Raw genomic sequence first — 55447 nt, forward strand, 5'->3', positions numbered from 1 at the left:
TGCTGCTCGGCGCCCGGGTCGACGGCGACGACTTCACCGCGGCGGACGCCCGGGTCCGAGCCGGCGTCCTGCTGGCCCCGGCCGGCAAGGGCGGCCTGGTGCCGTTCGCCGCGGAGCACTTCGCCTTCATGAATCCGGACTTCTCCACGATGACCACACCGGCCCTGATCGTCGCCGGCGACAACGACCAGTCGGCGCTGACCACCCGCGGCCCCGACTGGTTCACCGACGCGTACTTCCAGAGCCCGTCCCCGAAGGCCCTGCTCACGGTCTTCGGTGGCGAGCACTCGCTGGGCGGCGTCACCGGCTACAACGTCACCGAGACGACCGACGAGAGCCCGGAGCGGGTGGCTCTGATCCAGCGGGTGAGTACGGCGTACCTGCGCGCGGCCCTGGACATCGCGCCCGAAGCCTGGCCGGTCGAGGCGGACGACCACGGAAAGCTCGAGGTCAAGTAGCCCGGTGCCGTGCCAGCCACGCGGTGGCGAAGTCGACCAGCGGACGCTGGGCCATCAGCCGGGACCCGGCGTTGCCGACCGGACCGGCGTGCACGGCGGCCGTCGCCTCGTACGCGGCGCCCAGCTCGGCGAAGTCCGAGACGTCGGCCACGGGAGCCCGCCAGGTGACCCAGCGGCCGTGGCCGGCGGCATCGCGGACGGCGGCGCCGTGGTCGGTCATCGTGGGCCGGGCCTGGCGGCACTCGGCCAGGTGCAACGACGTGTTGCGGTCGTGGCCGCAGCCGAGCAGCAGGACCTTGCCGTCCGCGCGGTAGACGGCGCCCAGCGGTGAACGCTCGCCGAGGCCGTCCTCGAGTGGGTGGTCGCCGGTGATCGCGGCGGCCCGCGCGCCCAGCGCGGCGAACGACACCTGGGGATGGGCGCTGCGGCGGGCGCCCGGCCACGCGCGTACGACCTCGGGAAGAACGCCCATCCACTGGCTGGGCGTGCGCTCCGGGTCGAAGCCGGGACTCCGCTCGCGGATCACCGGCCACCACGCGGGTGGGACGGGCGGATTCTCCCAGCCCGCCGGGTCGGAGTTGGATGGCGTGTGGGTGGGCACCACGAGGGTCCCGTCCGGGCCCAGAACATCGAGCAGGGCCTGTACGACGGCCTGGACGCCCCCGGCGACCGAGCCCACCGCCCGCATCGACGAGTGCACGAGCACCGTGTCGCCGGTGGCCAAGCCCAGCTCGCGCAGGTCGGCGGCCAGGGTGCCGGTCGTGTGGGGGAGCGGCTGCGTCATCCCGCCATTGTCCTGGGGGTGGAAAACCCCCAGGTGAGCGCGGGTGGTTACCGGCTTATCGGGGACCGGCGGGATGCCTAGCGTCGAAGAGGTGATCGAACTACGTGAACTGAGCAAACGCTACGGCGGGCGGGTTGCCGTCGACGGGCTGAGTGTCCGGGTGCGGCCGGGCGCGGTGACCGGCTTTCTCGGGCCGAACGGGTCCGGGAAGTCGACGACGATGCGGATGATCCTGGGGCTCGACGCCCCGGATCGGGGTGAAGCCTTGGTGGGCGGGGTTCCGTACACCCAATTGGCCTGGCCCTTGAAGACCGTGGGGGCGCTGCTGGACGCGGGCGCCTTCCACCCCGGGCGCAGCGCGCGGGCGCACCTGGCCGCGCTCGCCGCCAGCAACGACATTCCGGGCGCGCGGGTGGAGGAGGTTCTGGGGATCGTCGGGCTGACCGGTGTGGCCGGGCGGCGGGCCGGGACGTACTCGCTCGGCATGCGGCAGCGGCTCGGCGTCGCGGTGGCGCTGCTCGGCGACCCGGGTGTGCTGCTGCTCGACGAGCCGGTCAACGGGCTCGACCCGGAGGGCATCCGCTGGATCCGGGAGCTGCTGCGCGGGCTCGCGGCCGAGGGGCGGACGGTCTTCGTGTCCAGCCACCTGATCGCCGAGATGGCCCTGACCGCGGAACGGCTGGTGGTCATCGGGCGGGGACGGCTGCTGGCCGAGACGACGGTGGCCGAGCTCGCCGCCGGCGGCGACAGCCTGGAGGACGCGTTCTTCCGGCTCACCTCGCAGGTCACCGACTATCGCGGAGCGGAGAAGCCATGAGTGGGTACGGAATGCGGCAGGCGGCCCGGATGGAGCGGATCAAGCTGGGCAGCGTCCGGTCCACGTGGTGGCTGGCGATCGCGGCGGTGGTCGCGATGGCCGCGGCCGGTACCGGAGTGGGGCTGGGCTACCGGTCGCACACCCCGGTCGCCACCGCCGCCCAGATCCTCAACAACAGCCTGGGCGGGGCGATCCTGGCCCAGCTGCTGCTCGGCGCGCTCGGCGTGCTGGTGATGACCGGCGAGTACGGGACCGGGATGATCCGCTCGACGTTCGCGGCCGTGCCACGGCGCCGGATCGTGCTGGCCGCGAAGGTCGTCGTGGCCGGGGGCGCGGCCCTCGGGGTGGGACTGATCGCCAGCTTCGCCGGCTATCTGGGCGGGCAACTGGCGATTCGGGGTACGGCGATCCCGGCCGCGTCCCTCGGCGACCCGTCGGTCCTGCGGCCGGTCGTGCTGACCGGCGTCTACCTGGGCGTCACGGCGCTGATCGGGCTCGGCGCCGGCGCGATCGTGCGGCATTCGGGGGCGGCCATCGGGACCCTGTTCGGGCTGCTGTTCGTCCCGATGATCGTGATCGGGTTGTTCGGCGAGGACGGCATCGCGGTCGGCCGCTTCGTGCCGCTGCTGATGCTGCTCAACTCGATCGCCGTCACCTCGCCCGTACCCGGGCTGTTCTCCGGCTGGGTCAGCGTGCTGCTGATGTGCGGGTACGCGGCGGTGGCGATCGTCGCCGGCGGTGTGCTGCTGCGCCACCGGGACGCGTGAACGGCCACAATGGGGCGATGAGCCCGCGCCGAGTGATGTTCTGCGTCGCCGGCGTGATCAGCGCGGCCGTGATCCTGGCCGTGCCGGCGATCCTGCCGGGCACGGCCGTGCTGATCCTGTGGGCGACCGGCACCCTGGCCGAACAGCCGGCGCCGGTGGTCGCGCCGGTGTTCCTGATCCTGTTCCCACTCACCGTCGCGCTTCTGGTTCTCACGGCAACCCCTTTCGGCCGTACGACGGGAAACCTGCACCGCCTCCTCGCCCGCCGGCTGCTCGGTGAGCACGTGGACGCCCCGCCGCCCCGCCGGACGAGGCGGATCTCCGACGGGCCGGGCTGGCGCGCCCTCGGCTACGGCGTGCTGAAAGTGCCCCTGGCCGTCCCCGAGGGCTACGGCGCCTTCTGCTACGTGTTCGGCATCGTCAACCTCAGCTATCCGGTGTGGTGGCCGCTGTTCCGCAACCACCCGCCGGGTACCACCCTCGGCCCGGTGTACGCGCTGACCCCGTTCGGCACGATCGGCACGCGGACGTTCGCCGGGACGTTCCTGATCGCGGCGGCCGGCCTGGCCATGCTGCTGGCCGCGCCGTGGCTGATGCGGGCCGGGGTGGCCCTCGACCTGGCCGCCATGCGCCGGCTGCTCGGCCCGGGCCGGCTCGCCGAGCTGCGGGTCAGCCGGGCCCGCGCGATCGACGACGCGGCCGCCATGATGCGCCGGATCGAACGGGACCTGCACGACGGCGCCCAGATCCGGCTGGCCACCCTGGCCATGAACCTGGGCATGGCGAGCGAGAAGCTGGGCGCCGACGGGCCGCCGCCCGACCTGGCCCAGGCCCGCGAACTGGTCGCCCTCGCCCACGGCGAGGCCAAGCAGGCCCTGGCCGACCTGCGCGACCTGGTGCGCGGCATCCACCCACCGGTCCTCGACAACGGCCTCGGCGACGCGCTGGCCACGCTGGTGACGAGCAGCCCCCTTCCGGTCGCGCTTCCGGTGACGGTGACGGTCGAGCTGCCGGTCCGGCCCGCGCCCGCGATCGAGACCATCGCCTACTTCTGCGCGGCCGAGCTGCTGGCGAACGCGGCCAAACACAGCCGAGCGGCACACGTCGCGCTGGGCGTGGCCGGGACCCGCCACCGCCTGACGCTGACCGTCGAGGACGACGGGGCCGGCGGGGCCGACCCGGACGGTCCCGGGCTGTCCGGCCTGACCCGCCGCATCGCGGTCGTCGACGGCCGGATGCGGGTGGACAGCCCGGCCGGCGGCCCGACCCGGATCGAGATCGAACTGCCCACGCAGGTGTGAGAAGGAGGCGACGGCATGCGGGTGGTGATCGCGGAGGACGCCGCGATGATGCGGGAGGGCCTGGTCCGGCTGCTCACCGACCGCGGCTTCGAGGTGTGCGCGGCGGTGGCCGACGCCGAGAAGCTGCGGTCGGCGGTCGCCGCCTCGGTGCCGGACGTGGCCATCGTCGACATCCGCATGCCGCCGACGCACACGGACGAGGGCCTGCGCGCGGCCATCGATATCCGCCGCGACCATCCCGGCGTCGGGGTGCTGCTCTTCTCCCAGTACGTGGAGACCCGCTACGCGACCCGCCTGCTGGCCGACCGCCCGACCGGCGTGGGCTACCTGCTCAAGGACCGGGTGGCCGACGTGGCCGACTTCGTGGACGCCCTGACCCGGGTGGCCTCCGGCGGGACCGCCCTCGACCCGGAGGTGGTCGGCCACCTGATGCGCTCCGGCCGCGACACGACCGGCATGGCCACCCTGACCCCACGCGAACGTTCGGTGCTCAGCCTGATGGCCGAGGGCCGCTCCAACGCCGGCATCGCGGCGGCCCTGGCCATCACCCCCGGCGTCGTCGAGAAACATGTGGCCGGCATTTTCATGAAGCTCGACCTGCCACCCTCCGACACCGACAACCGCCGCGTCCTGGCCGTCCTCCGTCACATAGCCGGCTGAGCCCACCATTCGAGGTGGGCGCCCACCTGGTCCAACGGCTCGATGATCTCCCAGCCCTCGACGATGAGGCCGCCGGCCAGCCGCCAGATCTCGACGACGGCGATCGCGGCACCGGTGCCCGGCAGGCGGCGGAGCGAGTGGACGACGACATGGTCACCGTCGGCCAGCACCTGGTCGACGGTGACTTCCATGCCCTTCAGCGGCTCCCGGGCGGCCCGGACGGCGGCCAGCCACTCCTGCTTGCTCAAGGTGACCGGTCCGGGACGGTGGTGGACGAAGTCGTCGCCGAGGGCCCGGGCCACGACGTCGACGTCGCCGGTCTCGACGAAAGCGGCCAGTGTGTCCAGCACGATGGTCTTGTTCATGCGGGGCAGTGTCGCGGCGGCCGCGGTGGTTGTCGATGAAACGGCATGTCATGGCGTACGGGATCAGGATGCGTACGCTGCATGGACGTGGACACGGTGGGGGAGCTCCTACGGCGGTGGCGGCAGCGCCGGGCGCTCAGCCAGCTCGACCTGGCGATCGCGGCCGGCGTGTCGGCGCGGCACGTCAGCCTGGTCGAGACGGGGAAGTCGCGGCCCAGCGCCGACATGATTCTGCGGCTCGCCGAGCAGCTCCACGTGCCGCTGCGTGACCGCAATCGGCTGCTGCTCGCGGGCGGCTTCGCGCCCCGGTACCAGCGGCGCCCACTCGGCGACGCGGCGCTCTCGGCGGCCCGCGACGCCGTGCGGCGGGTGCTGCGCGCGCACGAGCCCTACCCGGCCCTGGTCTTCGACCGCGGCTGGAACATCGTCGAGACCAACCGGGCGGTCGACCCGTTCCTGGCGTCGGTGGCGCCCGAGCTGCGGCGCCCGCCGGTCAACCTGGTGCGGCTGGCCCTCGACCCCCGGGGCTTCGCCCCCATGATCGTCAACCTGGGTGACGTACGGGCGGTCTTCCGCACCCGCGTCGGACGGCAGCTCGCGGCCGCGGCCGACGAGGAGCTGACCGCGCTCTACGAGGAGTTGCTGGCGGGCGACATCACAGGCCCGCGGGTCGACGCCGACGTCGTGATCCCCATGGTTCTGCGCGTCGACGGCCGGGAACTGCGCCTGTTCTCGACCATCACCACGTTCGGCACCCCGCTCGACATCACCCTGGACGAGGTGGCCATCGAGTCCTACTACCCGGCCGACGATCGGAGCGCCGCCTACTTCCGGGCCGGTGGATCATGGTGAGGTGCCGTTCCGACCGCCGCCCGGCGATGCCCCGCCCGATCCGCGTCTCGACCCGTTTCGGGAGCGGGCCGGCGTGCTGTTCGACGAGGGGGAGCAGGTCGGCCTTCTGTTCCTGCGGGTGGAGAGCTTCTGGTGGCAGGTCGGCGGTCACCTCTGGTGGCGCCGATGGTCGGGACCGGGCGAGACGGTGTACGGCTACCTCGAGTTTTCGCACGGTGGGTTCGACGACTTCGTGGAAGACCTGGACGCCGTGGCCGATGAGCTCGACGACTGGCGCGACGGCCGCTTCGAGTACGGGGGTGAGACCTACACGGTGCGCTGGCTCGACGAGGAGGAGTCCCGGCACGTGCGGGTGACGACGTTCAAGTTGGGCGAGTGGTAGCCACGGGGTCGTATGGTGTGTGGTGCGGGAGGAAAGTCCTCCGGCTTTGATCGCTTCTGGTGAGGCGCGTCGCGCGGGGCTTGCCCTGTGCGGGGGGTTCTCGACTGACAGGTTGCGGTCGAGCCGAGGAATCCCTTCCGTGCTCGTTCAGGGCTCCGGGACCGCGGCACGATCGCCCGAGTGGCGAAGGAACCGCTGGTGGACCTGAACTTCTGGGCTTCTCTTCTCACTGTCGCGGCCGTCACGCTGCCCGTGCTGGGCCGGGGCACGGCCATCGTCTGTGCGTGGCTGGTGGCCAGGTACTCCCGGAAGGCCGAGCGGCGGGACGCGGCCCGGCGGGCGCTGCGCCGGCTGCTGCCGGACTGGGCAAAGGGCTGGTCGACGGGCCGGGCGGCGGGCTGGTCGACGGGCCGGGCGGCGGGCTGGTCGACGGGGCCGGGCGGCGGGCGGGGCGGGGGCCGGTCGCAGAACGGGTCGGCTGATCGGGCCGTGGTGGGTGGGCGGTGCGGCTCGCTAGCTTGCGGGGGTGGGGGCGGGGTCGAACATAGCCTGGACGGCGGCTCTGCTGGCGTGGGTGCTGGCCGTGCCGCTCTGGTATCTGAGCAAGTTCTTCGTGGTGGTGGCGCATGAGGGTGGGCACGCGCTGCTGGCCGTGCTGCTGTTCCGGTCGATCAAGTCGATCCGGTTCGAGCGGAGTGGCGGGGGCGCCACCGAGCCCAAGGCGGAGCTGCCGTGGCTGGCCGACATCTTCGTGACCATGGCCGGCTATCTCGGGCCGTCGCTGTTCGGGCTGGCCGGGGCCTGGATGCTGCTGCACGGGCACACCGACGGGGTGCTCTGGGCCAGCCTGGTCTTTCTCGTGGTCATGCTGATCGCGGTGCGCGGGCTGCTCGGGTGGCTGCTCGTGCCGGGCCTGATCGTGCTGGTCTGGATGATGGCGACCAAGGCCGACGGGGCGACGCAGACGCTCTACGCGCACGTGTGGGTGTGGCTGCTGCTGATCGGGGCGGTGCAGCGGATGCTGGTCTTCGTGACCCGGCGGAATTACCTGATCGACGGCAACGACGCCGGGGTTCTGCGGCGGCTGACCCTGGTGCCCAGCGAGATCTGGGCGGTGCTCTTCCTGGCGGGCACGATCGGGGCTTTGGTGTACGGCGGTGCGCTGCTCCTGCGGAATGCCTGAAGCTTTCGTTGCAGGACAGCCCGGCAGCCGCGGCAGAGAGGCCGGGACGTACGGACCCGGGCCCGTCGAAGCGGGCGCGGGTCCGTGGATCCGTACCTCTAAGAAATGCAGGCGCAGACGATCAGAGCCGCACCGAAATGCGAGGCGGCGCTGACCAGGGCGCCGCCGTGGCGCTCGGGGGTGCAGATGACCTCGCCCAGCTTGCCGGGGGTCATCCAGTCGAGGACCAGGAAGGCCAGGCCCATGATGCCGATGCCGATGATGCCGAACAGGACCGTGGAGGCCAGGCCCTGGCCGAAGTCGGAGTAGCTGGTGAAGATGGCGGTGGTGACGATGGCGGCGATGCCCAGCTGGTTGGCCGCCAGCAGCAGCGACGCGTTCGGGTTGCGCTCCACGAAGATGAGGTCGCGCAGCTTGCCCGGGGTGAGCACGTCGATCAGCAAGTAGCCGAGGGCCATCAGGCCGATGCCGACGATACCGAAAACGATGCTGCGTCCAGCACCTTCCAACAGATCCTCGAGCACGGCCTCTCCTTCACATGTGGTCAGGAGAGACCGTACAAGAAGGCGTCTACATAACTACAGCGCGCCCAGGTAACGCTGCCGCTCGTAAGGGGTGACCTCGCGGCGGTACTGCTCCCACTCGGCCCGCTTGTTGCGCAGGAAGAAGTCGTACACGTGCTCGCCCAGGACCTCGGCGATCAGCTCGGACTTCTCCATCACGTCGATGGCTTCGGACAGGTTTTCCGGCAGCGCCTCGTAGCCGGCGGCCTTGCGCTCGGCCGGCGAGAGCGACCAGACGTCGTCCTCGGCGCCCGGCGGCAGCTCGTAGCCCTCCTCGATGCCCTTGAGGCCGGCGCCGAGCATGACGGCGAAGGCCAGGTAGGGGTTCGTGGCCGAGTCGATCGAGCGGACCTCGACGCGGGCCGAGCTGGGCTTGCCGAACGCGGGCACCCGGACCAGGGCCGAGCGGTTGAGGTGACCCCAGCTGACGAAGGCGGGGGACTCGGTGATCGCGTTGGGCAGCTGGAGCGGGAAGAGCCGCTTGTACGAGTTCACCCACTGGTTGGTGACGGCCGTGTACTCCCGGGCGTGCACCAGCAGGCCGGCGATGAACGAGCGGGCCGTCTTGGACAGCTTCATCGGGTCGTCGGCGTCGTAGAAGGCGTTGCGCTCGCCCTCCATCAGCGACAGGTGGGTGTGCATGCCGCTGCCGGGCTGGTCGGTGTACGGCTTCGGCATGAAGGTCGCGCGCACGCCCTGCGAGAGCGCCACCTCCTTGACCACGTGCCGGAACGTCATGATGTTGTCGGCCGTGGTCAGCGCGTCCGCGTACCGCAGGTCGATCTCCTGCTGGCCGGGCGCGACCTCGTGGTGGCTGAACTCGACCGAGATGCCGATCCGCTCCAGCGCGAGCACGGCCTGGCGGCGGAAGTCGCGGGCGATCGCGTGGGTGGTGTGGTCGAAGTAGCCGCCCGAGTCGACCGGGATCGGCACCGAGCCGTCGAGCGGGCCGTCCTGCACCAGGAAGAACTCGACCTCGGGGTGGGTGTAGAAGGTGAAGCCCTTCTCGGCCGCCTTGGCCAGGCCCCGGCGCAGCACGTGGCGCGGGTCGGCCCAGGCGGCGCTGCCGTCGGGCAGCAGGATGTCGCAGAACATGCGCGCGGACTCGCCGCTGGCGCCGCCCTCGAACGGGAAGACCTGGAAGGTCGTCGGGTCGGGCATGGCCACCATGTCGGACTCGTAGACCCGGGCGAAGCCCTCGATGGCCGAGCCGTCGATGCCCATGCCCTCCTCGAAGGCGGACTCGAGCTCGGCCGGGGCGACGGACACGCTTTTCAGGGTGCCCAGCACGTCGGTGAACCAGAGCCGGACAAAACGGATGTCGCGCTCCTCGAGAGTGCGAAGCACGAACTCCTGCTGTCGGTCCAACGTTCACTCCATCGTCCGTGGTGGCCTAGCAGGCCAGTCTTCCCTGGTCCGGTTACGCCGACATTACGCTGACCCGAGGCTGTGAGGATGTCCCGGGTGGCGATAGGCGCACCGCGTCTTGGGGAAGAATAAAGGTCATGCCCACGCTGCGGATCGCCCTGGCCCAGGTCAACTCCACGGTCGGCGACATCGCCGGAAACGCCGCTTCGGTACGGTCGTGGACGCGCGCCGCCGCCGACGAGGGTGCCCAGCTCGTCGCCTTCCCCGAGATGATGCTGACCGGGTATCCCATCGAGGACCTGGTCTTCCGGAACTCGTTCGTCGCCGCTTCCCGGGCGGCGCTCTCGCGGCTGGCCGGCGACCTGGCCGCGGACGGCCTGGGTGATATCGCGGTCGTTGTCGGATATGTCGACTCGGACGGGCCGCCGCACACCAGCGCGGACGCGGTGCCGGGGCGCGGGCGGCGGGACGCCTCGGCGCTGCTGCTGGGCGGCGAGGTCGTGGCCACGTACTACAAGCACCACCTGCCCAACTACGGCGTCTTCGACGAGGACCGGTACTTCGAGCCGGGCACGGCGCTGACCGTGGTGCGGCTGGGCGGGGTCGACGTCGCACTCACCGTGTGCGAGGACATCTGGCAGGCCGGGGGGCCGTTCACGGCGGCCCGCGAGGCCGGCGTGGGGCTGGTCGTCAACATCAACGCGTCGCCGTACGAGCTGAACAAGGACGACGTACGGCTGCCGCTGGTCAAGCGCCGGGCGGCCGAGGCCGGGGCGACCGTCGCCTACGTGAACATGGTCGGCGGGCAGGACGAGCTGGTCTTCGACGGCGACTCGCTGATCGTGACCGCCGGTGGGGAGCTGTTGGCGCGAGCCCGTCAGTTCACCGAAGAGCTGCTGGTGCACGATCTGTCCCTGCCGGCGGCCGATCCCACTCCCAACGTGTCCGGCAAAACCGATGAAACGCCCGCGCCGCACGGCGAGCAGCACATCGACGACGACATGGCGATCAATCGGGTGGGCGCTCTGAGCGATCTGCGGCCACACCCGGGCGACAAACGGGACGGCGGGATCGCCGACCGCGTCGCCGACGAGGAGGAGATCTGGTCGGCGCTGGTGCTCGGCCTGCGCGACTACGTGAACAAGAACGGCTTCCGGTCGGTGGTGCTCGGCCTCTCGGGCGGTATCGACTCGGCCGTGGTGGCCGCGATCGCCGTCGACGCGCTGGGCGCCGACCGGGTCACCGGCGTCTCCATGCCCAGCGGCTACTCCTCCGAGCACTCCAAGGACGACGCGGCCGACCTGGCCAAGCGCACCGGGCTCGAGTACCGGACCGAGCCGATCCAGCCGATGGTCGACGCGTTCCTGGCCACCATGTCGCTCTCCGGGCTGGCCGTGGAGAACCTTCAGGCCCGCGTCCGCGGCGTCATCCTGATGGCCCTGTCGAACCAGGACGGGCACCTGGTGCTCACCACGGGTAACAAGAGTGAGCTGGCTGTCGGGTACTCCACGCTCTACGGCGACTCGGTGGGCGGCTTCAACCCGCTCAAGGACGTGCCCAAGACGATGGTGTGGAAGCTGGCCCGCTGGCGCAACAGCCGGCCCGGCACGCCGCCCATCCCGGACAGCTCGATCACCAAGCCGCCCAGCGCCGAGTTGCGGCCGGACCAGAAGGACTCCGACTCGCTGCCCGACTACGACCTGCTCGACCCGATCCTGGCCGGCTACGTCGACCACGACCTGGGCCGCGACGACCTCATCGCCGCCGGCCACGACCAGGCCCTGGTGGACAAGGTGCTGCGCCTGGTCGACATCGCCGAGTACAAGCGCCGCCAGTCCGCCCCGGGCACGAAGATCTCGGGCAAGGCGTTCGGCCGCGACCGTCGCCTCCCGATCACGAACAGGTTCCGGGAAGGCCCCGGGAAAGGCCTTTAGCCAGTTCAAGGGCGGCGGTGGGGTGGTTGGACGGGTAGTCAGTTCAAGGGCGGCGGTGGGGTGGTTGGACGGGTGTGACAACCTCCACTGACCTCTGACCTCGCGGCGGCGCGAGGTGCGACGATTTCGGGGCACCCGGGGACCGCAACCGCGCGGCCTCGAGGGAAGGAGTCGGAAATGTCGGAAATTTCTGCGCTGTACGGGGGCCCGGCCACCCGCCGCGTGCGGACCCGCGACCTTCAGGCCGCGAAAGCCCGCGGCGACCGCTGGCCCATGCTGACCTCGTACGACCAGTACACGGCCGCGATCTTCGACCAGAACGGCGTACCCGTCCTGCTCGTCGGTGACTCGGCCGCCAACAATGTCTACGGCTACGAGACCACCCTGCCGGTCACCGTCGACGAGCTGCTGCCGCTGGTGCGCGCGGTCGTCCGCGCCACCAAGACCGCGCTCATCGTGGCCGACCTGCCCTTCGGCAGCTACGAGGAGGGCCCCACGCAGGCCCTGCGCACCGCCGTCCGGTTCATGAAGGAGGGCGGCGCCCACGCCGTCAAGCTCGAGGGCGGCCGCCGCGTCGCCGCCCAGATCGAGGCCCTGACCGGCGCCGGCATCCCCGTCATGGGCCACGTCGGCTTCACCCCGCAGAGCGAGCACACGCTGGGCGGCTACCGGGTCCAGGGCCGCGACGAGTCGGCCGCCCTGGTGGTGGCCGACGCCCGCGCGGTCGCCGACGCCGGCGCCTTCTCCGTCGTGCTCGAGATGGTCCCGGGCGAGGTCGCCAAGACCATCACCAAGGAGCTCGACATCCCGACCGTGGGCATCGGCGCCGGCCCCGACACCGACGCCCAGGTGCTGGTCTGGCAGGACATGGTCGGCCTGCGGACGGGCAAGGCCCCCCGCTTCGTCAAGAAGTACGCCGACATGTCGGGCATCCTGTCCGAGGCCACACGCCAGTTCGCGGCCGAGGTCCGCGGCGGCGAATTCCCTTCGGCCGAACACACCTTCTGAAAGCCCCCTGTCCTCTGGAGGCCGAGCCGTTCGTGGAACTAGTGTCCGGCTAGCACTCCAGAGGAGCGACCATGACCGAATACCTGATCACCTTCAACGACGAGTGGGTCCGGGAGCACACGCCCGAGGAGTTGAGCGACAAGGGCAAGGCAGCGCGGGCCGTGGTCGACGAGATGCGGGACCAGGGCGTTCTCATCTTCACCAACGGGGGCCTGGACCGGTCCACCGCGCTGTGCGGCGTCGTGGCGGTCGACGGCGAGCCGGTCTTCACCGACGGCCCGTACACCGAGACCAAGGAGCACCTCGGCGGCTTCTGTGTCGTGGACGTCCCCGACGACGAGACGGCCCGCTACTGGGCCGGACGGCTCGCGGTCGTGCTCGACTGGCCGCAGGAGGTGCACCGGTTCCGGGGCCCCGGCTTCCGCTGGAAGTGACCGCCGAGCAGGCGATCGTCCGCGCCCACCACGAACAGTGGGCGCGGGTGGTCGCCGGCCTGGCCCGCCGCTTCGGCGACCTCGACCTCGCCGAGGAGTCGGCCGCCGACGCCTTCGCGGCCGCGGCCGAGCGGTGGCCGCGCGACGGCGTACCCCCTAATCCCGGGGGTTGGCTCGTCACCACCGCGACCCGGCGGGCGATCGACCGGCTGCGTCGCGAGTCGCAGCGCGACGCCAAGCACGAGGCGGCCCGGATGGTGCACGACGACACCCCGCCGGAGCCGGCCGGCCCCATCGAGGACGACCGGCTCCGGCTGATCTTCACCTGCTGCCATCCCGCCCTGGCCGTCCAGGCTCGGGTGGCCCTGACCCTGCGCCTGCTCGGCGGCCTCACCGCCGCCGAGATCGCCCGCGCCTTCCTGGTGCCGGAGGCGACGATGGCGAAGCGGCTCACCCGGGCCAAGACGAAGATCAGGGCGGCCCGGATCCCGTACCGGGTGCCCTCGGCCGCCGACATCAGCGAACGGCTGGCCGGCGTCCTCGCGGTCGTCTTCCTGATCTTCAACGAGGGCTACCTGGCCGGCGCGGGCGACGACCCGGTGCGCGCCGACCTCACCGACGAGGCGATCCGGCTGGGCCGCCTGCTCCGGGGCCTGATCCCGGACCACGGCGAGGTGGCCGGCCTGCTGGCCCTGATGCTGCTGATCGACGCCCGCCGCCCGGCCCGCGTCTCCGGCGACGGCGAGCTGGTGCCCCTGGGCGAGCAGGACCGCGCCCGGTGGGACCGCGCCCTCATCGCCGAGGCCACGGCCCTGATCGGGGAACGCGTCGCGGCCGTGGCCGCCGGCGGCGACCGGCCGGGCCGCTACCAGCTGCTGGCCGCGATCAACTCGGTGCACGCCGAGCCGGGGGAGACCGACTGGGCCACGATCGTCGCCCTCTACGACACCCTGGCCCGGCTCGACCCGTCGCCGATCGTCCGGCTCAACCGCGCGGTGGCGGTGGCCGAGGTGGACGGCCCGGCCGCCGCCCTGGCCGAGATCGACCGGCTGACCGAGCCGCTGGCCGGCTACCACGCCTTCCACGCCGCCCGGGCCGACCTGCTCCGGCGCCTCGGCCGCGACGGCGACGCGCGTACGGCGTACGACCGGGCCGTCGCCCTCACCGGCAACCCGGCCGAGCGGGCCTATCTCACCCGTCGCCGCGCCCGGCTCGCCGAATGAGATCGATGTCGTCACCCCAGCTGCCGAGCTCCGCATCGAGCCCGTGGTCCCGGGCCAGAGCCTCGACCTCGGGGAACAAGCTCAGCGCGGCCAGGCCGACCCGGTCCGGCCGGAGCGCGGTGTTCCACGGCTCGGGCAGCGGAAAGTTCGCCAGCTCCCACGCCAGGTATTTGTTGTAGGGCCGCAGCCGCCCGTGCAGAGCGAACACGGTCTCCAGCATCCACGGCAGACTCTCCATCTGGTCGAGCAGCGCGGCCTCGGCGAACCCGTCCCGGCGGCTTTTCACACACCGGTAGAGCTGATTGATGTACGAGTCCAGGTTGTCCGCGCGTGCCCGGCCGCCTCCGCCTCGGTGAACGTGGCCTGCCGCTCGACCAGCTCGGCGATGCCCCCGTCGAGCCGGTCCAGCAGCACTTTCGCGCCGCGATAGGAGTACCGGTTCCAGTGCACGGAGGTGTCGGTGAGCGCGGCCACGGTCCCGACCACCTCGTCGAGCACGTGGGTGCGGATGTCGTGCCGCCACGGCTGCTCCTGCTCGGCCACGACGATCGTCACGTCGTAGTCGGAGTGGGTGGTCTCGGTGCCCCGGGCCCGCGACCCGGTCAGGATCACCCCGCGGACGTTGGGGTCGGCGGTGGCCCGGGCCAGCACCGAGCCGAGGACGTCAGCCACCGCGCGTCACGAGGAGAGACCACGGCTGGTCGCCGTCCGGCGTGACGGCGACGGTCACCGTGCCCGGCCCGATGGCCTCGTCCCGGGTGCTGTTCACCGTCGTACCGTCGCAAGGGGTCTCGAACGTGGCCGGCCCATAGCCGACGGTCACGAATCCGCCGCCGGCGCAGGTGACGACGACATCGAGAGCGCCGCTGTCCTTCTTCGCCCCGACGGTGGCCTTCCACGGTCCCGTCATGTCTTCCCGGCGGGCGATGGTGCGCCCGCCCTCCACCGGCGGAAGAGCGGCCGGCGTCGAGGGCGAGGGCGCGACGGACACGGTGGTGGCCGGCGGCGACGGCGAGGGCGCGACGACCGGGGCCGGATCGTCGGTGCAGGCTCCCAGGGACACGAGCCCCAGCATGACCATCACTCTCGTCGACCGCACGCCGAAATCCTAGTTGCGCGGTCCCGCGAGATCGCGGACGGTGGGTGGATGGTCACGCTGGAAACGGAACGGCTGGTGCTGCGGGAATGGCGGGATGACGATCTCGACGCGCTCGCGGCCATGAACGCCGATCCCGAGGTGATGCGGTACATCCTCGACGGGTCGGTGCTCGACCGGGAGCAGAGTGCGGCCCGGCTGCGGCGGATCCGGGAGGTCTGGGAGCGGCACGGATTCGGCCTGTTCGCGGTCGAGGGGCGGGCCGACGGCGTACTGCTGGGGTGGGCCGGTCTTTCCGTTCCCGATTTCCTGCCCGAGGTCATGCCGGCCGTGGAGATCGGGTGGCGGCTGGCCCGGCCGTACTGGGGACGGGGTTATGCGACCGAGGCGGCGGCCGAGGCCCTGCGGTTCGGGTTCGAGGACGGTGGGCTCGACCGGGTCGTCAGCATCCGGCATGTCCACAATGACCGGTCGCGGCGGGTCATGGAGAAGCTGGGCTTGCGGCACGAGTTCGACACCGTCGTTCCGGGGCACGGGCAACCCGTGGCGGTTCACGCGAAGGACAGGTAGGGCTGGCCCTACCATCGATCGGCCAGCTCACCGGATCGGTTCGGGGCAGCCTGCTGCCTAGCGTCATTCCCATGACGACGACGCAGCTCGAAGCCCCGGTCATGACCGTCCGCCCGTTCGCGCGGATCGGCGCCGACACCCGCTATGTCCTCACCGGATTCCCGATCGGGATCGCCGCCCTCACCGTCTCCGTGACGGCCTTCTCGCTCGGCCTCGGCCTCGCGGTGGTCTGGGTCGGAGTGCCCATTCTCGTCGCCGCCCTCGTGGCCGCCCGCGGTTTCGCCGCCGCGGAGCGCCGGCGCGCCGGCGCGGTTCTGGGTCAAGACCTCGAAGACCCGGTTTACCGTACGGGGCCGGCACTGCACCGCCTGGCCGATCCGCGGGCCTGGCGCGACCTGGCCCACGCCATGGTGCGGTTCATCCCGAACACGATCGCGTTCTCCTTCGTCGTGGCCTGGTGGGCCGGCCTGCTCGGCGGCCTGACCTGGGCGGCGTGGGGCTGGGCGCTCCCGAACGGTCCGGACGACCACGACGTGACGTACTGGCTGGGGCTCGGCGAGTCGTACGGCACCTCGGTCGTCTTCTATCTCGTGACCGCCGTCGTCTTCGGCGCGACCCTGCCCCTGGTGGTCCGCGCCGCCGCCCGCCTCGAGGCCGGCTTCGCCCGCGCGCTGCTGGGTTCCCGCCCCCGGTAGCCGGTGGGCTGGGTCACCTAGGACCCGTGCCGGGGGCGGCACCAGGGGGTTTCCCTGGGTTGGGGCCGGTGGGCGGCGTGTGACCGTGAGGTGCGCGTCCACAGTCGATCTCGCCAGGGAGTCTTCTCATGGTCACCAGCAATCCCCGTCGTCAGTTCCTGCAAGCGGCCGGCTCGGCCGCGCTGGCCGCCGGCGTCGCACCACTCGTCATGGGCGGGGCGGCCGAGGCCGCGGCCCCCGTCACCAGCACCAGCGTCAAGGCCGGGCACTTCGGGCCGGTGCGGCAGATCGACGCCGGCGTCCTGAACGTCGGCTACGTCGACCTCGGGCCGGCCAAGGGCGCCCCGGTCATCCTGCTGCACGGCTTCCCGTACGACATCCACAGCTACGTCGACGTGGCCCCGCTGCTCGCCGCCCGCGGCTACCGCGTCATCGTCCCGTACTTCCGCGGGCACGGCAGCACCCGGTTCCGGTCGGCCTCCACGCCGCGCAACGTCGACCAGGCCGCGTTCGCCCTCGACATCCTCGCCCTGCTGGACAAGCTGAAGATCCGGCGGGCCGTCTTCGCCGGGTACGACTGGGGTTCGCGCACCGCCGACATCATCGCCGCCCTGTGGCCGGAGCGGGTCAAGGCGCTCGTCTCGGTGACCGGATATCTGATCACCAACCTCGAGGCGAACCTGTCGCCGCTGCCGCCGGCGGCCGAGAACGACTGGTGGTACCAGTACTACTTCGCCACCGAGCGCGGCGTGAAGGGCCTGACCACGTACACCTCGGAACTCGGTCAGTTCATCTGGAAGTTCAACTCGCCGACCTGGAAGTTCTCGCAGGCCGTCTACGACCGTACGGCCGCCGCGTTCAAGAACCCCGACTACGTGCCCATCGTGATCGGCAACTACCGGTGGCGGCTGAGCCTGGCCCCGGCCGAGCCGGAGTACGCCGACATCGAGAAGAAGCTGCAGGTCGTGCCCCCGCCGCCGATCTCCGTGCCGACGATCACGATCGACGGCAAGTACGACCCGTTCACGCCCGAGGGCAACGGCAGCTCCTACCGGTCGCACTTCACCGGCAAGTACCGGCACCGCACCTTCAACGTCGGTCACAACGTCCCGCAGGAGGCCCCGCGCGAGTTCGCCCAGGCCGTGGTGGACGCCGACCGGTTGTAAAAGCCTGACCCGGGGGGAGGGTGGCCGCCCGGCGAGGGCACACGCCGGGCGGCCATCGACAACCGGCACAATGGGCCGATGCTCATCGATCTTGAGGCCGGTCCGGTCCCGGTCGCCCGCTGGACCCCGTCCGTCCCCGCATGACCGTCCAGGATCGGGCCGTCGTCTGGGGCTATCGGGCCGCCTGGTCCCTGATCGGGGCCATGCCGGAGAGAGCGGCCTACCGCCTGTTCGAGCGCGTCGCCGATCAGCTGTGGAAGCGGCGGAGCGGACCGGTGCTGCGGTTGGAGGCGAACCTGCGCCGGGTCCTGGGCCCGGACGCGACGCCGGAAGTCCTCGCCGCCACGTCCCGCGCGGGCATGCGATCGGCGCTGCGCTACTACTGCGAGGCGTTCCGGCTGAACCGGTGGGACCGGAGCCGCGTGCTGGACAGCGTCGACATCGCCGACGAGGACCGGGCGCGCCTCGACGGCGTGATCCGCTCGGGACGCGGCGCAATGCTGGCGCTCGGCCACACCGGAAACTACGACCACGCCGGCGCCTGGCTGACCGCGGCGTACGGGATCGAGTTCACCACGGTCGCCGAGAACCTCAAGCCCGAGGCGGTGGCCGAACAGTTCTGGGACTACCGTCGCAAGCTCGGGATGGAGGTGCTGCCGCACGACGGCGGCCCCTCGGTCGTCGGGACCCTGGCCCGGCGGCTGCGGGCGGGCGGCACGGTCTGCCTGGTCGCGGACCGCGACCTCAGCGCCTCCGGCGTCCGCGTCGACTTCTTCGGCGAGACCACCCGGATGGCCGCCGGCCCGGCGGCGCTCGCGGTGCTGACCGGCTGCGCGCTGCACCCGGTGAACCTGTGGTACCCGGCCCCGGGCCGGATGGGCATCAGAGTCCACCCCGAGATCCCGGTACCGGCCGACGGCACCCGCCAGCAGAAGATCGCCGCGATGACACAGGCGCTGGCCGACGCCTACGCGCAGGGCATCGCCGCCCACCCCGAGGACTGGCACATGCTGCAGAAGTACTTCGTCGATTAGGTTCTGTCGGCCGCAGGGGTGATCTCGATCCTCGTCGAGCACGACCGGTTCGACGGCTGGCTCAACTTCGCCTACCGCGCGCTCAAGAACGATCGCGACGGACGATCGCTGGAACGACGACTGGACGCCGCCGAGTCGATGCCATGGCTCCTGGACGTCATATTCACACTGGAAGGACGGGTACGCCCCGATAACAAGTACCTGCCCTGGGAACTCCGCCGGCACCCCCTGACCCGCTGGCCCGGCGAGGAACTGCTCCCCCTGTTGACAGCCACCCTGGCCGGCGACCCCGCAGCGATCCGGGCGGCATTCCAGCGCGTCGAAGAGTCCTGCGCGGCCTTCGACAGCCGGCTCACGGTCCCCGTTCTCACGCCTGTCATCGAGAGCTGGGGCGACGAGCTGCGGATCCTGAGGCACTGACACCATGCGGAACCGATCTCGGATGGCCATACTGCTCCGATGAAACTCCGAAGCTCTCGCGCTGCGCGCGGATGCGTCGCGCCGTGCGGAACAGCTCCGCTCCCGCATCACCGGCAGCGCTCGCTACCAGGAGGGCGAGGCCCCCGCTGAGGACGCGGTGGCGCTGCTCGCCGAGGCGGGCGAAGTGCTCACCGAGCTTGAGTCGCTGGTCAGGCGGATCAACCGCACCAATGCCGCGACGCGGGTCGAGGGCGGCACGCTGACCGACGCGCTCGCCCGGCGAGACGTCTTGCGCCTGCGCCACAGCGTGGTCACGTCCGCGGCGGACGCCGCGGCCGGTGAGGGCCGGCGCGGATACCGGCAGCTGCGTTCCGAGCTGAAGATGATCCCGGCGCTACCGGTGGCCGAGCTGCGCCGCCAGGCCGATGACCTCGCCCGGCAGATCCGAGAGGTGGACACGCTGATTCAACGGGTCAACTGGGAGGTCGATCTGCTCGACTGATCGACGCGGAGCAGGTAACCGACGTGGAGGCGTGCGCAAACCCGAGAGCCGGCGGGCAATCCGGCTCACTCCTGGCGCGCCGGGGGCAGGCGCGGGGGTTCGACTCCCCGGCACACATCGCATGCCCAGCACACGGCACAGGTGACGGCGCACAGGGCACGGCACACCACCGAGCGCAGATCCACGACGGCGAGGGCGGGATCGGGGAACTCCGCGTCGCTCAGGAACCAAGAGGCAGAAGGCAGCGAGCGTCGAGACTCGTAGACGCTGCGGCGCTGCCGTGGGTGCACACGTTAGCCTCGTGGGCGTGGCCACCGCACTTGTCATCGAGAACGATCCGACCGACGGCCCGGGGCGGCTGGGGGAGTGGCTGACCGAGGCCGGCCTCGAGCTGACCGTGCTGCGCCCGCACGCCGGTGACCAGCTCCCCGGCGAGCTCGACGGATATCTGGCGCTGATCGTCCTGGGCGGCGACCAGGACGCGTACCCCGACGCCGCCGGCGCGCCCGGAGCGCCCTGGTTCCCGGCCCTGGAGGGGCTGCTGCGCAAGGCCGTGCGCCACCGCGTGCCCACCCTCGGCGTCTGCCTGGGCGGCCAGCTGCTCGCCTCGGCTCACGGCGGCCTGGTCGAGCGCAGCACCTCCGGCCCCGAGATCGGGCCCGGCCTGGTCGGCAAGCGCGACGCCGCCGACACCGACCCGCTGTTCAAGTGGGTGCCGCTGCTGCCCGACGTGATCCAGTGGCACCGCGACGAGATCACCGAGCTGCCGCTCCGGGCCGTCCTGCTGGCCGCCTCCAGCCGCTACCCGCACCAGGCGTTCCGCCTCGGCGACCGGGCCTGGGGCCTGCAGTTCCACATCGAGTGCGACGCTCCGATGATCGAGGAGTGGGTGGCCGGTGACCGGGCCACCATCGACGAGCTGGGCTACGACCCCGAGGCGGTCCTGTTCGCCACGGTCGAGCAGCTGGCCGACGTCGAGGAGGTGTGGCAGCCGTTCGCGGCCCGGTTCGCCTCCCTCGCCCTGGGCACCCTGCCCGACGCCGACATACCGAATCCGGGCACCGGCCGTACCCTCCCGCTGTTGGGGCAGTAAGCCGTGACCAGGCCCAGCCGGCTCGCCCGGTACGGCTTCGCCGACGACGGGGTGCGCGCCGCCGACCTGGTCGGCCCGAGCGGCCTGCGCCTGTGGGACACCGAGGCCCAGGCGCCGGCCGGTGCCGAAGCCGCGGAACTGCTCACCGCGCTGTCCCGCGCGGCCGATCCGACCCTGGCCCTGCGCCAGCTGCACCGGCTGGTCGACGCGGCCGGCCGGGCCGAGGCCCGGGACAACGGCGGCCCGGTCACCGGTCCCGGCGGCGAGATCACCACGAACGCCGCCACCGACGAGATCGTGGCGGCGCTGGCCCAGGACGCGGGCCTGCGCCGGCGCCTGATCGCCGTGCTGGGCGCGTCGTCCGCGCTCGGCGACCACCTGGTGGCCAACCCGGACGACTGGCGGGTGCTGGTCACCGGCAAGACCGGCCTGCCGCCGAACGCCGAGGGCGGCCTTGAGGTCGACCGCGTGCCCAGCATCCCCGAGCTGCGCCGGGCCTACCGGGTGTCGCTGCTGCGGATCGCGGCGGCCGACCTGACCGGCGGGCGCGGCCTCGAGCCGACCATGGCGGCGCTGTCCCGGCTGGCCGACGAGACGCTGGGCGCGGCGTACGCGATCGCGGTCGCCGGCCTGCCCAAGGAGCCCAGCCTGGCCGTGGTCGCCATGGGCAAGTGCGGCGGCAACGAGCTCAACTACGTCTCCGATGTGGACGTCATCTTCGTCGCCGACAGCGACGAGGACCTGAGCGCCGGTACGGCGGTCGCGGCCCGGCTCATCGAGATCTGCGGGCAGGTCGCGTGGCCGGTCGACGCCGCGCTGCGGCCCGAGGGCAGTCGCGGCCCGCTGGTCCGCACGCTCGCCAGCCACCAGGCGTACTACCGGCGCTGGGCCCGCACGTGGGAGTTCCAGGCCCTGCTCAAGGCGCGGCCCGCGGCCGGCGACCGGGCGCTCGGCCAGCAGTGGATCGACGACCTGGCCCCGCTGGTGTGGCAGGCGGCCGAGCGGCCCGAGGCGGTGGCCGACGTCCGCGACATGCGCCGCAAGATCATCGAGAATGTGCCGGCCAACCAGGTCGACCGCGAGATCAAGCGCGGTCCGGGCGGGCTGCGCGACATCGAGTTCGCCGTCCAGCTGCTGCAGTTGGTGCACGGCCGCGTCGACGAGACGCTGCGCTCCGGCGGCACCCTGCCGGCCCTGCGCGCGCTGGTCGCCGGCGGTTACGTCGGCCGTGAGGACGGCGAGACCCTGCTGCGCGGCTACCGCTTCCTGCGCGGCGTCGAACACCGGCTTCAACTGCAACAATTGCGGCGTACGCACACCGTGCCCGACGACCCGGACGGACTCCGCTGGCTGGCGGCGGCCCTCGGCTACACGGCGATGCCCGGCCGCGACGCGGTCGGCGCGTTCCGCTCGGACTGGGTCGGCCACGCCGCCCAGGTGCGCCGCCTGCACATCAAGCTGCTCTACCAGCCGTTGCTCGAGGCGGTGGCCCGGGTGCCGGCCGAGGCGCTGCGGATGACCACCGAGTCGGCCGGCCGCCGGCTCAAGACGCTCGGCTTCGCTGACCCGGCCGGCGCACTGCGCCACCTCCAGGCGCTCACCGGCGGCGTCACCCGCACCTCGGCCATCCAGCGGCACCTGCTGCCGATGCTGCTCCAGGAGTTCGCCGACGCCCCCGAACCCGACCGCGGCCTGCTCAACTACCGGACCGTCTCCGACAAGCTCGGCAGTACCCCGTGGTATCTGCGGCTGCTGCGCGACGGTGGCCCGGTCGCGCTGCGGCTGGCCCGGGTGCTCGGCCTGTCCCGCTACGCCACCGACCTGCTCACCCGCGACCCCGAGGCGCTGCGGCTGCTGGCCGACGACGCCGAGCTTCAGCCCCGCAAGCGCGAGTCGCTGATCGACGGCTTCGTCGCGGCGGCCGAGCGGCACGCCGACAACCCGGTCAAGGCGATCGCCGCCATCCGGGCCCTGCGCCGGCGCGAACTGTTCCGGCTGGCCTGCGCCGACATCCTGAGCCGGGCCGAGGAGCTGGCCCCGGCCCAGCCGCTGGACGTCGACGCGATAGGCATCGCCCTCTCCGACGTCACCGACGCCACCCTGAACGCGGCCCTGGCCGTGGCCCGCCGGGCCAAGCCGGCCCCGGACGGCATGCGCTTCGCGATCATCGGGATGGGCCGGCTCGGCGGCTACGAGATGAGTTACCCCTCCGACGCCGACGTGCTCTTCGTCTACGACGGCGCCGACACCGGCTCGGCCGCGCTGGCCATCGCCGAGGAACTGCGCCGGTCGCTGAGCGCGCCCGCGCCCGACCCCGAGCTGGGCATCGACGCTGATCTGCGGCCCGAGGGACGGCAGGGCCCGCTGGTCCGGAGCCTGGCCGCCTACCAGCAGTACTACGCCCGCTGGTCGAAGGTGTGGGAGGCGCAGGCGCTGCTGCGGGCCCGCTTCGTCTGCGGCGACGAGTCGCTGGGCCGCGAGTTCGAAAGACTGGCCGACCCGATCCGCTACCCCGAGGGCGGCCTCACCCGCGAGCAGGTGGTGGAGATCCGCCGGATCAAGGCCCGGGTCGAGGTCGAGCGGCTGCCCCGCAACGCCGACCCGCATACACACACCAAGCTCGGGCGCGGCGGCCTGTCCGACGTGGAGTGGGCTGTGCAACTACTTCAACTGCTTCACGCGTACGCCATCACCGGTTTGCAGAAAACGAGCACGCTGGAAGCTCTCGACGCGGCGGTGAAGGCCAAGCTGGTCGACAAGGTCGACGCGGCGGCGATGACGGCCGGATGGACGCTGGCCGCCCAGGTGCGCAACGCGCTGACCCTGGTCCGCGGCCGCCCGACCGACCAGCTGCCCCGGCACGGTGTCGAGCTGGCCGGCACGGTGCAACTGCTCGGCGGCGGCGACCCGGGCGAGTTCGTCGACCGCTACCTGCGCCTGACCCGCCGCTCCCGGGCCGCGATGGAACGGGTCCTCGACTCTTGAGCCGCTCGCTCGTGCCCCGGCTGCCGGTCGCGCCCGGCGTGTACCGCTTTCGGGACGTACGCGGGCGGGTGCTCTACATCGGCCGGGCCACCGAGCTGCGCTACCGCGTCGGTTCGTACTGGACCGATCTCGGCAAGCGCCGCCACCTGGCCCGGATGGTTCCCCAGATCACCCGGATCGAGGCGCTGACCTGCGACTCCGTGCACGAGGCGGCCTGGCTCGAACGCAACCTGCTGGAACGATCCAAGCCGCGCTGGAACCGGACCCGCGGTGGCCAGGAGGTGCCGTTCTGCATCCGGCTCGCGGACTTCACCCTGCAGGCGGTGCACTGGCCGCCGGTGGCTTCCGGTGGTCTGATCTTCGGACCCTATCTAGGGGGTACGCAGGCCCGGCTGGCCGTTTCGGCCCTGGAACGGGTGTTGCCGCTGCGCTACACGGCCGACCGGCTCGGCGGTTCACAGCGCGACATGGCGGCGATCCTCGGCGTCGGCGCGGGCGACCGGGACCACTTCGTCACGCTGATCACGGCGTTCCTGCGCCGGGAGCCGGCCGCGGTGTCCGCGGTGCGGGCCCGGCTGGCCGAGCTGCGGGACCGGGCCTCGGAGCGGCTCGGCTTCGAACTGGCGGCCCGCATCCAGCAGGAGATCGAGGCGGTCGACTGGGTGGTGGCAGAGCAGAAGGTGACAACGCTGACCCCGGGCGACGACGCCGAGGCGTACGGCTGGTCCGGTGGGGTATTGGTACGTTTCCAGATCCGAGCCGGGCGCCTGAGCGGCTGGGAACAGCGCGGATGCTCCCAGCGGGCGGCGGAGCCGCACGTGGCGCGGACCCCGCCGCAGTGGCGCGACTTCGCGAACCGCAACGCGGAACTGGCCACCCGATTAGTGGCGGAGAGTGTTCCATCCGGTTCCTAGGGGTATGTACCTTCCATGATTTTCAGCCTGGTTCGCCGTTTCGTCATCATGGCCGTCGCGATCCCCCTCGCCGCCGCCGGCTTCCGCAAGCTGAGCGATCGGCTCGAGGCGCGCAAGGGACCGACCCGCACCACCCGCTACATGCGCCAAGGCGCTGACCTGCTGGCCGGCTTCGGCCGCCAGCCCCAGAAGAAGCGCCGCCGCTTCGCCTGGTAACTCACCCCCGCGGATTCATCCGGCGCCGGGCTTCGTTCGCCGCCGCGGCCGCCGGGGTGACGCCGTCGCGCTCGGCGGCGGCGAAGATGCCGGTCAGGGTGGACGCTATGCCGTTCAGGCGGGCGGTCACCTGGGCCGGCGTCTCGTGGTGCAGTTCGACGGCCGTGGCGCGCAGGACGCCGCCGGCGCTGACGACGTAGTCGGGCGCCCAGAGAATGCCCCGCTCGTGCAGCAGGCCGGCGGTGGCCGGGGCGTCCAGCTGGTTGTTGGCCGGGCCGGCGACGGCTCGGCAACGCAGGGCGGGAACCATCGCAGGGGTCAGCAGGCCGCCCAACGCGGCCGGGACCAGCACGTCCACCTCCGCGGTCAGGCATTCCTCCGGGGTCGCCCACGTCGCGCCGAGCTCGGCGGCCACCTCGCGCCGGGCCGGGTCGATGTCGCTGACCACCAGCTTGGCGCCCGCCTCGGCGAGCAGCCGGGCGACGCGCTCCCCGACATGCCCGAGCCCCAGCACCGCGAAGCTACGCCCGGCCAGCCCGTCATCCCTGACATCCCGGACATCCCCGACATCCCCGACATCGATTGTGCCGCCGGTGGCGTTGGGCCCGCTGAGCACGCGGCCCCCGGCGTTCCGCCCGCTCGAAGGGGCGCTCGCCGTGTGGTGCCCACTCGAAGGGCCGCTTGCCGCGTGCCCGCTCGAAGGGCCGCTTGCCGCGTGCCCGCTCGAAGGGCCGCTTGCCGCGTGCCCGCTCGAAGGGGCGGCCCACGCGTTGCGCCCGCTCGAAGGGGCGGCCGCCGGGTTGCTGGTCAGCGGGGCGGCGGGGCTTTGGCCGGACAGCTTGGCGCAGACGGCTTTGAGAGCGGCCACGGTTCCGAAAGCGGTGGCCGGCGAGGAATCGCCGCTGCCGCCGTGGGTGGTGGGGCGGCAGAAGACATGGCGGGTTCGGTCGGCGATGGTGACCATGTCGGCGGGGCCCGTGCCGACGTCGGGGCCCGTGGCGTAGAGGCCGGCCAGTTCCTCGATCACTGTGCCGGCGTCGTGCAGGGCGGCCGTTCGGTCGAAGTCGTGGGCGGGCGTGACGATCACGGTCTTGCCGCCGCCGTGGGGCATGCCGGCCAGGGCGCATTTCTCGGACATCGCGGCGGACAGGCGCAGGGCGTCCTCGAGGCCGTCGCGCCACTGCGAGTACGCCTTCATCCGGCACCCGCCCAGAGCCTGCCCCAGGGCCGTCGAGTGGACGGCGACGATGATCGGCAGGCCGGACTCCGCGCCGCGGCGGATCACCACTCGCTCGTGCGGGAACATCGCTTCCTCCGTACAACTAAATCGGTCCTTGCTGCGAAAGCTAGACGCCTGCCCGGGCCCGGCGCAGACTTGCCGAACGAAGTTCGGCGAGAGCCGGGAAGTGGGGGACGGTGGACGACATTGATTCGGCGATCGTGCGGGAGTTGCAGCACAATGCCCGGCTGACCAACCGCGACCTGGCCCGGCTGGTCGGCGTCGCGCCCTCGACCTGCCTGGAGCGCGTGCGGCTGCTGCGTGACCGGGGCGTGCTGACCGGCTATCACGCCGAGGTCGACCTGGCCGCGCTCAACCGGCACGTCCAGGCCTTCCTCCACCTGCAGGTGCGCCCGATGAGCCGCGACGTGATCGAGGGCGTCAAGGCGTACGTGACCGGGTTGCCCGAGGTTTTGTCGGTTTTCGTGGTGGCGGGCGGCGACGATCTCCTCGTGCACGTGGCGGTGCCGAGCGTCGACGCCCTCCACTCCTTCCTGATGGACAAGTTCAGCCAGCGCCGCGAGATCGTCGGCTTCCGAAGCTCGGTGATCTATCAGCACACGCGGAACCGGGTGCTCGGGCCGCTATAGAACCAGCCTCCTCCAGTCGGACAGGTCGGACAGCAGCTGCCGGTCGTGCGTCGCCACGATCACCGCCGCCGGCGTCGTGCGGATCGCCTCGGTCAGCTCGTCCACCAGCGCCGCCGACAGGTGGTTGGTGGGCTCGTCGAAGATCAGCAGGTCGGGCCGGGTGGCCAGGTGGGCGGCGAGGTCGAGCCGGCGCCGCTGACCCAGTGACAGCCGGTCGGCCGGGGTGCGCAGCGCCTCCGCGTCGAGCAGGCCGAAATGCTCCCGCGGGGCCTGGTGGGCCGAGACCTCCTGCTCGACGAACGCGATCCGGTGGAAACGCCGCACGGTGCCACCCGTGGGTTCGAGCTTTCCGGCGAGCAGCGCCAGCAGCGTCGACTTCCCGGCGCCGTTCGGCCCGGTCACCAGGAGCCGGTCACCCCCGTCGACACTCACGCTGATCGGGTGGTCCAGCCGGCCTTCCAGGTGTACGCCGTAAGCCCGCACCAGGGGCAGGCCGGCCCGGACCGCAAGCTCGGGGAACCGCAGGGCCGGCGGCGGCGCGGGAGCCGTGACCCGGTGCGCGTCGAGGGCTTCCCGCTCCCGGTTGAGGGCCTGCACGACACCGGGCGCGCGGGTCTGGCGCTGATGCCGGCCGGTGCCCTTGGGCGGGCGCCAGCCCGTACTGAGCCGATCGCGGGCCTTGCCGACCGCGGTGGTGAGCCGTTGACGCTCGGCCTGCTGCTCCTCGAAGTCCTGCTCCCAGCGCCGCCGGTCCCGCCGGCGCCCCTCCTGCCACCCGTCGTAGCCGCCGGCGTACACGCGGGGCCGGCCGTCGGAGGTGGGGTCGAGGTCGAGGAACTCCCCGGCCACGTCCCGCAGCAGCGCCCGGTCGTGGCTGACCAGCGCGAACCCGCTCCCGTGCTCGCGCAGTCGCGCGGTGAGGAAGTCGAGCCCGCCGGCGTCCAGGTGGTTGGTCGGCTCGTCGAGGAGCAGAAGGTCGTAGCGCGCCCCGAGCAGACAGGCGAGCCGCACCCGATAGCGCTGCCCCACGGAGAGGGTGCGCAGCTCCCGTTCCCGGTCGGCGCAGGCCCCGAGCGCTTCGAGCGCGACATCGACCCGCCGCTCGGCATCCCACGCGTCCAGCCGCGTGGCCAGCTCCAGCGCGGCGGCGTAGCGGTCCTCCGCGCTGTCGCCGTCGGCCAGAGCGTGGCTGGCCTGGTCGGGCGCGGCGGGGTAGCGGTCCTCCGGGCTGTCGCTGTCGGCCAGATCGCGGGTGGCCTGGTCCGGCCCGGCCGGGTAGCGGACCTCCGCGCGGTCGCCGTCGGCCAGATCACGGGTGGCCTGGTCCAGCGCGGCCAGGGCAGTGTGGGCGTCGCGCAGGGCTTCGCCGGTGAGGGTGCCCACGGTCAGGCCCGGATCGGCGGGGAGGGCCTGATCGGCCAGGCCGAAGCTGCCTACGCGGTGGACGCGGCCCTGGTCCGGTGTCAGGAGGCCCGCCAGGACCCGCAGAAGGGTCGTCTTGCCGCAGCCGTTCTCGCCGACGATGGCCAGGCGGGACCGTTGCGAGACGGTGACGGAAACCTCGGTGAGCACTCGGCGGGCGCCGAGGGTGACGCTGACGTTCTCGGCGCGCAGGTGCGCGTGGTCACTGGCGAGAGCGCGTAGGTGCGCGTGGTCACCGGCGAGGTGATCGCCGGAGGGGGACGGTGTGAAGGTACGAACAGGCACAGGAAGCTCCGCAGCTCGGAATGGAGCCGGGGCAGCGTCGAACGGCCGCTCCGGCGGGACACCGAGACGGCGGCGACAGGAAGACGAGGAGGCGCCGCCGTCAGCGGCGGGTGCGCAACCTCATGAACGCGATGCCTGTGTACATGGCGGCCAGGCTATCGGGCGCCAAGACCCGGAGCATCCGAATTAAGTCAGCTGGTCAGCGTGTAGCGGCCGGGGGTGCCGACGTGGACGCGTACCCAGTCGCCGTCGCGGTCCACCCGGGCGCCGTTCGAGGCGGTCAGCCAGCGGGAGAAGCGGACGCGCAGGACCACGTCGCCGGTGAAGGGGGCGTCGAAGGTGATCGTGTTCGCGGTCTGGGTGACCAGGGTCGCGGGGGTGCCGACCAGCGGGCGGGGGCCGGTCACCGCGTACAGCCGCCAATGCTCTCCGCTCCACACCGGGGACAGGTAGGGCAGGCCGCCGGCGATCAGCTCCGCCTCGGGACGGCCGGACCAGGTCGGCTCGGCGTCGGGGACGGCCACGAACTGCACGGCCAGCTCGTCGAGCCAGGCGCGGTAGGTGCCGGCGGTGAGGGGGGCGCCCGTACCCGTCGTACCGGGAATGGTCGTGAAAAAGAGCGGATTGCGGTCGATGTCGGCCTGGCGGAGCCAGCCGCGGGCCAGCGGGACGTCGCCCATGTGGGCAGCCTCCCAGTAGTCCCGCGTCGGCGGGATCTCGACCCGGCCGGTCAGTTTCTCCTGGGCGAGCCGGTCGAGCAGGGGAGTGAAGTAGCTCCGCTCGGCGGCCGGATCGCCGATGTCCCGAAGGTCGCCGGTCACGACGGGCGGCTGCCACCAACAGGCCGCCACCAGCAGGATCGCCACCGCCCACAGCGGCATGGGCCGTTCGCGGCCACGCCACGAGGGCCAGGTCGCGTACGCGGCCAGCACCGGCAGCGTGAACATCACGGCGAGGCGGGTCGCGTTGAGCCCCACCGGGGTGTGGATCAGCGCGGACGCGAGGACGCCGGCGGCCGACAGGAGGGCGGCCACGCGTACCGGCCGGCGCGGAACGAAGACGGCCACGGCCAGGCTCGCCACCACGGCCCGCACGGTGTCGGTCCGGCTGATGTTCATCCAGCCCCCGTCCCCGAACAGCAGGGACAGCGCCGCCAGGGGAAGCGCGGCCGGCACGGCGATGAGAAGACCTCGCGAGAGGGGCCCGGCGACGGCCAGGGCCACGCCGGCCAGGCCCAGGAACAGGCCGGCCACCGGGCTGGTGGCGCCGGCGAGCAGGGCGGGGACGGCGGCGAGCCAGGCCCGGCGGCGGGTCACCAGAACCAGGGCGGCAAGACCGAAGAACACCCCGAGGCCGTACGTGACCCGGCCGCTCACCAGGTTGCCGGCGATGCACGCCGTGCCGGCCAGGGCACCCAGCCACGGCCGCTTCGCCGACGTGGCGCGCAGCAGGACCGCGAACAGGACCGAGGCGCCGACGAGAGACAGGGCGCCGGTCAGGCGTACCCCCAGAATCGCCATGACCGGCTGGGAGACCAGGCTGTAGCCCAGTTGGTCGACCCCGGCGTACCACCGCAGGTCGATCGGGGTGTAGCCGTGCGCGGCGAAGAACTCGGCCCGGGCGACCTGAGCGGCCAGGTCGGAGCCCATCGGGGGGAGCAGCAGGTACACGGCGCCGAGCACCGCCGCGACCCCGGCGGTGACCCACTCCAGCCGGTGCCGAGCCCACACGCGCCAGACCCTACCCGGCGTCGCGGCGTGTCACGGTAGGGTGCTCGCCATGCCCCGCTCCACCGCCGTCCGATATGTGGGCCTGGCAGGGAGTCTGCTGCTGGCGGTGGCCGCCTGGCTCGGCGGCGCGAGCAGCCCGTGGGAGCCCACAGTGACGCCGCGCACGATTTTCGCCGGTGAGAACGGTGTCGCCCTCCCGCTCGCCTGGCTGCTCGGCACGCTCCTGATCATCGGCGCGTGGGTGGCCGGCGTCCGCGCGGCGCCGACGGCCCGGTGGGCGTACACGACGGCGGCGCTGTGGGCGGTGCCGCTGCTGCCGTTCCTTCCGCTGGGAAGTTACGACGCTTACTCGTACGCCTGTCAGGGCTGGCAGCAGGCGGCGGGCCTGGACCCGTACGCGGGTGGGGTGACCGACCTGGGTTGCCCGTGGGCGTCCGCCGTGGCGCCGACGTGGTTGTCGTCGCCGGCCCCCTACGGGCCGGTGTTCCTGCTGCTGGCGGCCCTGGCGGTCAAGGTGGGCGGCTCGCTGGCCGGCACCCTGGCGGCGTTGCGGGTCATCGCCGTGCTCGGCGTGGCCCTGATCGCGGTGTGCCTGCCGGCGCTGGCGAGGCGCTCGGAGGTGCCGCTGGGCCGTGCGGTCTGGCTGACCCTGGCCTGTCCGCTGATCCCGATCCACCTGATCTCGGGCACCCACAACGACGCGGTGATGGTCGGGTTCCTGGTGGCGGGCCTGGCCGTGGCCATGGGCAGCCGCCGGACGTGGGCCGCGGGCCTGCTGCTCGGCCTGGCGATCGGCGTGAAGGCGACGGCGGTCGTGGTGGTGCCGTTCGCTTTCTGGTTGGCGCTGCGGTCGCGGGCCGCCTCGGCGGGAAGGACGGCCGGTTACGTGCGGGCCGGGGGCGAGCTTGCGGCCGGCGTTCTGGTGGCCCTGGCCGCGGCGTCCCTGTTCTCCGGGCGCGGCTTCGGCTGGATCACCGGGTTGGCCGGCAGCGGCGCCTCCGTCCAGTGGACCTCCCCGCCCACCGCGATCGGCATGACCATCAGCCTCTTCGGCCCGGACGCCGTACCGGTCACCCGGCTGATCGGCATCGGCCTGCTGGCCGTGGTCCTCGTGCTCCTCTGGTGGCGCGCCCGCCTCCGCGACCCCCTCCTGCACACCGGCTACGCCCTCGCCGCGACCGTTCTGCTCGCCCCCGTCTTCCACCCCTGGTACGCCGTCTGGGCCCTGCCCGTCCTGGCCGCCACCCTGCACCACCATCTGCGCTGGCTGGTCGTCCCGTGCGCCGTCGCCGCCGCTCTCTGTCTCCCCGACGGCTACAACGTGGCGCTGGCCGTGAAGTCCCAAGGCGCCATCCTCATGACGGCCTTCGTAATCTATTTAGCGTGGAAAGCACTACATGAAGCGAAAAATCGGAATAGTCGCGGTCTTGGCGCTGATCGCGCTGTTCGTCGTCTACCTGGCTGAGACGCGTAACGAGTACTTCGACTCGAAGGTCTACTACGGCGCGATCCAGTACTGGTTCCGCGGCGACGGCGGCATGGTCTACGACTGGCTGCGCCCCGGCACGCCGTACGGCTTCACCTATCCGCCCTTCGCCGGGCTGGTGATGGCGCCGATGGCGTTCCTGCCGTTCGGCGTGGTCGTCGTCATCGCCATCGTCGCCACCGTGCTGACCACCGCGCTGCTCACCTGGTGGTTCGTCTCGCCGCTGATCAAGCGGAAGGGCTGGACCGTCTGGTTCGCCTTCGCGGTCGCGTGCTGCCTGGCCATCGCCTTCGAGCCGGTCCGCGAGACGATCACCTTCGGGCAGGTCAACACGCTCCTGCTCACGCTGGTCGCCGGTGACCTGCTGCTCGGCCTGGCCAAGGGGCGCAAGTGGGCCGGCGTCGGCATCGGCCTGGCCACCGCGATCAAGCTGACCCCGGGCGTGTTCATCCTCTACCTGCTCGTCACCCGGCGCTGGCGGGCCGCGATCACCGCCTCCGGCACCGCGGCCGGGGTGAGCCTGGTGGCCGCCGCGGTCTTCCCGGACGAGTCGCGCGAGTTCTGGACCTCCGCCCTGTGGGACACCAACCGGGTCGGCGTGCTCTCGTTCCTATCGAACCAGTCGGAGCGGGGCTTCCTGGCGCGGCTGCACATCGACCAGGTCGAGTCGAAGGTCTGGCTCGCCTGCGTACTCCTGACCCTGGTCTTCTGGGCTTGGCGGGTGCGAGCCCAGCCGGACGACATCATGGGCGGCCTGGCCCTGACCGGCGTCCTCGGGTGCCTGATCAGCCCGGTCACCTGGATCCACCACTGCGTCTGGCTCATCCCGGCCATCGTGCGCTGCGTCGACGTCGGCCTGTCGGGGCGGGACCGGCGGCCCCTGTGGCTCGGCGCGGCCGCGTACGTCATCATGACCTCGCGGTTGACCTGGTGGTGGGAGAAGCGGCCGCGCCCGCCGCTGGAACTGATCGGCGGCAACTTCTATGTCTGGTTCAGCCTGGCCCTGCTGATCTGGACACCCATCGGCACCCGTCGTTCTTCTGACGTCCACCAGGAGGACAAGATCCTTCTGTAGCCAGAGAGCGTGCCTAGACGCCGTACGACTTCGGCCAACGAGGGCGACTACGAGGGCGGCAGCCGCGGCTGGACGATCTTCTCCCGCGACGGCCGGGTCGTCTGGGACGCCGGCCGGCAACACGCTCGAGCACATCGCCGTCGAGCACGGCCTCTACCCGGACAAGCGCTCGGACGCCAAGGGCATCGAGCCCGAGAACGTGGCCTTCGCGCGCGTCAACGGCACGCCTTACCTGGTCGTCAACGCCGAGCGCGGCAACTTCACCGCCGTCTACGACGTGTCGAACCCGCGCCGGCCGAAGTTCCGGCAGCTCCTGCCGACCTCGAACGGCCCCGAGGGCGTCGTCGTGGTGCCGTCGCGCGGCCTGGTGATCGTCTCCAGCGAAGAGGAGATCCCGGACGCGAACATCCGCGGCTCGCTCACCATCTACGGCGTGGGCCGAGCCGGTTTCCCGTCGATCGTCTCCCGCGACGAGATCCCGTTCGGCACGCTGTCGGCCCTGTCGGCGGTCCCCGGCACCCGCGACAAGCTGGTCTCGGTGACCGACTCGGCCTACACCCCGACCCGGCATCCTCACCGTCTCCGTCTCCCGCGGCCCGGCCGAGATCACCCGCCAGCTCACGGTCACCAGGAACAACAAGCCGATGGGGTACGACGCCGAGGGCATCGCCGCGCGCAAGAACGGCGGCTACTGGCCCGACATCGCCGCCGCCGTCACCACGAACGGTTTCGAAGGCGTGGCCGAGTCGGGCGGCGTGCGGCCCCCAGGCCTCGATCAAGAAGGTCTACGAGTTCGACGTCCCGGCCACCTGGACCGGCGTCCCGGCCGTGCGGAAGAAGCTGGTCAAGGACCTGCTGCCGGCCCTGAAGGCCGGCCACGGCTGGGTGCAGGACAAGGTCGAGGGGCTGGCGATCGCCGGCAACGGCCAGGCGTACGCGGTCACCGACAACGACGCCCTCGACGACGCCACCGGCGAAACCGTCTTCCTGCGCCTGGGCCGCATCTTCTGACTAGGAACCCGGCCTAGTCGCGGGTACAGTGGTCTCGTGCCCAGCGTCGCCATCGGTCGTCACGGGCCTTCGAGTCTTTCGGGCTCGGGGCTTCGTGACGGCCGGTGGCGCCTCGGCCACCGCGACGATGCGGCCCTCGTCCGGGTCGTGCCGGAAACCGGCCGGCAGGATGTATTCGGCCCAGGCGTCCGGCACCACCTCGGCGTTGGTGAACGTGACCTCGCCCTTGGTCACGCAGGAGTGGAACATGACCGAGGCCTGGAAGACCGCGTCCTCAAAGCTGACCTTCCCGTGGAAAGCGGCGTTCTGAAACCAGGCCTTGCCGCCGAACACCGCCTCCCGGAAAAACGCGTTGCCGTCGAAGGTCGCGCCGCCGAACGCGGCGAAATCGGCGAACTCGGTCGAGTTGAAATGCGCCACCCCGGCGAAATGGGTGCCGGTGAACTTCGCCGACTTGACGTTGCCGACGCCCAGGTTGAAGTTGTGGAGCACGGCGCCGCTCAGGTCGAGCTCGATGCCCGGCCAGTACTTCGGGTCCTCGGTGAGCGTCCGGTTCGGGCCCTTCTGCCGCGGCCGCAGGTGGCGGGTGAGGATCTCCTGAGCCGCCAGGCGGACCTGTCGTTCCTCTCGCGGATCCACCGCGCTCGCCGGCTCCGGCATCGGCGCCTCGCTGCCGTCGCACGGCATCCGCAGGTAGGCGCAGACCACCTCCACGACCGTCTGCCGCTGGCTCGGGTTCTCCTGCGCGAGCCGTTCCAGAGCGAACAGGCAGGCGAGCCGTACGGGCGCCTTGTCCGAACCCAGATGTTCGGCGGCCTTCGCGTACAGCTCGGTGACCCGTCGCTCCGCCGCGTCGTACTCGGTGGCCTGCTGGGTCCGCTCCGCGAGCTGATGCCGGCGCAACGCCAGCAGCAGTCCCAGCCCCGCGGCCATGCCGGCGCCCACGGTCAGGCCGGTGCGGAAAGCGGTGACCTTGAGCTGGGCGACCTGCGCCGCGTTGCCCTGCGCGTGGTTGGCGATGTGCAGCAGCCACAGGATCGCCAGTGCCGTGGCCCCGCTGACCAGCAGGGCACCGGCCGGCACGACCCACGTCGGCACGGGCCGCAGCGGCTTGATCGGCTCGGTGGCCGGCGGGGCGATCACCCTTGGGCGGCCCCATTGCCTGACCAGCGTCACGGCGAACAGCGTCAGGGCGCTCGTGATGAGGAGGAGCGGAAGCCAGTGCCGCCCCAGGAAGGCGTCGACCGGCCCCCAGTGCCGCCATGGCCGCAGCAGAACCGCCAGGGCGGCACCCATGAGCGCGGCCGAGCCGAGATAGCCGGCGCGGACGAAATACCTCACCTGTCGATCACACTCCGGCACGGCCTCGTTCGAACTACGGACCGCAGATACTCGTACATCAAGAAAGTGGCGGCACAGAGGCGTCACACGAAAGGGGTACGCTGCCGCTGACCCGTTTTGCACCGCTTTAAGATGGTAACACGAAAGGGACTGTCGCATCGCTGACAGTGGCGCGCGAACGGAACGGTAACGATGCAGAAGCCGGCCGCCGAAATAGACGGGAAGGTGATTTCATCTCGCATTTTCGAACGCGTCGTGGTTCGCGGAGAATTGGCGTGTCAACGCTAAGATCCCGCGCATGTCTTCAACGATCGAAGACCAGTCCGGCCCGAACGACGGGTACGAGTTGGAACTCGCACGATTGCGCGAACGCCTCGAGCGAACGGAGCGTGAGCTCGCCCAGTTGCGGGACCGGCCGGGCCGGCCGCGGCTCGTCTTCCAGTTCACCCACCACCTGCTCCAGGGCGCGCGGGTGGCATTGTGGATCGTCTGCGTGTGGCTGCCGCTCACGGCGCTGCAGCCGATCGCGCACGACCTGGCCGGAAAGGACATCCGGTTCGACGCGCTGAACATCGTGCTGCTCCTGTTGTGCCTCGGCCTGACGACCGGCTGGGCGATCACCGGAAAACAGAGCCGGGAACGAAAGAAGAAAATCCAGGAATTGCGGGTACGACACGACCGACTCGAAGTGAAAATCTTCCAGCAGCGGGCCGACCCAGAAGGTTGAGTGATGACATTGACAACGGCGCTCCTCTTCGCCGTATTCGTCATGACCGCCACCATGCCGACCGTCCTGATGATTCTCTGGATGCACGTCGTACACAGCCGGCACCGCAACGAACTGTGGCGAATCCGCGATTCCCTGGTCGACGACGTCCTGGAGAACAGAATCTCCCGCACGCCCGGCATCGACCTGGCCCTGAAAACCGTGGAAACACACATCAGGGTCGCCGGCCGCCATTCCCTGTCCGACCTGATCCTGGCCATGGCCGTCTACCGGGGCCAGCCCGTCACCCCCATCCAGGAGGAGATCAGACGGGCCGGCGTCCGCGAGGCCGACGCCCCCCGCCTCCAGCAGTACCTGAACTCCCTGTGGGCCACCAGCTCGGCCAACCTGTTCCGCAGCTCGATCCCCGGCCTCCTGGTCCTGCTGGCCGGCCGCCTGATCGACCTGGCCAGCCCCACCCGCCGCACGGCACCGGAGCCCCGCCAGCGAGCCCACCGCCAGTTCCGAGCCCGAGCCGAGCCCATCGAACTGACCGAGATCCCCGACCTGGTCCGAGCCGGCGACCACCTCTGACCCGCACCCGCCCGACCCGATCACGCAGAGGCCGGCGCGGCCGGCACCGAGTTCACCCGTGGCGCCCCACGCGCTCCGGCTGTCCAGGACCGGGCGAGCGCTCTTCCCCAGCAAATGCGGTCGACACGCTGTCCAGCTGCCATGGGTCACGCGCGGATGTCGCCGAGCCGACGCCGATGACGGGCGGGGCTCGATACGTTGCGGGGGCCGGGATCCGTCAGCCCGAGACGAGCGGGGCGTGCCGATGGAGGAACTGTCCGAGCGGGACAAGGTTCAGAAGGATCTGCTCTGGGACTACTACGCCGAGCTGCGGGCCACCGCCCGGCAGATCGAGACGACGCGGTCCAGCGCCACCAACTACGCGATGCTGGTGGCGTCGGCGCTGATCGCGGTCGTGGCCCTCGACAAGGTGGTCGACGCGAACGACCGCGCCCTGTGCCTCGTCCTGGTCGTCGTCAGCCTGTTCGCCACCTTCTACTCGTTCGCCTACGCCGAGCGGTACGTGAAGAACAAGCGGCGCGCCGAATTCGTCATGGCCGAGATCGACCGGCGCTTCTTCGGGGACCAGCCGGAGGCAGCCCGCCTGCGCGGTATCAAACACGAGGCCGACGCCGCCGCCGGTGAGTACGACCAGACCTTCCGCCTGATCAACCGGGTCACCGTCTCGTCGCACCTGTTCTGGATCATCGTGCCGGCGACCATCTTCGTACTCGGATGCCTGCTGCTCCTCCAGACTTTCGTGGGCTAGGACGGTTGCCAGCCGGCGACCTTTGCCAGCCCGACGGCGTACAGCTCCGCCAAGTTCCGGTCCACCTCGGACAGCTTGATCCGGCTCGGGCCGCTCTTTCTCGCCTTCGCGCCGCTGCTCGGGATGATTCTGCTCGCCGCCGACGCGGAGCCTGCCGCCCATGAGTGGCTTCCGGTCCTGCTCGGCGGTCCGGTCAGTCGGAGTTAGGCCAGATGAGGATGCCGGGGCCGTCGGGGGTCTCGACCGGGATCCAGGCCTCGTCGACGTCGGCGAGGCGGGACTCGTCGAGGGTCAGGGGCTTCGGCTCCTCGCTGCGGCCGTCGTCGGAGGCCCAGTAGGAGACCTCGCCGATGACGCGGCGCAGGTGGTCCAGTTCCTCGTCGGGCCAGCGGTAGTTCCACGTGCCGACGCTGTCGAGGTGGACCTCGAAGATCTCGCGGAGCTCGTCGAGGGCGCTGAACGCCGCCAAGGGGACGAGGAAGCCCTCCTGGCGGCCCTGGCGGCAGGCCGTGCCGCCGTACTGGTGGTGGTAGACGACTCCGGTCGGGGCGGCGACCAGGACACACAGGCCGGCCAGGCCGTCCGGGTCGAGGGAGACGTGCCGGGTGCCGGTCACCGGCGGGGAAAGAGGTCGCGTATCACCCGAGGATTCTCTTGCTTGATCGCCGAGTAGCGCCACCCCACCAGGGAAGAATCGGGGGATGCAGACATTCCTGCCGTACCCGGACTTCATCGCGTCGGCCGAGGCGCTCGATCGGAAGCGGCTCGGCAAGCAGCGCGTGGAGACCATCCAGGTTCTGCGGGGGCTGACGGTCGAGGGGTACGGCTGGCGCCACCACCCGGCGGTGAAGATGTGGCAGGGGTACGCCGAAGGGCTGGTCCGGTACGGCCTCGACATGTGCGCCGTCTGGACCGCCTCCGGTCGCTCCGACACCTGCGCGGCGACCCTGGTGGCCGACCTCGGCTTGGGCCGTCCCATCCGTACCCAATCGGAATTGGCGTCGGTGAAGGAACTTCCCCCGTGGCTCGGGGACGAGGCTGTGCACCGCAGCCACCGCTCGGCGCTGCTGCGCAAGGATCCGGACTTCTACCGTCCGCTGTTCGGCCCGGACCTTCCCGACGATCTCCCGTACGTGTGGCCGGCCACCGCCGGGTAGGTTGAACCACCAAGATCGAAAGGAAGTGGCGTGACCGAGCGGGAGATCCTGACCTGGGACGACTTCGGGCGGGCGGGGCGCGTCCTGGCCCAGCAGATCGCCGATGACGGCTGGCGTCCCGGCCTCATCCTGGCCGTGGCCCGCGGTGGCCTCTTCGCGGCCGGCTCGATCAGCTACGCGCTCGACGTGAAGAACCTGCACGTGGTCAACGTCGAGTTCTACACGGGCGTCGACGAGCGCCTGGACACCCCGGTCATGCTGGGCCCGGAGCCGAGCGTCACCGACCTGACCGGCGCGAACGTGCTGATCGTGGACGACGTCGCCGACACCGGCGAGACCATCAAACTGGTCCGCGACTTCTGCTCGGCCCACGCGGCCGAGGTCCGCACCGCCGTCATCTACGAAAAACCACACACCATCGTCAATTGCGAGTACGTGTGGAAGCGCACCGACAAGTGGATCAACTTCCCCTGGTCGAGCCTCACCTGAGGCGAACCGATTTGCCAGGGCGGGCAGAATCGTACGGGTGGAGATCGCGGTTCTCGGGCCGTTGGAGCTGCGCGCCGACGGTGGCGGAAGCGTGCCGGTGGCGGGCGCGCGACTGCGTACCCTCCTGCTGCTCCTCGCCCTCGACGCCGGTCGGGTGGTTCCGGCCGACCGGCTGATCGACGGCGTCTGGGCCGATGATCCGCCGGCCGCGGCCGGGAACGCGCTTCAGGCGCTCGTGTCGCGGCTGCGCAGAGCGGGCCTGACCGTCGAGGCCGCGCCCGGCGGATACCGGCTGGTCATCGACGCCGACCGGGTCGACGCTCACCTGTTCACCCGGCTCGCGCCGGTCGATCCCGCGGCCGCGCTGCGGCTGTGGCGGGGCGAGCTCGACTTCCCCGACGTGGCGCGGGCCGAGGCCGTACGGCTGGAGCAGTTGCGGGACACCGCGCGACGGGAACGGCTCGCCGCCGAGATCGGCATCCGCGACACCGTACCCGAACTGGAAGGTCTTCTCGCCGCTCATCCGCTCGACGAGCGGCTGGCGGCCCTGCTCATGCGGGCGTTGCGGGCCGGCGGCAATCCGGCGCGCGCCCTGGAGGTCTACGAGACGATCCGGCGTGCGCTGGCCGACACGCTCGGCGCCGATCCTTCGGCCGAGCTCACGGCACTCCACCTCGATCTGCTGCGCGAGGAGCCCACCCGGGCGCGGGGCAACCTGCCGGCCGAGGTGAGCAGCTTCGTCGGCCGGGAGCAGGAGATCACGTACCTGCTGACGGAAATTCGGGCGCATCGCCTGGTCACTCTTCTCGGGCCGGGCGGCAGCGGGAAGACCCGCCTGTCGATCGAGGTCGGCTCGAAGGTGCCGGGCGAGGTGTGGCGGGTGGAGCTGGCCCCGGTCACCGACCCGGCCGAGGTGCCGCAGGCCGTGCTGAACACGCTGGTGCCGCGCGGTCACCCCGTTCTCGACGTGCCGGGCCGGGTGCCGCTCGGCGAGACGCTCGACCGGCTGATCAGCGCGGTCGCCGGCCGCGACATGCTGATCATCCTGGACAACTGCGAACACCTGATCACCGCGGCCGCCCAGGTGGCCGACGCGCTGCTTCGCGCGGCGCCGGGCGTCCGCCTGCTCACCACGAGCCGTGAGCCGCTGGGCATTCCGGGCGAACGGCTCCGCCCGGTCGAGCCGCTGGCTCTCCCGCCGGTGGGTGCGGCCGCGTCGATTGCTTCCGCTTTCCCGGCCGTACGTCTTCTGCTCGACCGCGCCGCGGGCTTCGCCCTCACCGAGGAGAACGTCGAAGCGGTGGTACGGATCTGCCGCGCGCTCGACGGCATGCCGCTCGCCATCGAACTGGCCGCGGCCCGCCTGCGTACGCTCCCGGTCTCGGTCCTGGCCGACCGCCTGGCCGACCGTTTCCGCCTGCTCACCGGCGGCAGCGTCGTCCTGCCCCGGCACCAGACGTTGCGGGCGGTGGTCGACTGGAGCTGGGACCTGATCGACGAGCCGTCGCGACAACTGTGGCGCCGGTTCGCGCTGTTCTCCGGCGGCGCCGACGCGGAGGCGGCCGAACGGGTCTGCGGCACCGGCCTGGACGTGCTGGGCGGCCTGGTCGACAAGTCGCTGCTGGTGCTCGGCCCGGACGGCCGCTACCGGATGCTGGAGACGATCCGCGAGTACGGCCGGGAACAGCTGGCCCTGGCCGGCGAGACCGAGTCCCAGCGGCTCGCCCTGGCCGCCTGGCTGATCGAGCTGACCGCCGAGGCCGACCCGCAACTGCGCGCCGCCGACCAGCTGCTGTGGCTGCGCCGCCTGGCCGCCGAACACGACAACCTGCACGCGGCCGTACGGGCGGCGATCGAGGCCGGCGACACGGTGACAGCGGCCGCGCTGGTCGCCCGCCTGGGCTGGTACTGGTGGCTGAGCGGCCACCGCTCGGAGGGCGCGGTGCTGGCGGCCGACGTGTCCGCGATGCCGCCCGGCGAGGCGGACACCGACGACCTGGCGCTGGTGCACACGTACGCGGCGATCAACGGCCTGGAGGGCGCGCTGCCGCTCGAACAGGTCGAGCAGGAGTTCCGCGCGGCCCGCGACACCGGCGCTGACAGCCGCGCCCGGCACCCGGCCCTCCGCATGATCGCCCCGCTCTCGGCCATGTTCGACGACCGCAACGACCCGGAGCTCGGTTTCCGCATGACGGAGCCGCTGTTCGACGACCCCGACCCGTGGCTGCGCGCGGTGGCCAAAATGATGGTGTCCCAGCTGCGCCTCAACTTCGGCCAGAGCCCCGAGGTGGCCGAACGCGAGATGCGCGAGGCCCTGGCCGGCTTCCGCGCGATCGGCGAACGCTGGGGCATCGGCTTCACCCTGAGCTCCCTGGGCGACATGGCGGCGTCCAGGGGCGACTTCGCCCAGGCGGTGACCTGGCAGCGCGAGGCGATAGCCCTGGTCCGCGAGGTGGGCGTACGCGAGGACCTGCCCCAGATGGAGGTGAAACTGGCCCACCAGCTGTGGCTGGCCGGCGAGGCGGTGGAAGCCCGCACGGTCCTGAAAAAGGCGAAGGCGGCGGCGGAGGAAATCAACCTCCCCGAGGTGAACGCCTCGGTGGCGTACGGAAGCGCGACATTCGCCCGCATGGAGGGCGACCTACCGGAGGCCCGCCGAAGCATGGAGGCGGCCGTACGCATGATGCGCCACCCAGCCGCAGTACCCCAGTTCCGAGCGATAACGATGAGCACCCAGGGCTTGGTGGACGCCGCCTCCGGCGACCTGTCAGCCGCCCGAACCTGCCACGTGGAGGCGATGGAGGCGGCCGCCCACTCCCGAGACTCCCCGGTGATAGCGGTGGTCCTGGTAGGAATAGCCGACTTGGTCCTCCGAGAGGGCAACCCGGAAAAGGCGGCCTTCCTCCTGGGCGCCGCCGACGCCGTACGAGGCTCGAAGGACAGAGCAGTCCCCGACGTCGACCGGATAACCGCCGAGGCGCGGGCAGCTTTGGGAGACAAGGCCTTCAACGAGGCCTACGCCCGAGCCTCCGGCATCACGGCAGCAACGGCTGCCGACGCGGCCGGCTTGGACGACGTGCCCTCCGAACGTAGGATCTGACAGCCGAATCCAGATACACCGGCCCCATCGCCAACCGCGCGACGGGTGCGGGAAACGTGTCGGACCTGATTAGTTGACTCACGCGGGCCTTCGTGACGTCCAGAATCTCGGCTATCTCACTGGTCCCGACCAAGGAGGGGCCGACCTCGTTGCCGGAGGGGTAGGTGCGGATCGCGTAGGGCTCGAGGACGAGTCCGGCCGAGAGCATGAGCCGCGTGAACCTCTCCAGCGCCAGTCTGGTGGCCTCCGCCGCACCAGAAGCGGCGGTCTCGAAGGTGATCGCGATGTCGCCGCCATCAGAGAACTCGATCGACGTCTTGTCACAAACTTCACCCGACAGCTTCTGGCGCACAACGTCGTACATGCTCGGCCGCCGCAAATTAAGAACCGTGACCCACACAATCCTATCCCTCGAGGAGATCAGCAAAAGTCCACATTGCACAACATTCCGCGGAGGGCTGCCTAGAGCCGGGAGGTGCCCCGAGGGTCAACGACCCGATCTGATGGTCCTGCGCTATCTTGCCGTCGTCCGGATCGCTGGAATCCATGGTGTTCCTCCCAAAGATCGTCGCCCTCGCCTCAGCCTTGTTGAGGTCTGGGCAAGAATGCACATCGCCGACGCCTCGCGATCGGACTTTGTGTGCGACTTTGGATATTTTTCGACGCTCACATGGAGCGGTCCTGGTGTCCTATTACTTCAGGCCTCTTAACGACGTTAAGCCGGTCGCCGCCGCCGGTACCAATTCCATTGATGTCGATCGTTTCAGTGCCGTACGGATGATAGGTGGGCGACGCCTGAGACATGTCTGTCGCGGCTGCGCCGGTTCTTGGCCCGGTGGATCGCCGCGCTGGCCGACTTGCCCCGCTCGGGCCGGCCGGGCGTGACCGGACCGCGCCGCTGCTGCCGACGCGGTTCGACGTTGCGGAACGGCGCACGCACGGCCATCCACCGGGGTAGCTTCACCAGCGTGCCGGATCTGATCGGCGCGATCCGCGCGTTCATCGACGGCTACAACGAACGCTGCCGGCCGTTCCGCTGGACCAGGACCGCCGGCCAGATCCTCGCCAAGGCCGTCCACCGTCAGCCACTCGAAGGGTGATGAAGGCCTGCTAGCCGATCAGACAGCCTTCCAGGCGAAGAACGATTGTCTCGAGGGCCGCCTCGAGCCGGCCGGTGCCGGGGTTCACGAGCTGCCGCCGCCACTGCTTCGCCAAGTCCTCGACAGTGGCAGCGCGCCTCGGCGGTGTTCGAGGTCGCACGCGAAACGGCGGCCACGTCGGCGGGGAGCCGAGGTGACCGCCGTTTCGGGCGTCGGGTGGATCAGACGTTGTAGTACATCTCGAACTCGTGGGGGGTCGGGCGGAGGCGGACCGGGTCGATCTCGTTGGCGCGCTTCCAGTCGATCCAGGTGCTGATCAGGTCGTCGGTGAAGACGCCGCCGGCGGTCAGGAACTCGTGGTCGTTCTCGAGGCTGTTCAGGACCGCGTCGAGGGAGCCGGGGACCTGCTTGACGGTGCCCCACTCCTCCGGCGGGAGGTCGTAGAGGTCCTTGTCGATCGGGGCCGGGGGCTCGATCTTGTTCTTGATGCCGTCGAGGCCGGCCATCATCTGGGCCGAGAAGCTCAGGTACGGGTTGCCCGACGGGTCCGGGACGCGGAACTCGACGCGCTTGGCCTTCGGGTTGCTGCCCGTCACCGGGATGCGGGTGCAGGCCGAGCGGTTGCGCTGCGAGTAGACCAGGTTGACCGGGGCCTCGTAGCCGGGGACCAGGCGACGGTACGAGTTGACCGTCGGGTTGGTGAACGCCAGCAGGCTGGGCGCGTGCGCCAGCAGGCCGCCGATGTACCAGCGGGCCGTGTCGGACAGGCCGGCGTAGCCGGTCTCGTCGTAGAACAGCGGCTCGCCGTTCAGCCACAGGCTCTGGTGGGTGTGCATGCCCGAACCGTTGTCGCCGAACAGGGGCTTCGGCATGAACGTGGCCGTCTTGCCGTGCTCCCAGGCGGTGTTCTTGATGATGTACTTGAACATCTGCATCTGGTCGCCGGCGTGCAGCAGGGTCGAGAACTTGTAGTTGATCTCGGCCTGGCCGGCGGTGCCGACCTCGTGGTGCGAGCGCTCGACGGTGAAGCCGACGTCGATGAGGCGGCGGACCATGGAGTCGCGCAGGTCGGAGTAGTGGTCGACCGGCGCGACGGGGAAGTAACCACCCTTGTAGGCGGTCTTGTAGCCCCGGTTGCCGCCCTCTTCGACGCGACCCGAGTTCCAGGCGCCCTCGATCGAGTCGATGTAGTAGAAGGACTGGTGGGCGCTCGTCTCGTGGCGGATCGAGTCGAAGATGTAGAACTCGGCCTCGGCGCCGAAGTACGCGGTGTCGGCGATGCCGCTGGAGGCCAGGTACGTCTCGGCCTTCTTCGCCACGTTGCGCGGGTCACGCGAGTAGGCCTCGCGGGTGAACGGGTCGTGGATGAAGAAGTTCAGCGCCAGCGTCTTCTGGATGCGGAACGGGTCGATGAAGGCCGTGGTGACGTCCGGCAGCAGCATCATGTCGGACTCGTGGATGGCCTGGAACCCGCGGATCGAGGATCCGTCGAAGGCGAGGCCGTCGGTCACCACGCTGTCGTCGAACGACTCGACCGGCATGTTGAAGTGCTGCATCACGCCGGGCAGGTCACAGAACCGCACGTCGACGAATTTGACGTCCTCGTCCTTGAGGTATCGCAGGAGTTCCTCGGGATTGGCGAACAACACGTCCTCCTGGCGCGAAAAATCGAGACCGGGGCGGCGTGGTTCCGCCGCGTGGCTAGGCTGGCAGCGACGCTATGGGGTGGGAGTTGCCCCGGCGTATCCCAAATGTTTCTGCCGTGTTACGAACACCGTGAGTGAATCTATCGCGTGGTGGCCGGGGCGTGTGCCGGGTCACCGAAACCGCCCCGCGTACCCTTTCCCCCATGGCGGACGCGATCGACCTCAGACAGGTGGAGCTCGCGGGCTTCGGCCGCCGGCTGGTCGCCCTGGCGATCGACTGGGGGCTGGCCACCCTGGTCGCCACGTTCTTCGTCGACGACCTGCGGACGAACCCGTGGGCCCAGCTCGGCGTCTTCGTCGTGGTGCACGCCCTCTTCGTCGGCCTGTTCGGACAGACGCTCGGCATGATGCTGGCCCGGGTCCGGATCGTCTCGGTCGTCGACGGCGGCGCCATCGGCATCGTCCGGGCCCTGATCCGGGCCGTTCTCCTCGCGCTGGTCATCCCCGCCTTGATCAACGACGGTGACGGCCGCGGCCTGCACGACCGCGCCGCCAAGTCCGTCGTCACAAAAACGACAAAAGACGCTTAGGCTGCGGTACGTACGGAGCGGGGCGCCCCAACCGCAAGGGCCGCCCGCAGCCGGGGTTCGGCCGAGGACGGTGCGCCCAGGGCGTCCATCGCCAGCAACGCCGCCCCGGTGATCGGTGGCACGTCAGGTACCGAGATCTCCACGTGCGGGGCCTGTCGTCGTGCGCCGGCCACCACCTCGTCGTGCAGCAGCGGGTGCCGCGCGCGCAGCACGGACCCGCCCAGGACCAGCGCGTGCGGTCGCCACAGCAGGTCCAGCCGCCCGGCGGCCACCCGATGCTGGGCCAGGATCTCGGTCGCCTGCCGGCTGACCAGCCCGGCCGCCACCACGTCGCCGGCCGCCGCCACCTCGAACAGCAGCTCGCTCAGCGACGGGATCTCGTCGCGGGAGATCTCGCCCAGGTGCAGCGCGATGGACACCGCCTCGACCGTGGGCCGCCCGAAGTGCGCGGCGACGGCCCTGCTCAGCGCGGTTGGCCGCCCTCGCCCGTCCTCGCCCCGGGCCGCCAGCCGCAGCGCCTGATCGGCCAGGTCGTGGCCGCCACCCCAGTCACCGGAGATCGGGCCCAGGGCGACGAACCGGGACGTACGGCCGTCGGCCGCCCGCCCCACGCAGTTGGTTCCGGCGCCGCAGACCACGGTGACCGCGTCCGGCATCGAGGTGCCCGAGCGCAGCAGCGCGAAGCAGTCGTTGTCGACCAGCGCCCGCCGGGCCCACCCCCTGGCCGTGATCGCCGAGTGCAGCCGGCTCACCTCGATCGGCAGGTCGGCCCCGGCCATGTACGCCGCGACCACGTCGACCGCCGTCCCGTCCGGCACCACCGAGCGGACGAGATCGTCCAGGACGGCGATCGCCCCGTCCAGCCCGACGTTGTGCGGCGAGGACGTGCCGCCGCGGACGTGGCCCAGCACCTCGCCGGAGGCCGTGCCGAGCACCACGTCCGTCTTGGAGTTGCCGCCGTCGATGGCCAGGTAGAGCCCGCTCATCGAGCCCACGCGAGGTGGTCGCGCCCGCTGGCGATCAGCCGGTCGGCCAGGGCGGAGGCCGGCGTGTGCTGCCCGACCAGCGGGTGGGCGAGCAGTGCCCGGTACACCCGTTCCCGGCCGCCCCGTAGTGCCGCGTCGAGCGCCAGTTCCTCGTACCCCCAAACGTGCGTGACCAGGCCGCTCAGATCGGGCGGCAGGGGGTTGACCGGCAGCACCGAGGGGCCGTCGGCGCCGGCCCGGGCCGAGACCTCGATGACCGCGTCGTCCGGCAGGAACGGCAGCGTGCCCTTGTTGCGCACATTGACCGAGTGGACCGCGTTGTCGTCATAGCCGTGCAGTGAAGCGATCAACCCGACCGCCGCCTCCGAGTAGTACGCGCCGCCGCGCTGGCCGAGCAGCGCCGGTTTCTCGACGAGGCCGACGTCGCGGTACATCTCGAGCAGCGTCGCCTCCATCTCGGCGACCTGTTGGCCCCGCGTCGGAGCTCCGAGCGATTCCCGTACGTGACGGTCGTGCTCGTAGAAATAGGAGAGGTAGTACGACGGGACGTTGCCCAGGGTCGTCAGCAGAGGCTCGGGCAGATGGACCTGAGCCGCCAATTCCGGCAAATGGGCTTCGAGAAGATCGGGCAGACGATCGACGCCGTCCACATAGGCCGCGCGTTCCCAGGTCAGGTGGTTGAGACCGACGTGTTCGAGGGTGACCTGCGACGGCTCGACGCCGAGGAATCCGGCGAATCGCCGCTGGAAGCCGATGGCGACGTTGCAGAGCCCGACGGCGCGGTGGCCCTCGTCGAGCAGCGCGCGGGTGACGATGCCGACCGGGTTGGTGAAGTCGATGATCCACGCGCCCGGCCGGGCCCGGCGCCGGATCACCGAGGCCACGTCGAGCACGATCGGCACGGTCCGCAGCGCCTTGGCCAGCCCGCCGGCGCCGGTCGTCTCCTGGCCGACGCAGCCGCAGTCGAGCGGGAACGTCTCGTCCTGAATGCGCGCGTTCTGGCCGCCGACGCGGAGCTGGATCAGCACGACATCGGCGTCGGTCACTCCCGCGTCCAGATCGGAGGTCCACCAGATCTTCGCCGGGTGCCCGTGATGCGAGAGTATGCGAGCGGCGAACGCCCCCACGATCTCCAGCCTCTCGGCCGCCGGATCGATCAGGACCAGCTCGGTGACCATCGGCCCGAGACGGGCGAAACCATCGACCAATTCCGGTGTGTACGTCGACCCGCCGCCGACGACAGCGATTTTCATCCTTTGAAGCCCGTCAAGGTAATGCCCTGCACGAACGCGCGCTGAGCGAAGAAGAAGATGACGATGAGCGGGGCCATGGCCAGCACGGTGGCCGCCGTGACCAGATTCCAGTCGACGTGATGGACGCTGTGGAACGACGCCAGCCCGAGCGACAACGTCCACGACTTCTCGTTCTCACTGGTGTAGAGCAGCGGGCCGTAATAGTCGTTCCAGCAGTAGAAGAACTGGAACAGCCCGGCCGCCGCGATACCCGGGCGGGCCATCGGCAGCACCACCCGCAGCAGCGTGCGCCATTCACCGCAGCCGTCGACCCGGGCCGCGTCCAGATATTCGGTGGGAATCGTGAGCAGGAACTGCCGCAGCAGGAAGATGCAGAACGCGTCGCCGAACAGCGCCGGGATGATGAGCGGCCACAGCGAGCCGGTGAGGCCGTACCGGGCCCACATCAGATAGAGCGGCACCGTCACGACCTGCGGCGGCAGCATCATCACGCAGATCACGAGCAGGAACAGCGCGTTGCTGCCGCGGAACCTCAGTTTCGCCAGCGCGTACGCGGCGGGAACGCTCGACAGCAGCACCAGGACCGTCGACGTCACCGCGTAGATGACGGTGTTGAGCAGATAGCGGGGGAGAGGCGTCACCTCAAAGACCCGGATGTAGTTCTCCGGGTGCCACGAGTTGGGCCAGTAGTCGGCGGTCAGAGCCTGGTCGCTGGTCATCAGCGAGAGCAGCACGAGGTAGACGACCGGGGTCAGGAACATGATGCCGAGCACGATCGCGATGCTGTGCCGGGCGATCCAGGCCAGCCGCCGCTGGCGTTTGACGGAAGCGGCCGGCTCGACGCGCACGGGCCTTTCCAGGACGGCGGTCATGATTCCTCCCCGGAGAAGGCCTTGGCCCGGCGTAGCAGGATGAGAGTGACGGCCAGCGCCACCACGAAAAGGCCGATGGCGAGCGCGTTCGCGTATCCGAGGGCGCTGTAGCGGAAGCCCACGGTGTAAAGCCACAGCGGATAGGTGAACGTCGAACCCTCGGGAAAGCCGAAGTTGCTCGAGATCCCGCCGCCGACCGTGGCCTGCCCGCTGGCGATCGAGCCGGCCACCGCCGCCTGGTCGAAGTACTGCAACGTGTAGATCACGCCGGTGACCGCGGCGAACAGGACCACCGGGCGAATCGTCGGCAGTGTGATCGCCCGGAAGCGCTGCCAGGCGTTGGCGCCGTCCAGCGACGCCGCCTCGTACAGGCTGGCCGGCACGCCGAGCACGGCGGCCAGGAAGATCACCATGAGGTCGCCGATCGCCCACAGGCCGAGCAGGACCAGCGACGGCTTGGCCCACGCCGGCGAGTTGAACCAGAGCGGGCCCTCGATGCCGATCGTGGACAGGAAATGGTTGACCGGGCCGGTGCCCGGCTTGAGCAGGTAGACGAAGGCGATGGTGGCGGCCACCGGCGGCACCAGGGCGGGCAGGTAGAACAGCGTCCGGAAGAAGCCGGCGCCCCGCTTGAGCTGGGTCAGCAGCATCGACAGGCCGATCGCCCCGATGATCCGCACCGGGACGAAGACGACCACCATCCACAGGGTGTTGCGGATCGACTGGAGCAGGAACGGGTCGTCCGCCATCCGGCGGTAGTTGTCCAGGCCGACCCATTCCGGCACCGACAGCAGGTCGAACTTCGTGAAGGAGAAGTAGACCGCCGAACCCAGGGGATAGAGGAAGAAGACGGCGATGCCGATCAGCGCCGGCGCCAGGAAGGAGAAGGTCGTCAGGCTTCTCCGCACTTTGGCCGACATCGGCTATCCGCCCAGCGTCATGACGCTGTTGATCTGCTTGTCGGCGTCGGCCAGGCCGGCGTCGAGGTCCTTGACCTTGCCCGACTGGTAGCTGTTGAGGAACTGGCCGAAGGTCTCCTGATAGGCCGGTCCGGAGGCGGACGGCGGCGTGGTCGACGAGTTCGGGTTGCTGAAGATGTCGATGAACGTCTTGAAATTGGCGTCCGACTGCAGTCCCGGATCGGCGATGGCGGCGGTCGTGGTCGGGATGTTCTTCAGCAGCCCGGCCAGTTTGATGACGGCCTGGTCGTCGGTGGTCAGATATTTGATGAGCTCCCACGCGGCCTCGGGGTTCTTGGCGTTCTTGCTGATGCCGAGAATGTTGCCGGTGACGTAACCGCCGCCGTATTTGGCGGGATCGGCGGCCGGGATGGGCGCGACGCCGTACTTCAGATTCGGTGCCTGGTCCTTGACGAAGGCGAGGCGGTACTCGGCGTCGATGTTGATCGCGACCTGGCCCTTCTGGAAGGCGTTGTCGGCGCTGTACTCGTCGCCCAGGCCGGCCCGGAACTTCGTGAGTTTGTCGTACCCGTACCAATCAACCAGGCTCTTCTGCCAGGTGAGCAGCGTCTTCCACGCGGGGTCGGTGCCGACCGCGGACTTGCCGTCGTCGGTCAGCCATTTGGCGCCCACGGCCGGAGCGAGATGCGCGGCCGCGTTCTCGTAGAAGTCGTACAGCGGCAGGAACCCGACCGTCTTCAGTGACCCGTCGGGATTCTTGACGGTCAATTTCTTGGCGTACGCCGTGAGTTCGTCGAGGGTCTTCGGGGGCCCGTCGAGTCCCGCCTTGGCGAACAGGTCCTTGTTGTAGAACATGCCGTACGCGTCGGCCAGGAACGGCATGGCGCAGCGCTTGCCCTGGAATTCGGTGTACGAGCGGGTGGTCGCGTTCAGCTTCGCCAGGTCCACTTTGTCGCGGTCGATGTACTGCTTGAGATCGATCCAGGCGCCGGAGGAGCAGAACTTGCCGACGATGTCGGTGGAGTAGGACAGGCCGACGTCCGGTCCGTTGCCGGCGCCGATGGCCTGGGTGACCTTGGAGTCGTCCTGGCCCGGTTTGACCGTCACCTTGATCTTCGGGTGGCTGTTCTCGAAGTCCTTGACCACCTGGGCGATCGCGTCGGCCTCGCGCTCGGTGAAGAAGTGCCAGAGCTCGACGGTGCCGGAGACCTCCGTACCGGGATCGGCGATCTTGTTTTCATTCGGGGCCGGAGTGCAGCCGGCTGCCACGATAACCGCTGTTGTCAGGGCAAAAAGGGCATGGGGGATCCGTTTGTTCACAGTGGCCTTCCGATTCATGAGGGGGTCAGCTGTTGCGGATGTCGGCTAGAAGGGCGTTGTGGACCGCGGTGAGGCCGGCGTCCAGCGCGCCGAGCAGCACCGCGTCGTCGTCGATGGCGGTCACGGCGATCTCGCTCTCCAGCGGGGCGGCGCGGCGCAGGGCCGCCCGCACCGCGGAGAGGAGCGTGCCGCCGCCGGCCTGAGCGATCGGGCCGGCCAGCACTACCAGGTGAGGGTCGAGCACGGCGATCACCGCGGCCACGCCGACCGCGATCCGGTCGGCGATCTCGGTGAGCAGGTCGCCGCCGGCGTCGCGGACGACGTCGGCGGGGGTCCGGTTCCCGTTCGTGTTCTCGTCGCCGGCGAGTTCGAGCAGGGCGGGGCCGGCGATCAGGTCGTGCAGGTCCCGGCGGTCGCCGTTCGTGTGCAGCGGCATGTAGCCGATCTCGCCCGCGCCGCCCCGGGCGCCGCGCATCAGCGTTCCGGCCAGGTCGATGGCCAGGCCCAGGCCGTCCTCGCCCAGCCAGAGCAGGGCGAAGCCCTCGGCGTCGCGGCCGACGCCGCGCCGGCGTTCGGCGATCGCGGCCAGGTTGACGTCGTTGTCGACGCCGATCTCGGTCTTGAGGGCGGCGGCGAGCTCCGGCACCAGACCCGTACGGCCGAGCCCGGGAACGTCGACGTGGCGGATCGTCTCGGTCCGCGGGTCGTAGGAGCCGGGCACGCCGAACTGCACGTGCCGGACGCGGTCGGCCGGGACGCCGGCCTCGTCGCGGAGGTTCTCGAGGACGCCGGTCAGGGCGGTCAGCGGGTCCTCGGCCGCGAAGTCGACGGCGGACTCGGCGCGCCCGCGCACCCGGCCGGTGAGGTCGCACAGGGCGGCCACGACCGACGGGGCGCCGCCGGGGCCGACGTCGCGCACGGAGACCGCGGCCGCGTACGCCGCCTCGGGGTTGACGTTGTAGATCTCGGCCGACGGGCCCGGGCGGCCGCTGTCGTGCCCGGCCACGACGACCAGGCCGGCCTCGGTGAGCCGGCGCAGCACCTCGGAGATCGTGGGGGTGGACAGCGCCGTCAGCCTGCGCAGGTCGGCCCGGGTGAGCATGCCGGGGTCCAGCAGGTGGGCCAGTGCCGCGCTCGCGTTCATCGTGCGCAGCAGCCTCGACGAGCCGGCCGGACGGGTCACGCTTCGTCGCCCCCTTGATTGGCAAACTCTTTAACAGTTGGCCGGGACGTTAGGAGGCGTATCGACATATGTCAAGGGCCGGCACCGCGTGTGCGGTACCGGCCCTTGACTACCTGCGTCTTCAGCGGGGGCGCTGCTGCCTGAACGCGCCCTTGCTCGGGCGCATGTTCTTCGGGATGGCGCCCTTCGGCATCTGCGGGCGGGCCATCAGAGCGCCGAGGCGCTTGTCGAGCGAGTTGACGTCCTTGCCGGTCAGATTTCGCGGCATACGCATCAGCGTGGTCCGCAGCTTCTTGATCGGCAGCTCGCCCTCACCGTTGCCGATGATGTAGTCGTACAGCGGCGCGTTGCCGATGACCTTGGACAGGCGCTTCTTCTCCTGGCCGAGCAGGCCGCGCACGCGCTGCGGCTGGCCCTCGGCCAGCAGGATCACGCCGGGCTTGCCGATCACGATGTGCACCATGTCGAACTGCGTCGTCGACGACGCCGCGGGCCGGACCCGCCAGTCGCCGCGCATGTTCTCGACCAGGGAGGCGGCGGCGCCGGGCTGGCCCTCGGCCGCGTTCATCATCGCCGCGTTCGACCGCAGGTTGAGCACGATCACGGCGGCCAGCAGGGTGACCAGAACACCGATCGGGATGTAGATCCAGCCGGCGCCCAGGAGCACGACAAGCACGGTGAGCGCGATCGGGATGGCCACGGCCGCGATGAGCAGCGGCGTGAACCACTTGTCCTGCTTCGCGGTGAACGAGAACACCTGCCCGATCTGCTTCAGGCGCGTGCCGAACGACACCTTCTCCTGGGGTTTTGCCATAACCCGGAAGTGTAGTGGTGTGCGTACGCCTTACGTGGGGTGGGCGGTCTTACGTCTCCCGCGGCCGCTGCGACGGGTGTAGGTAAGGCTCCCTCCCCATGCCCGCGGGGTGCCTTCGCGCGAAGTGTTCTCGGTGTCAACCGCTTCGTTCGTTGGAGGGCACCGATGTTCCCGTACGCCGATCCGCACATCCAGCTCGACATGCACCACCAGCGCGTCGCGTCACTGATCGACCAGGCCTCGGCCCGGCGCCGGGTGCGGACCGCCCGGCCCCGCCGGCGGTGGCGGCGGGCGGCGGCTCCTTGATGTCGCACCCCCGTGGGATGCTCGACCTCGTGACGGCTTACAGCGAGGTGCTGGTCGGGCGCGAGCCCGACCTCGCCGCGCTGCGCGACGCCCTGAAAAGCACCCGCTCCGCCGAGCCGTCGACAGTACTGGTCGGCGGCGAGGCCGGGGTGGGCAAGACCCGCCTGGTCGAGGAGTTCCGCCGGGGCCTGGCCGGCGAGACGGTCCGGGTGCTCACCGGGCAGTGCCTCGAGCTGGGTGAGGAGGGCCTGCCCTTCGCGCCCTTCGCCGGCGCCGTCCGCGATCTGGTGCGCGCCGAGGGCACCGGCGTGCTCGACGGTCACCAGCGCGAACTGGCCCAGCTGCTGCCCGAGCTCGGCCCGCCGGCCGAGCAGCGGGGCATCCTCTTCGAGGCCGTCGCCGCCCTGCTCGGCCGGCTCAGCGCCGAGCAGCCGCTGGTGCTGGTCCTGGAAGACCTGCACTGGGCCGACCGGTCCACCCGCGACCTCATCGGCTTCCTGGTCCGCTCGGCCCGGCTGCCCCGGCTGCTGCTGATCGCCACCTACCGTACGGACGAATTGCACCGCGGCCATCCGCTGCGCCCGTTCCTGGCCGAGCTCGACCGGGTCCGCGGCGTGCGGCGCCACGAACTCGACCGGCTCGACCGCGACGGCACGGCCGAGATGCTCACCCACCTGCTCGGCGCCGAACCCGACCCGGTCGTCGTCGACACGGTCAACGAGCGCGCCCAGGGCATCCCGTTCTTCATCGAGCAGTTCGCGGCCACGGCCGACCCGGCCTGCGGCGACCTGCCCGGCAGCCTGCGCGACCTGCTGCTGTCCCGCGTCGACCAGCTGCCCGAGCCGGCCCAGCGGGTGCTGCGGATGGCCGCCGTGGGCGGCACCAGATTCGGCCACGAACTGCTTTCCCGGGTCGCCGGCATGGACGAGGCCGACCTCGAGTCGTCGCTGCGCGCCGTGGTCGCGGCCCAGCTCGTGGTGGTCCTCGACGACCACGCCGACGGCGGCTACGAGTTCCGCCACGCCCTCGTGCGCGAGGCCGTCCACGACGACCTGCTCCCCGGCGAACACGCCCGGCTGCACGCCCGCTACGCCCGGGCCGTCGAGGCCGAACCCCACCTGGTCGGCATCGGCCGGGCCGCGGCCGAGATCGCCCACCACTGGCACGCGGCCCGCGACCACCCCCGCGCCCTGGTCACGGCCAAGGTCGCGGCCGACGAGGCCGGCCGCCGCTTCGCCTGGGGCGAGCAGGTTCGCCTGCTCGACCGGGTGCTCGAACTGTGGGAGGACGTGCCCGACGCCGCCACCCAGCTCGGCCTCGACCACCTCGACCTGCTGGAGGAGGCGGCGCTGGCCGCCATCGAGTCCGGCGACCACATGCGCGCCTTCAGCCTGACCCGGGCCGCCCTGGGCGACCTCGACGCCGAGGCGGAGCCGCTGCGCGCCGGCCGCCTGCTGGTCCGCCGGGCCAAACTGCTGCGCTCGGCCGGCAAGGCCGACGGCCGCGCCGAGTGCGACGAGGCGTTCCGCCTGCTGCGCGGCGCCCCGCACAGCACCGACCGGGTCCGCCTGCTGGCCGACCTCACCCACATCCTGGCCGGCATCGACCCCGACCGGGCGGTCGAGGTGGCCGAAGTGGCCAAGGCCGACGCCACCGAGATGGGCGACGTGGACGCGCTGGTGATGGCCGAGATGGCGTACGGCCTGGCCTGCGCCGGTCGCATCCCGCCGGCCGAGGCCCTGCCCGTCATCCGCACCGCGATCGCCCGCGCCCGCGAGGCCGGCGACCTGTCCAGCCTCACCCGCGGCCTGGTCAACCTCTCCGACCAGCTGTACGAGACGGGCGACTACGAGGCGTCGGCGACGGCCGCGGCGGCCGGCCTCCCCGACGCCCGCCGGGTGGGCGTGAGCCGCACGGTCGGCGCCTTCCTGCTGGCCAACCACGCCGAGGCGCTGATCGCCCTGGGCCGCTGGGACGAGGCCGACGCCCGCCTGGCCGAGGCGGCCCGCCTGGACCCGCCGAACACCCTGGCCCTGCACTGGCTGCGCCTGCGCGCCCGCCTCCGCCTGGCCCGCGGCCGCGACGACGCCGAGGCCCTGGTCACCCGCGCGCTGAGCTTCCTGTCCCGCCCGTTCCTGGCCACCGAGGTCCGCCTGGCCGTCCACGAGCTGCGCCTGCTGTCGGCCCTGTCCACCCACGAGCCGGCGGCCGCCGCCGACCTGGCCCGAGCCTCCCTGCCCGAGACGGCGACGGGCAGCCTCCCGCGCTACACCTGGCCCATCCTGGCCGCCGCGGCCCGGGCGGCCCACACCGCCGCCGACAGAGCCTTGGCCGAGGAGATAGCCACCCGGGCGGCGGCGCTGCCCCGCCGCTTCCCCGCCGAACACGCCTACGCCGCCCAGGTGGAAGCCCTCCTCCACGGCGACGAGCCGTCCTGGCGCGCGGCCGTGGCCGCCTGGCGCACCGACGGCCACCCCTACGAGCTGGCCGAGGCCCTGCTCTCCCTGGCCGAAACCCTGGCCGCCGACCGCACGAGCGCCCGCCCACCAGCCCTCATCCCCTCCCCACGCGCAGCCGCCCCCGTCTCAGCGCCGCCTTCCGTGGCGCCCTCTTCGGTGGTGCTGCCTTCCGTGGCGCCCTCTTCTGCGGTGCTG

General features: G+C 71.1%; 57 protein-coding genes and 1 pseudogene (2 of these 58 only partly in view). 36 read left to right on the top strand and 22 right to left on the bottom strand.

The features are described 5' to 3' along the window. Positions 1-458 carry the 3' portion of an alpha/beta fold hydrolase gene (locus AB0C26_RS25785; RefSeq protein ID WP_360252419.1) on the top strand. It extends 433 nt beyond the left edge of the window, so 458 of the gene's 891 nt are visible here — the last part of the coding sequence; its start codon lies beyond the left edge, outside the window; it ends in the stop codon at positions 456-458. On the opposite strand, the gene AB0C26_RS25790 is transcribed toward AB0C26_RS25785, so the two are convergent. Next, positions 451-1242 carry an AAC(3) family N-acetyltransferase gene (locus AB0C26_RS25790; protein WP_360252422.1) on the bottom strand — a complete coding sequence of 264 codons (792 nt, stop codon included), beginning with the start codon at positions 1240-1242 and terminating at the stop codon, positions 451-453. The two genes, AB0C26_RS25785 and AB0C26_RS25790, sit on opposite strands and share 8 nt — an antisense overlap. A gap of 91 nt (positions 1243-1333) precedes the next feature. On the opposite strand from AB0C26_RS25790, the gene AB0C26_RS25795 reads away from it, so the two are divergent. Genes AB0C26_RS25795 through AB0C26_RS25810 form a run of 4 tightly spaced genes read left to right on the top strand, consistent with a single transcriptional unit; the run spans position 1334 to position 4787 of the window. After that, positions 1334-2059 (top strand): ATP-binding cassette domain-containing protein, encoded by a 726-nt coding sequence (locus AB0C26_RS25795; RefSeq protein WP_360252425.1) that lies wholly within the window; start codon positions 1334-1336, stop codon positions 2057-2059. Further along, complete coding sequence (locus tag AB0C26_RS25800; protein ID WP_360252428.1) at positions 2056-2826, top strand: ABC transporter permease; 771 nt, start codon at positions 2056-2058, stop codon at positions 2824-2826. Before AB0C26_RS25795 ends, AB0C26_RS25800 begins: the two co-directional genes overlap by 4 nt. A 17-nt stretch (positions 2827-2843) precedes the next feature. Further along, positions 2844-4127, top strand: coding sequence for a sensor domain-containing protein (locus tag AB0C26_RS25805; protein WP_360252431.1), 1284 nt, complete (start codon positions 2844-2846; stop codon positions 4125-4127). Positions 4128-4142: 15 nt separating this feature from the next. After that, positions 4143-4787, top strand: a complete 645-nt coding sequence (locus tag AB0C26_RS25810; RefSeq protein WP_360252434.1) for a response regulator transcription factor — start codon at positions 4143-4145, stop codon at positions 4785-4787. Here the strand turns inward: AB0C26_RS25810 and AB0C26_RS25815 are convergent. Next, on the bottom strand, positions 4772-5152 hold the full coding sequence (locus tag AB0C26_RS25815) for a nuclear transport factor 2 family protein (protein WP_360252437.1): 381 nt from the start codon (positions 5150-5152) through the stop codon (positions 4772-4774). The genes AB0C26_RS25810 and AB0C26_RS25815 overlap by 16 nt on opposite strands. Before the next feature lie 81 nt (positions 5153-5233). Here AB0C26_RS25815 and AB0C26_RS25820 point away from each other — a divergent pair, with 81 nt between their 5' ends. The 3 genes from AB0C26_RS25820 to AB0C26_RS25830 all read left to right on the top strand — a co-directional run bounded on the left by AB0C26_RS25820 (position 5234) and on the right by AB0C26_RS25830 (position 7569). After that, positions 5234-6004, top strand: a complete 771-nt coding sequence (locus AB0C26_RS25820; RefSeq protein WP_360252440.1) for a helix-turn-helix transcriptional regulator — start codon at positions 5234-5236, stop codon at positions 6002-6004. Position 6005: 1 nt separating this feature from the next. Then, entirely contained in the window at positions 6006-6386 is a 381-nt protein-coding gene (locus AB0C26_RS25825) for a hypothetical protein (RefSeq protein WP_360252443.1), read from the top strand. 526 nt (positions 6387-6912) lie between these two features. Continuing rightward, positions 6913-7569, top strand: a complete 657-nt coding sequence (locus AB0C26_RS25830) for a M50 family metallopeptidase (RefSeq protein WP_360252446.1) — start codon at positions 6913-6915, stop codon at positions 7567-7569. Between the two features lie 98 nt (positions 7570-7667). On the opposite strand, the gene AB0C26_RS25835 is transcribed toward AB0C26_RS25830, so the two are convergent. Together AB0C26_RS25835 and AB0C26_RS25840 are read right to left on the bottom strand one after the other, a co-directional pair. Further along, on the bottom strand, positions 7668-8093 hold the full coding sequence (locus AB0C26_RS25835) for a DUF350 domain-containing protein (protein WP_360252449.1): 426 nt from the start codon (positions 8091-8093) through the stop codon (positions 7668-7670). A gap of 54 nt (positions 8094-8147) precedes the next feature. Beyond that, positions 8148-9500, bottom strand: coding sequence for a glutamine synthetase family protein (locus AB0C26_RS25840; RefSeq protein ID WP_097320058.1), 1353 nt, complete (start codon positions 9498-9500; stop codon positions 8148-8150). Positions 9501-9637: 137 nt separating this feature from the next. Here AB0C26_RS25840 and AB0C26_RS25845 point away from each other — a divergent pair, with 137 nt between their 5' ends. The 4 genes from AB0C26_RS25845 to AB0C26_RS25860 all read left to right on the top strand — a co-directional run bounded on the left by AB0C26_RS25845 (position 9638) and on the right by AB0C26_RS25860 (position 14099). Next, positions 9638-11434: an NAD+ synthase gene (locus AB0C26_RS25845; RefSeq protein ID WP_360252452.1), complete on the top strand. Its 1797-nt coding sequence runs from the start codon at positions 9638-9640 to the stop codon at positions 11432-11434. 177 nt (positions 11435-11611) lie between these two features. Further along, positions 11612-12442: a 3-methyl-2-oxobutanoate hydroxymethyltransferase gene (gene panB, locus AB0C26_RS25850; RefSeq protein WP_360252455.1), complete on the top strand. Its 831-nt coding sequence runs from the start codon at positions 11612-11614 to the stop codon at positions 12440-12442. Between the two features lie 71 nt (positions 12443-12513). Next, positions 12514-12876, top strand: a complete 363-nt coding sequence (locus AB0C26_RS25855; protein WP_360252458.1) for a YciI family protein — start codon at positions 12514-12516, stop codon at positions 12874-12876. Beyond that, positions 12873-14099, top strand: coding sequence for a DUF6596 domain-containing protein (locus AB0C26_RS25860; RefSeq protein ID WP_360252461.1), 1227 nt, complete (start codon positions 12873-12875; stop codon positions 14097-14099). Before AB0C26_RS25855 ends, AB0C26_RS25860 begins: the two co-directional genes overlap by 4 nt. Here AB0C26_RS25860 and AB0C26_RS25865 read toward each other — a convergent pair. From AB0C26_RS25865 to AB0C26_RS25875, 3 genes are read right to left on the bottom strand one after another with little or no spacing between them, the layout of a single operon-like run. After that, the gene (locus AB0C26_RS25865) at positions 14068-14385 is read right to left on the bottom strand and encodes a hypothetical protein (protein ID WP_360252463.1); all 318 of its coding nucleotides are present in this window, start codon (positions 14383-14385) and stop codon (positions 14068-14070) included. The genes AB0C26_RS25860 and AB0C26_RS25865 overlap by 32 nt on opposite strands. Further along, positions 14382-14771 (bottom strand): nucleotidyltransferase domain-containing protein, encoded by a 390-nt coding sequence (locus AB0C26_RS25870; RefSeq protein ID WP_360252466.1) that lies wholly within the window; start codon positions 14769-14771, stop codon positions 14382-14384. Before AB0C26_RS25870 ends, AB0C26_RS25865 begins: the two co-directional genes overlap by 4 nt. Beyond that, a complete protein-coding gene (locus AB0C26_RS25875) occupies positions 14764-15198 on the bottom strand; it encodes a hypothetical protein (protein ID WP_360252469.1) in 435 nt (144 codons plus the stop codon). The genes AB0C26_RS25870 and AB0C26_RS25875 overlap by 8 nt, the downstream gene beginning before the upstream one ends. A 48-nt stretch (positions 15199-15246) precedes the next feature. On the opposite strand from AB0C26_RS25875, the gene AB0C26_RS25880 reads away from it, so the two are divergent. The 10 genes from AB0C26_RS25880 to AB0C26_RS25925 all read left to right on the top strand — a co-directional run bounded on the left by AB0C26_RS25880 (position 15247) and on the right by AB0C26_RS25925 (position 24790). Next, positions 15247-15765, top strand: coding sequence for a GNAT family N-acetyltransferase (locus AB0C26_RS25880; protein WP_360252472.1), 519 nt, complete (start codon positions 15247-15249; stop codon positions 15763-15765). Between the two features lie 71 nt (positions 15766-15836). Beyond that, positions 15837-16460 (top strand): sensor domain-containing protein, encoded by a 624-nt coding sequence (locus tag AB0C26_RS25885; protein ID WP_360252475.1) that lies wholly within the window; start codon positions 15837-15839, stop codon positions 16458-16460. A 128-nt stretch (positions 16461-16588) separates the two neighbouring features. Continuing rightward, complete coding sequence (locus tag AB0C26_RS25890; protein WP_360252478.1) at positions 16589-17626, top strand: alpha/beta hydrolase; 1038 nt, start codon at positions 16589-16591, stop codon at positions 17624-17626. Positions 17627-17766: 140 nt separating this feature from the next. Continuing rightward, complete coding sequence (locus AB0C26_RS25895; protein ID WP_360252481.1) at positions 17767-18660, top strand: phosphatidylinositol mannoside acyltransferase; 894 nt, start codon at positions 17767-17769, stop codon at positions 18658-18660. Positions 18661-18678: 18 nt separating this feature from the next. Further along, positions 18679-19080 (top strand): hypothetical protein, encoded by a 402-nt coding sequence (locus tag AB0C26_RS25900; protein ID WP_360252484.1) that lies wholly within the window; start codon positions 18679-18681, stop codon positions 19078-19080. Between the two features lie 61 nt (positions 19081-19141). Then, entirely contained in the window at positions 19142-19582 is a 441-nt protein-coding gene (locus AB0C26_RS25905; protein ID WP_360253146.1) for a DIP1984 family protein, read from the top strand. Positions 19583-19889: 307 nt separating this feature from the next. Next, positions 19890-20675 carry a type 1 glutamine amidotransferase gene (locus AB0C26_RS25910; RefSeq protein WP_360252487.1) on the top strand — a complete coding sequence of 262 codons (786 nt, stop codon included), beginning with the start codon at positions 19890-19892 and terminating at the stop codon, positions 20673-20675. 3 nt (positions 20676-20678) lie between these two features. After that, the gene (locus AB0C26_RS25915; RefSeq protein WP_360252490.1) at positions 20679-23660 is read left to right on the top strand and encodes a bifunctional [glutamine synthetase] adenylyltransferase/[glutamine synthetase]-adenylyl-L-tyrosine phosphorylase; all 2982 of its coding nucleotides are present in this window, start codon (positions 20679-20681) and stop codon (positions 23658-23660) included. Further along, entirely contained in the window at positions 23657-24574 is a 918-nt protein-coding gene (locus tag AB0C26_RS25920) for a GIY-YIG nuclease family protein (protein ID WP_360252493.1), read from the top strand. Before AB0C26_RS25915 ends, AB0C26_RS25920 begins: the two co-directional genes overlap by 4 nt. A gap of 15 nt (positions 24575-24589) precedes the next feature. After that, entirely contained in the window at positions 24590-24790 is a 201-nt protein-coding gene (locus tag AB0C26_RS25925; RefSeq protein ID WP_360252497.1) for a hypothetical protein, read from the top strand. Between the two features lies 1 nt (position 24791). Here the strand turns inward: AB0C26_RS25925 and AB0C26_RS25930 are convergent, their stop codons facing one another. Then, a complete protein-coding gene (locus tag AB0C26_RS25930) occupies positions 24792-26096 on the bottom strand; it encodes a Glu/Leu/Phe/Val dehydrogenase dimerization domain-containing protein (RefSeq protein ID WP_360252500.1) in 1305 nt (434 codons plus the stop codon). A 110-nt stretch (positions 26097-26206) separates the two neighbouring features. Here AB0C26_RS25930 and AB0C26_RS25935 point away from each other — a divergent pair, with 110 nt between their 5' ends. Next, the gene (locus AB0C26_RS25935; RefSeq protein WP_360252503.1) at positions 26207-26659 is read left to right on the top strand and encodes an Lrp/AsnC family transcriptional regulator; all 453 of its coding nucleotides are present in this window, start codon (positions 26207-26209) and stop codon (positions 26657-26659) included. On the opposite strand, the gene AB0C26_RS25940 is transcribed toward AB0C26_RS25935, so the two are convergent. Both AB0C26_RS25940 and AB0C26_RS25945 read right to left on the bottom strand, forming a co-directional pair. Continuing rightward, the gene (locus tag AB0C26_RS25940) at positions 26654-28366 is read right to left on the bottom strand and encodes an ATP-binding cassette domain-containing protein (RefSeq protein ID WP_360252506.1); all 1713 of its coding nucleotides are present in this window, start codon (positions 28364-28366) and stop codon (positions 26654-26656) included. The two genes, AB0C26_RS25935 and AB0C26_RS25940, sit on opposite strands and share 6 nt — an antisense overlap. A 191-nt stretch (positions 28367-28557) precedes the next feature. Next, positions 28558-30096, bottom strand: coding sequence for a hypothetical protein (locus AB0C26_RS25945; RefSeq protein ID WP_360252510.1), 1539 nt, complete (start codon positions 30094-30096; stop codon positions 28558-28560). A 49-nt stretch (positions 30097-30145) separates the two neighbouring features. Between AB0C26_RS25945 and mptB the strand changes: the two genes are divergently transcribed. Beyond that, entirely contained in the window at positions 30146-31561 is a 1416-nt protein-coding gene (gene mptB, locus AB0C26_RS25950; RefSeq protein WP_360252513.1) for a polyprenol phosphomannose-dependent alpha 1,6 mannosyltransferase MptB, read from the top strand. After that, positions 31524-32657 (top strand): glycosyltransferase 87 family protein, encoded by a 1134-nt coding sequence (locus AB0C26_RS25955; RefSeq protein WP_360252516.1) that lies wholly within the window; start codon positions 31524-31526, stop codon positions 32655-32657. Before mptB ends, AB0C26_RS25955 begins: the two co-directional genes overlap by 38 nt. Before the next feature lie 270 nt (positions 32658-32927). On the opposite strand, the gene AB0C26_RS25960 is transcribed toward AB0C26_RS25955, so the two are convergent. Next, entirely contained in the window at positions 32928-33065 is a 138-nt protein-coding gene (locus AB0C26_RS25960) for a hypothetical protein (RefSeq protein WP_360253188.1), read from the bottom strand. Between the two features lie 366 nt (positions 33066-33431). Between AB0C26_RS25960 and AB0C26_RS25965 the strand changes: the two genes are divergently transcribed. Next, entirely contained in the window at positions 33432-33668 is a 237-nt protein-coding gene (locus AB0C26_RS25965; RefSeq protein WP_360253148.1) for an esterase-like activity of phytase family protein, read from the top strand. On the opposite strand, the gene AB0C26_RS25970 is transcribed toward AB0C26_RS25965, so the two are convergent. Then, positions 33669-35009: a pentapeptide repeat-containing protein gene (locus AB0C26_RS25970; protein WP_360252519.1), complete on the bottom strand. Its 1341-nt coding sequence runs from the start codon at positions 35007-35009 to the stop codon at positions 33669-33671. 298 nt (positions 35010-35307) lie between these two features. Between AB0C26_RS25970 and AB0C26_RS25975 the strand changes: the two genes are divergently transcribed. The 3 genes from AB0C26_RS25975 (at position 35308) to AB0C26_RS25985 (ending at position 37057) form a co-directional block, all read left to right on the top strand. Next, a complete protein-coding gene (locus tag AB0C26_RS25975) occupies positions 35308-35736 on the top strand; it encodes a hypothetical protein (RefSeq protein ID WP_360252522.1) in 429 nt (142 codons plus the stop codon). A 3-nt stretch (positions 35737-35739) separates the two neighbouring features. Continuing rightward, positions 35740-36309: a hypothetical protein gene (locus AB0C26_RS25980; protein WP_360252525.1), complete on the top strand. Its 570-nt coding sequence runs from the start codon at positions 35740-35742 to the stop codon at positions 36307-36309. Positions 36310-36547: 238 nt separating this feature from the next. Continuing rightward, the gene (locus AB0C26_RS25985; protein WP_360252528.1) at positions 36548-37057 is read left to right on the top strand and encodes a hypothetical protein; all 510 of its coding nucleotides are present in this window, start codon (positions 36548-36550) and stop codon (positions 37055-37057) included. A 193-nt stretch (positions 37058-37250) separates the two neighbouring features. Here AB0C26_RS25985 and AB0C26_RS25990 read toward each other — a convergent pair whose 3' ends face one another. Continuing rightward, a complete protein-coding gene (locus AB0C26_RS25990; RefSeq protein WP_360252531.1) occupies positions 37251-37673 on the bottom strand; it encodes a DUF6210 family protein in 423 nt (140 codons plus the stop codon). An 85-nt stretch (positions 37674-37758) separates the two neighbouring features. Between AB0C26_RS25990 and AB0C26_RS25995 the strand changes: the two genes are divergently transcribed. Genes AB0C26_RS25995 through AB0C26_RS26005 form a run of 3 tightly spaced genes read left to right on the top strand, consistent with a single transcriptional unit; the run spans position 37759 to position 41803 of the window. Then, positions 37759-38214, top strand: a complete 456-nt coding sequence (locus AB0C26_RS25995) for an MSMEG_6728 family protein (protein ID WP_360252534.1) — start codon at positions 37759-37761, stop codon at positions 38212-38214. A 30-nt stretch (positions 38215-38244) separates the two neighbouring features. Continuing rightward, positions 38245-38703: a phosphoribosyltransferase gene (locus AB0C26_RS26000; protein ID WP_360252537.1), complete on the top strand. Its 459-nt coding sequence runs from the start codon at positions 38245-38247 to the stop codon at positions 38701-38703. A 37-nt stretch (positions 38704-38740) separates the two neighbouring features. Continuing rightward, the gene (locus AB0C26_RS26005; RefSeq protein ID WP_360252540.1) at positions 38741-41803 is read left to right on the top strand and encodes a BTAD domain-containing putative transcriptional regulator; all 3063 of its coding nucleotides are present in this window, start codon (positions 38741-38743) and stop codon (positions 41801-41803) included. Here AB0C26_RS26005 and AB0C26_RS26010 read toward each other — a convergent pair. Then, a complete protein-coding gene (locus AB0C26_RS26010; protein WP_360252543.1) occupies positions 41739-42167 on the bottom strand; it encodes a hypothetical protein in 429 nt (142 codons plus the stop codon). The genes AB0C26_RS26005 and AB0C26_RS26010 overlap by 65 nt on opposite strands. Positions 42168-42738: 571 nt before the next feature. On the opposite strand from AB0C26_RS26010, the pseudogene AB0C26_RS26015 reads away from it, so the two are divergent. Further along, positions 42739-42903 (top strand): annotated as a pseudogene (locus tag AB0C26_RS26015) (IS630 family transposase); the annotation flags it as partial. A gap of 221 nt (positions 42904-43124) precedes the next feature. Here AB0C26_RS26015 and glnA read toward each other — a convergent pair. Then, the gene (gene glnA / locus AB0C26_RS26020; RefSeq protein ID WP_360252546.1) at positions 43125-44549 is read right to left on the bottom strand and encodes a type I glutamate--ammonia ligase; all 1425 of its coding nucleotides are present in this window, start codon (positions 44547-44549) and stop codon (positions 43125-43127) included. Positions 44550-44752: 203 nt separating this feature from the next. Here glnA and AB0C26_RS26025 point away from each other — a divergent pair, with 203 nt between their 5' ends. Next, entirely contained in the window at positions 44753-45139 is a 387-nt protein-coding gene (locus AB0C26_RS26025) for an RDD family protein (RefSeq protein ID WP_360252549.1), read from the top strand. Here AB0C26_RS26025 and AB0C26_RS26030 read toward each other — a convergent pair. The 7 genes from AB0C26_RS26030 to AB0C26_RS26060 all read right to left on the bottom strand — a co-directional run bounded on the left by AB0C26_RS26030 (position 45136) and on the right by AB0C26_RS26060 (position 52487). Further along, on the bottom strand, positions 45136-46125 hold the full coding sequence (locus tag AB0C26_RS26030; RefSeq protein WP_360252552.1) for a BadF/BadG/BcrA/BcrD ATPase family protein: 990 nt from the start codon (positions 46123-46125) through the stop codon (positions 45136-45138). The two genes, AB0C26_RS26025 and AB0C26_RS26030, sit on opposite strands and share 4 nt — an antisense overlap. Beyond that, positions 46122-47378, bottom strand: coding sequence for a 6-phospho-beta-glucosidase (locus AB0C26_RS26035; RefSeq protein ID WP_360252555.1), 1257 nt, complete (start codon positions 47376-47378; stop codon positions 46122-46124). Before AB0C26_RS26035 ends, AB0C26_RS26030 begins: the two co-directional genes overlap by 4 nt. Continuing rightward, the gene (locus AB0C26_RS26040) at positions 47375-48250 is read right to left on the bottom strand and encodes a carbohydrate ABC transporter permease (RefSeq protein ID WP_360252558.1); all 876 of its coding nucleotides are present in this window, start codon (positions 48248-48250) and stop codon (positions 47375-47377) included. The genes AB0C26_RS26035 and AB0C26_RS26040 overlap by 4 nt, the downstream gene beginning before the upstream one ends. Beyond that, entirely contained in the window at positions 48247-49170 is a 924-nt protein-coding gene (locus tag AB0C26_RS26045) for a sugar ABC transporter permease (protein WP_360252561.1), read from the bottom strand. The genes AB0C26_RS26040 and AB0C26_RS26045 overlap by 4 nt, the downstream gene beginning before the upstream one ends. A gap of 3 nt (positions 49171-49173) precedes the next feature. Then, positions 49174-50439, bottom strand: a complete 1266-nt coding sequence (locus tag AB0C26_RS26050) for an ABC transporter substrate-binding protein (protein ID WP_360252564.1) — start codon at positions 50437-50439, stop codon at positions 49174-49176. Positions 50440-50515: 76 nt separating this feature from the next. After that, the gene (locus AB0C26_RS26055) at positions 50516-51673 is read right to left on the bottom strand and encodes an ROK family transcriptional regulator (protein WP_360252567.1); all 1158 of its coding nucleotides are present in this window, start codon (positions 51671-51673) and stop codon (positions 50516-50518) included. A 121-nt stretch (positions 51674-51794) separates the two neighbouring features. Next, positions 51795-52487 (bottom strand): DUF4191 domain-containing protein, encoded by a 693-nt coding sequence (locus AB0C26_RS26060; protein ID WP_360252570.1) that lies wholly within the window; start codon positions 52485-52487, stop codon positions 51795-51797. 165 nt (positions 52488-52652) lie between these two features. Here AB0C26_RS26060 and AB0C26_RS26065 point away from each other — a divergent pair, with 165 nt between their 5' ends. Further along, the gene (locus tag AB0C26_RS26065) at positions 52653-52793 is read left to right on the top strand and encodes a hypothetical protein (RefSeq protein WP_360252573.1); all 141 of its coding nucleotides are present in this window, start codon (positions 52653-52655) and stop codon (positions 52791-52793) included. A 17-nt stretch (positions 52794-52810) separates the two neighbouring features. Further along, positions 52811-55447, top strand: the 5' portion of a protein-coding gene (locus tag AB0C26_RS26070) for an AAA family ATPase (protein WP_360252576.1). It continues 810 nt past the right edge of the window; the window shows 2637 of its 3447 coding nt (coding positions 1-2637); the start codon lies at positions 52811-52813; the stop codon falls past the right edge of the window.

Origin of the sequence: Actinoplanes sp. NPDC048796, assembly GCF_040650035.1 — a bacterium.
Taxonomy (GTDB): domain Bacteria; phylum Actinomycetota; class Actinomycetes; order Mycobacteriales; family Micromonosporaceae; genus Actinoplanes.

Excerpts from the sequence above, each read along its gene's own strand:
- AB0C26_RS25790 (WP_360252422.1), bottom strand. The coding sequence starts at position 1,242 with ATGACGCAGCCGCTCCCCCACACGACCGGCACCCTGGCCGCCGACCTG.
- AB0C26_RS25800 (WP_360252428.1), top strand. The coding sequence starts at position 2,056 with ATGAGTGGGTACGGAATGCGGCAGGCGGCCCGGATGGAGCGGATCAAG.
- AB0C26_RS25805 (WP_360252431.1), top strand. The coding sequence starts at position 2,844 with ATGAGCCCGCGCCGAGTGATGTTCTGCGTCGCCGGCGTGATCAGCGCG.
- AB0C26_RS25810 (WP_360252434.1), top strand. The coding sequence starts at position 4,143 with ATGCGGGTGGTGATCGCGGAGGACGCCGCGATGATGCGGGAGGGCCTG.
- AB0C26_RS25815 (WP_360252437.1), bottom strand. The coding sequence starts at position 5,152 with ATGAACAAGACCATCGTGCTGGACACACTGGCCGCTTTCGTCGAGACC.
- AB0C26_RS25820 (WP_360252440.1), top strand. The coding sequence starts at position 5,234 with ATGGACGTGGACACGGTGGGGGAGCTCCTACGGCGGTGGCGGCAGCGC.
- AB0C26_RS25845 (WP_360252452.1), top strand. The coding sequence starts at position 9,638 with ATGCCCACGCTGCGGATCGCCCTGGCCCAGGTCAACTCCACGGTCGGC.
- panB (WP_360252455.1), top strand. The coding sequence starts at position 11,612 with ATGTCGGAAATTTCTGCGCTGTACGGGGGCCCGGCCACCCGCCGCGTG.
- AB0C26_RS25855 (WP_360252458.1), top strand. The coding sequence starts at position 12,514 with ATGACCGAATACCTGATCACCTTCAACGACGAGTGGGTCCGGGAGCAC.
- AB0C26_RS25880 (WP_360252472.1), top strand. The coding sequence starts at position 15,247 with ATGGTCACGCTGGAAACGGAACGGCTGGTGCTGCGGGAATGGCGGGAT.
- AB0C26_RS25885 (WP_360252475.1), top strand. The coding sequence starts at position 15,837 with ATGACGACGACGCAGCTCGAAGCCCCGGTCATGACCGTCCGCCCGTTC.
- AB0C26_RS25890 (WP_360252478.1), top strand. The coding sequence starts at position 16,589 with ATGGTCACCAGCAATCCCCGTCGTCAGTTCCTGCAAGCGGCCGGCTCG.
- AB0C26_RS25895 (WP_360252481.1), top strand. The coding sequence starts at position 17,767 with ATGACCGTCCAGGATCGGGCCGTCGTCTGGGGCTATCGGGCCGCCTGG.
- AB0C26_RS25925 (WP_360252497.1), top strand. The coding sequence starts at position 24,590 with ATGATTTTCAGCCTGGTTCGCCGTTTCGTCATCATGGCCGTCGCGATC.
- AB0C26_RS25930 (WP_360252500.1), bottom strand. The coding sequence starts at position 26,096 with ATGTTCCCGCACGAGCGAGTGGTGATCCGCCGCGGCGCGGAGTCCGGC.
- mptB (WP_360252513.1), top strand. The coding sequence starts at position 30,146 with ATGCCCCGCTCCACCGCCGTCCGATATGTGGGCCTGGCAGGGAGTCTG.
- AB0C26_RS25960 (WP_360253188.1), bottom strand. The coding sequence starts at position 33,065 with ATGTTCGCGTCCGGGATCTCCTCTTCGCTGGAGACGATCACCAGGCCG.
- AB0C26_RS25975 (WP_360252522.1), top strand. The coding sequence starts at position 35,308 with ATGTCTTCAACGATCGAAGACCAGTCCGGCCCGAACGACGGGTACGAG.
- AB0C26_RS25980 (WP_360252525.1), top strand. The coding sequence starts at position 35,740 with ATGACATTGACAACGGCGCTCCTCTTCGCCGTATTCGTCATGACCGCC.
- AB0C26_RS25995 (WP_360252534.1), top strand. The coding sequence starts at position 37,759 with ATGCAGACATTCCTGCCGTACCCGGACTTCATCGCGTCGGCCGAGGCG.
- AB0C26_RS26010 (WP_360252543.1), bottom strand. The coding sequence starts at position 42,167 with ATGTACGACGTTGTGCGCCAGAAGCTGTCGGGTGAAGTTTGTGACAAG.
- AB0C26_RS26025 (WP_360252549.1), top strand. The coding sequence starts at position 44,753 with ATGGCGGACGCGATCGACCTCAGACAGGTGGAGCTCGCGGGCTTCGGC.
- AB0C26_RS26030 (WP_360252552.1), bottom strand. The coding sequence starts at position 46,125 with ATGAGCGGGCTCTACCTGGCCATCGACGGCGGCAACTCCAAGACGGAC.
- AB0C26_RS26035 (WP_360252555.1), bottom strand. The coding sequence starts at position 47,378 with ATGAAAATCGCTGTCGTCGGCGGCGGGTCGACGTACACACCGGAATTG.
- AB0C26_RS26040 (WP_360252558.1), bottom strand. The coding sequence starts at position 48,250 with ATGACCGCCGTCCTGGAAAGGCCCGTGCGCGTCGAGCCGGCCGCTTCC.
- AB0C26_RS26045 (WP_360252561.1), bottom strand. The coding sequence starts at position 49,170 with ATGTCGGCCAAAGTGCGGAGAAGCCTGACGACCTTCTCCTTCCTGGCG.
- AB0C26_RS26060 (WP_360252570.1), bottom strand. The coding sequence starts at position 52,487 with ATGGCAAAACCCCAGGAGAAGGTGTCGTTCGGCACGCGCCTGAAGCAG.
- AB0C26_RS26065 (WP_360252573.1), top strand. The coding sequence starts at position 52,653 with ATGTTCCCGTACGCCGATCCGCACATCCAGCTCGACATGCACCACCAG.